Annotated in this window: 53 protein-coding genes and 1 tRNA gene (2 of these 54 running past the window's edge); 24 read left to right on the top strand and 30 right to left on the bottom strand. The window is 60.5% G+C overall.

Features of this window, described 5'->3' with window-relative positions; genetic code table 11:
- Positions 1-237, bottom strand: partial view of a TRAP transporter substrate-binding protein gene (locus JQ597_RS23825; RefSeq protein ID WP_212267132.1) — the 5' end (the start) only. The gene continues 852 nt to the left of window position 1, outside the view; only the first 237 of its 1089 coding nucleotides appear in the window; the start codon lies at positions 235-237; its stop codon lies off the left edge, out of view.
- Between the two features lie 309 nt (positions 238-546).
- Here JQ597_RS23825 and JQ597_RS23830 point away from each other — a divergent pair, with 309 nt between their 5' ends.
- Both JQ597_RS23830 and JQ597_RS23835 read left to right on the top strand, forming a co-directional pair.
- The gene (locus tag JQ597_RS23830) at positions 547-1632 is read left to right on the top strand and encodes an NAD-dependent epimerase/dehydratase family protein (protein ID WP_212267135.1); all 1086 of its coding nucleotides are present in this window, start codon (positions 547-549) and stop codon (positions 1630-1632) included.
- A gap of 73 nt (positions 1633-1705) precedes the next feature.
- Positions 1706-2077: a VOC family protein gene (locus JQ597_RS23835; protein WP_212267286.1), complete on the top strand. Its 372-nt coding sequence runs from the start codon at positions 1706-1708 to the stop codon at positions 2075-2077.
- An 8-nt stretch (positions 2078-2085) separates the two neighbouring features.
- Here JQ597_RS23835 and JQ597_RS23840 read toward each other — a convergent pair whose 3' ends face one another.
- The 4 genes from JQ597_RS23840 to JQ597_RS23855 all read right to left on the bottom strand — a co-directional run bounded on the left by JQ597_RS23840 (position 2086) and on the right by JQ597_RS23855 (position 6132).
- On the bottom strand, positions 2086-3405 hold the full coding sequence (locus tag JQ597_RS23840) for an NAD(P)H-dependent oxidoreductase (RefSeq protein WP_212267138.1): 1320 nt from the start codon (positions 3403-3405) through the stop codon (positions 2086-2088).
- A gap of 148 nt (positions 3406-3553) precedes the next feature.
- Positions 3554-4354: a phytanoyl-CoA dioxygenase family protein gene (locus JQ597_RS23845; RefSeq protein WP_212267140.1), complete on the bottom strand. Its 801-nt coding sequence runs from the start codon at positions 4352-4354 to the stop codon at positions 3554-3556.
- A gap of 134 nt (positions 4355-4488) precedes the next feature.
- Positions 4489-5163, bottom strand: coding sequence for a GntR family transcriptional regulator (locus JQ597_RS23850; RefSeq protein WP_212267143.1), 675 nt, complete (start codon positions 5161-5163; stop codon positions 4489-4491).
- 102 nt (positions 5164-5265) lie between these two features.
- A complete protein-coding gene (locus JQ597_RS23855; RefSeq protein WP_212267147.1) occupies positions 5266-6132 on the bottom strand; it encodes a sigma-70 family RNA polymerase sigma factor in 867 nt (288 codons plus the stop codon).
- A gap of 119 nt (positions 6133-6251) precedes the next feature.
- Between JQ597_RS23855 and JQ597_RS23860 the strand changes: the two genes are divergently transcribed.
- Together JQ597_RS23860 and JQ597_RS23865 are read left to right on the top strand one after the other, a co-directional pair.
- Positions 6252-6707 (top strand): carboxymuconolactone decarboxylase family protein, encoded by a 456-nt coding sequence (locus JQ597_RS23860; RefSeq protein WP_212267288.1) that lies wholly within the window; start codon positions 6252-6254, stop codon positions 6705-6707.
- A 183-nt stretch (positions 6708-6890) separates the two neighbouring features.
- Positions 6891-8624 (top strand): adenylate/guanylate cyclase domain-containing protein, encoded by a 1734-nt coding sequence (locus tag JQ597_RS23865; protein ID WP_212267150.1) that lies wholly within the window; start codon positions 6891-6893, stop codon positions 8622-8624.
- A 14-nt stretch (positions 8625-8638) separates the two neighbouring features.
- Here the strand turns inward: JQ597_RS23865 and JQ597_RS23870 are convergent, their stop codons facing one another.
- Positions 8639-9451, bottom strand: a complete 813-nt coding sequence (locus JQ597_RS23870; protein WP_212267153.1) for an alpha/beta fold hydrolase — start codon at positions 9449-9451, stop codon at positions 8639-8641.
- 4 nt (positions 9452-9455) lie between these two features.
- A complete protein-coding gene (locus tag JQ597_RS23875) occupies positions 9456-10268 on the bottom strand; it encodes an alpha/beta fold hydrolase (protein WP_212267155.1) in 813 nt (270 codons plus the stop codon).
- A 180-nt stretch (positions 10269-10448) separates the two neighbouring features.
- On the opposite strand from JQ597_RS23875, the gene JQ597_RS23880 reads away from it, so the two are divergent.
- Positions 10449-10991 (top strand): methylated-DNA--[protein]-cysteine S-methyltransferase, encoded by a 543-nt coding sequence (locus tag JQ597_RS23880; RefSeq protein ID WP_212267157.1) that lies wholly within the window; start codon positions 10449-10451, stop codon positions 10989-10991.
- 6 nt (positions 10992-10997) lie between these two features.
- On the opposite strand, the gene JQ597_RS23885 is transcribed toward JQ597_RS23880, so the two are convergent.
- The 9 genes from JQ597_RS23885 to JQ597_RS23925 form a co-directional block, all read right to left on the bottom strand.
- A complete protein-coding gene (locus JQ597_RS23885) occupies positions 10998-11801 on the bottom strand; it encodes an enoyl-CoA hydratase/isomerase family protein (protein WP_212267159.1) in 804 nt (267 codons plus the stop codon).
- Positions 11798-12667: an MBL fold metallo-hydrolase gene (locus JQ597_RS23890; protein ID WP_212267161.1), complete on the bottom strand. Its 870-nt coding sequence runs from the start codon at positions 12665-12667 to the stop codon at positions 11798-11800. Before JQ597_RS23890 ends, JQ597_RS23885 begins: the two co-directional genes overlap by 4 nt.
- Positions 12664-13851 carry a serine hydrolase domain-containing protein gene (locus JQ597_RS23895; protein ID WP_212267163.1) on the bottom strand — a complete coding sequence of 396 codons (1188 nt, stop codon included), beginning with the start codon at positions 13849-13851 and terminating at the stop codon, positions 12664-12666. The genes JQ597_RS23890 and JQ597_RS23895 overlap by 4 nt, the downstream gene beginning before the upstream one ends.
- A 16-nt stretch (positions 13852-13867) precedes the next feature.
- A complete protein-coding gene (locus JQ597_RS23900) occupies positions 13868-14482 on the bottom strand; it encodes a glutathione S-transferase family protein (RefSeq protein WP_212267165.1) in 615 nt (204 codons plus the stop codon).
- A 150-nt stretch (positions 14483-14632) separates the two neighbouring features.
- Positions 14633-15475, bottom strand: coding sequence for a fumarylacetoacetate hydrolase family protein (locus tag JQ597_RS23905; RefSeq protein WP_212267167.1), 843 nt, complete (start codon positions 15473-15475; stop codon positions 14633-14635).
- 194 nt (positions 15476-15669) lie between these two features.
- Positions 15670-16518, bottom strand: a complete 849-nt coding sequence (locus tag JQ597_RS23910; RefSeq protein ID WP_212267169.1) for an MBL fold metallo-hydrolase — start codon at positions 16516-16518, stop codon at positions 15670-15672.
- Positions 16519-16686: 168 nt separating this feature from the next.
- Positions 16687-17676, bottom strand: a complete 990-nt coding sequence (locus tag JQ597_RS23915) for an NADPH:quinone reductase (RefSeq protein WP_212267172.1) — start codon at positions 17674-17676, stop codon at positions 16687-16689.
- Positions 17677-17691: 15 nt separating this feature from the next.
- Positions 17692-18474, bottom strand: a complete 783-nt coding sequence (locus JQ597_RS23920; protein WP_192738251.1) for an SDR family oxidoreductase — start codon at positions 18472-18474, stop codon at positions 17692-17694.
- A gap of 122 nt (positions 18475-18596) precedes the next feature.
- Positions 18597-19109, bottom strand: coding sequence for a CvpA family protein (locus JQ597_RS23925; protein ID WP_212267174.1), 513 nt, complete (start codon positions 19107-19109; stop codon positions 18597-18599).
- 107 nt (positions 19110-19216) lie between these two features.
- On the opposite strand from JQ597_RS23925, the gene JQ597_RS38505 reads away from it, so the two are divergent.
- The 3 genes from JQ597_RS38505 to JQ597_RS23940 all read left to right on the top strand — a co-directional run bounded on the left by JQ597_RS38505 (position 19217) and on the right by JQ597_RS23940 (position 20488).
- The gene (locus tag JQ597_RS38505) at positions 19217-19426 is read left to right on the top strand and encodes a hypothetical protein (protein ID WP_502754591.1); all 210 of its coding nucleotides are present in this window, start codon (positions 19217-19219) and stop codon (positions 19424-19426) included.
- A 9-nt stretch (positions 19427-19435) separates the two neighbouring features.
- Positions 19436-19738 (top strand): hypothetical protein, encoded by a 303-nt coding sequence (locus tag JQ597_RS23935; RefSeq protein ID WP_212267176.1) that lies wholly within the window; start codon positions 19436-19438, stop codon positions 19736-19738.
- A gap of 78 nt (positions 19739-19816) precedes the next feature.
- Positions 19817-20488 carry a hypothetical protein gene (locus tag JQ597_RS23940; RefSeq protein WP_212267178.1) on the top strand — a complete coding sequence of 224 codons (672 nt, stop codon included), beginning with the start codon at positions 19817-19819 and terminating at the stop codon, positions 20486-20488.
- A gap of 1516 nt (positions 20489-22004) precedes the next feature.
- Here JQ597_RS23940 and JQ597_RS23945 read toward each other — a convergent pair.
- On the bottom strand, positions 22005-23612 hold the full coding sequence (locus JQ597_RS23945; RefSeq protein WP_212267180.1) for a GMC family oxidoreductase: 1608 nt from the start codon (positions 23610-23612) through the stop codon (positions 22005-22007).
- 302 nt (positions 23613-23914) lie between these two features.
- Between JQ597_RS23945 and JQ597_RS23950 the strand changes: the two genes are divergently transcribed.
- Positions 23915-23991, top strand: a tRNA-Met gene (locus tag JQ597_RS23950).
- A gap of 928 nt (positions 23992-24919) precedes the next feature.
- Here JQ597_RS23950 and JQ597_RS23955 read toward each other — a convergent pair.
- Complete coding sequence (locus tag JQ597_RS23955; protein ID WP_212267183.1) at positions 24920-25078, bottom strand: hypothetical protein; 159 nt, start codon at positions 25076-25078, stop codon at positions 24920-24922.
- A gap of 497 nt (positions 25079-25575) precedes the next feature.
- Here JQ597_RS23955 and JQ597_RS23960 point away from each other — a divergent pair, with 497 nt between their 5' ends.
- Positions 25576-25947 (top strand): H-NS histone family protein, encoded by a 372-nt coding sequence (locus tag JQ597_RS23960; protein ID WP_212267186.1) that lies wholly within the window; start codon positions 25576-25578, stop codon positions 25945-25947.
- 165 nt (positions 25948-26112) lie between these two features.
- Here the strand turns inward: JQ597_RS23960 and JQ597_RS23965 are convergent, their stop codons facing one another.
- A complete protein-coding gene (locus JQ597_RS23965; RefSeq protein WP_212267189.1) occupies positions 26113-26265 on the bottom strand; it encodes a hypothetical protein in 153 nt (50 codons plus the stop codon).
- 649 nt (positions 26266-26914) lie between these two features.
- On the bottom strand, positions 26915-27040 hold the full coding sequence (locus JQ597_RS38130; protein ID WP_283813447.1) for a hypothetical protein: 126 nt from the start codon (positions 27038-27040) through the stop codon (positions 26915-26917).
- A gap of 230 nt (positions 27041-27270) precedes the next feature.
- Here JQ597_RS38130 and JQ597_RS23970 point away from each other — a divergent pair, with 230 nt between their 5' ends.
- On the top strand, positions 27271-27687 hold the full coding sequence (locus JQ597_RS23970; RefSeq protein ID WP_212267193.1) for a hypothetical protein: 417 nt from the start codon (positions 27271-27273) through the stop codon (positions 27685-27687).
- Between the two features lie 291 nt (positions 27688-27978).
- A complete protein-coding gene (locus tag JQ597_RS23975) occupies positions 27979-28359 on the top strand; it encodes a hypothetical protein (protein WP_212267197.1) in 381 nt (126 codons plus the stop codon).
- A gap of 95 nt (positions 28360-28454) precedes the next feature.
- Here JQ597_RS23975 and JQ597_RS23980 read toward each other — a convergent pair whose 3' ends face one another.
- Positions 28455-28784 carry a hypothetical protein gene (locus tag JQ597_RS23980; protein ID WP_212267201.1) on the bottom strand — a complete coding sequence of 110 codons (330 nt, stop codon included), beginning with the start codon at positions 28782-28784 and terminating at the stop codon, positions 28455-28457.
- Positions 28785-28825: 41 nt separating this feature from the next.
- A complete protein-coding gene (locus JQ597_RS23985) occupies positions 28826-29566 on the bottom strand; it encodes a metallophosphoesterase family protein (RefSeq protein ID WP_212267204.1) in 741 nt (246 codons plus the stop codon).
- A gap of 912 nt (positions 29567-30478) precedes the next feature.
- On the opposite strand from JQ597_RS23985, the gene JQ597_RS23990 reads away from it, so the two are divergent.
- The 4 genes from JQ597_RS23990 to JQ597_RS24005 all read left to right on the top strand — a co-directional run bounded on the left by JQ597_RS23990 (position 30479) and on the right by JQ597_RS24005 (position 35161).
- Positions 30479-31798, top strand: a complete 1320-nt coding sequence (locus JQ597_RS23990) for a UDP-glucose dehydrogenase family protein (RefSeq protein WP_212267208.1) — start codon at positions 30479-30481, stop codon at positions 31796-31798.
- Positions 31799-31873: 75 nt separating this feature from the next.
- Positions 31874-32887 carry a UDP-glucose 4-epimerase GalE gene (gene galE, locus JQ597_RS23995; RefSeq protein ID WP_212267291.1) on the top strand — a complete coding sequence of 338 codons (1014 nt, stop codon included), beginning with the start codon at positions 31874-31876 and terminating at the stop codon, positions 32885-32887.
- Positions 32888-33262: 375 nt separating this feature from the next.
- Positions 33263-34696 carry an undecaprenyl-phosphate glucose phosphotransferase gene (locus JQ597_RS24000; protein ID WP_212267212.1) on the top strand — a complete coding sequence of 478 codons (1434 nt, stop codon included), beginning with the start codon at positions 33263-33265 and terminating at the stop codon, positions 34694-34696.
- A gap of 75 nt (positions 34697-34771) precedes the next feature.
- Positions 34772-35161 carry a hypothetical protein gene (locus tag JQ597_RS24005; RefSeq protein ID WP_212267217.1) on the top strand — a complete coding sequence of 130 codons (390 nt, stop codon included), beginning with the start codon at positions 34772-34774 and terminating at the stop codon, positions 35159-35161.
- Positions 35162-35168: 7 nt separating this feature from the next.
- Here JQ597_RS24005 and JQ597_RS24010 read toward each other — a convergent pair whose 3' ends face one another.
- The 6 genes from JQ597_RS24010 to JQ597_RS24035 form a co-directional block, all read right to left on the bottom strand.
- Entirely contained in the window at positions 35169-35972 is an 804-nt protein-coding gene (locus tag JQ597_RS24010) for a hypothetical protein (protein WP_212267220.1), read from the bottom strand.
- Positions 35956-38208 carry a polysaccharide biosynthesis tyrosine autokinase gene (locus JQ597_RS24015; RefSeq protein WP_212267222.1) on the bottom strand — a complete coding sequence of 751 codons (2253 nt, stop codon included), beginning with the start codon at positions 38206-38208 and terminating at the stop codon, positions 35956-35958. The genes JQ597_RS24010 and JQ597_RS24015 overlap by 17 nt, the downstream gene beginning before the upstream one ends.
- Positions 38209-38216: 8 nt before the next feature.
- Entirely contained in the window at positions 38217-38783 is a 567-nt protein-coding gene (locus JQ597_RS24020) for a hypothetical protein (protein ID WP_212267224.1), read from the bottom strand.
- Positions 38784-39223: 440 nt separating this feature from the next.
- Complete coding sequence (locus tag JQ597_RS24025) at positions 39224-39871, bottom strand: transglutaminase-like cysteine peptidase (RefSeq protein WP_212267226.1); 648 nt, start codon at positions 39869-39871, stop codon at positions 39224-39226.
- Positions 39872-40031: 160 nt separating this feature from the next.
- Positions 40032-40637 (bottom strand): hypothetical protein, encoded by a 606-nt coding sequence (locus JQ597_RS24030; protein WP_212267228.1) that lies wholly within the window; start codon positions 40635-40637, stop codon positions 40032-40034.
- A gap of 74 nt (positions 40638-40711) precedes the next feature.
- Complete coding sequence (locus tag JQ597_RS24035) at positions 40712-41995, bottom strand: O-antigen ligase family protein (RefSeq protein ID WP_249148134.1); 1284 nt, start codon at positions 41993-41995, stop codon at positions 40712-40714.
- A gap of 627 nt (positions 41996-42622) precedes the next feature.
- On the opposite strand from JQ597_RS24035, the gene JQ597_RS24040 reads away from it, so the two are divergent.
- From JQ597_RS24040 to JQ597_RS24065, 6 genes are all read left to right on the top strand, one after another.
- A complete protein-coding gene (locus tag JQ597_RS24040; RefSeq protein ID WP_349628876.1) occupies positions 42623-43741 on the top strand; it encodes an acyltransferase family protein in 1119 nt (372 codons plus the stop codon).
- Positions 43738-45090 (top strand): hypothetical protein, encoded by a 1353-nt coding sequence (locus JQ597_RS24045; RefSeq protein ID WP_212267234.1) that lies wholly within the window; start codon positions 43738-43740, stop codon positions 45088-45090. Before JQ597_RS24040 ends, JQ597_RS24045 begins: the two co-directional genes overlap by 4 nt.
- 94 nt (positions 45091-45184) lie before the next feature.
- Positions 45185-46243, top strand: a complete 1059-nt coding sequence (locus JQ597_RS24050) for an acyltransferase family protein (protein ID WP_212267295.1) — start codon at positions 45185-45187, stop codon at positions 46241-46243.
- 124 nt (positions 46244-46367) lie between these two features.
- On the top strand, positions 46368-47822 hold the full coding sequence (locus tag JQ597_RS24055; protein WP_212267236.1) for a lipopolysaccharide biosynthesis protein: 1455 nt from the start codon (positions 46368-46370) through the stop codon (positions 47820-47822).
- 12 nt (positions 47823-47834) lie between these two features.
- Complete coding sequence (locus tag JQ597_RS24060) at positions 47835-48404, top strand: serine O-acetyltransferase (protein WP_249136232.1); 570 nt, start codon at positions 47835-47837, stop codon at positions 48402-48404.
- Between the two features lie 168 nt (positions 48405-48572).
- Complete coding sequence (locus JQ597_RS24065) at positions 48573-49307, top strand: methyltransferase domain-containing protein (RefSeq protein ID WP_212267238.1); 735 nt, start codon at positions 48573-48575, stop codon at positions 49305-49307.
- Between the two features lie 103 nt (positions 49308-49410).
- Here JQ597_RS24065 and JQ597_RS24070 read toward each other — a convergent pair whose 3' ends face one another.
- Positions 49411-53784: an RHS repeat protein gene (locus tag JQ597_RS24070; protein ID WP_212267240.1), complete on the bottom strand. Its 4374-nt coding sequence runs from the start codon at positions 53782-53784 to the stop codon at positions 49411-49413.
- A 628-nt stretch (positions 53785-54412) separates the two neighbouring features.
- On the opposite strand from JQ597_RS24070, the gene JQ597_RS24075 reads away from it, so the two are divergent.
- Entirely contained in the window at positions 54413-55543 is a 1131-nt protein-coding gene (locus JQ597_RS24075) for a glycoside hydrolase family protein (RefSeq protein ID WP_212267242.1), read from the top strand.
- A gap of 192 nt (positions 55544-55735) precedes the next feature.
- Positions 55736-56980, top strand: coding sequence for a glycosyltransferase family 4 protein (locus JQ597_RS24080; RefSeq protein WP_212267244.1), 1245 nt, complete (start codon positions 55736-55738; stop codon positions 56978-56980).
- 4 nt (positions 56981-56984) lie between these two features.
- Here JQ597_RS24080 and JQ597_RS24085 read toward each other — a convergent pair whose 3' ends face one another.
- On the bottom strand, positions 56985-57168 hold the end of the coding sequence (locus JQ597_RS24085; RefSeq protein ID WP_349628875.1) for a hypothetical protein. Its footprint extends 1004 nt past the window's final position; only the last 184 of its 1188 coding nucleotides appear in the window; the start codon falls outside the window, past its right edge; its stop codon occupies positions 56985-56987.

The raw sequence follows: 57168 nt of genomic DNA on the forward strand, positions 1-57168 counted from the left end.
CAGGCCCGGCACGATTTCGCCGGCGGCGAACGGTTGAATCTGGAATTTGTTGTCGGTGATATCGGCAACGCGCTTGCAGAAAAATTCGCAGCCGCCGTAGAGCGTATCGAGTGCCTTTGGCCAGCTGGCCGCAAGCCGCCACTTAATTTCAGGATTGGATTGCGCGATGGCAGGTGATGCGACCGCAGTCGCAGCGAGACCGACACCGCCTACTTTGATAAAATCACGACGTTTCATTCGTTTCCCCTTTTGTTTTTTAATACTGACCACGGGACAACGATCTTGAATTGTCGTTTCTGTCCGACGATGGCCGACGTTCGATTGGTGATTGAGATCAATCCTTTCAAACCCGTAGGTCAGGATGACCAATCGGGGGTCGATAATCAAGGGTTCTGGCCCCGCCGCAGCTGCGAACAGCTGCAATAAGTTTACGCAATGGTCCGGCCTTCACATGCCCGGCCTTCACACGACGAAAGGCTAAGACGTAGACTGACGCGACCGGCGTTGGTCTGATAGGAAGGCCGGTAATCGCCGCTGGAGCCGGAAATGGCAGAGAAGAAGGTCGTGGTCGCGGGCGCCACGGGATTGGTGGGAAATGCCGCATTGCGGCACTTCGGCGCCGCCGGGGGATGCGACGTTCTGGCGCTGTCGCGGCGCAGGCCGCGCGAGCTCCATGGCTTCAGGCACGTGCAGATCGACCTCACCGATCCCGCGCAGTGCCGGCGCGCTGCAACCGAACTGCAGGGCGCCACCCATCTCGTCTACGCTGCGCTGTATGAAGCGCCCAATCTGGTCGACGGCTGGCGCGATCAGGATCAGATCCGCACCAACGATTTGATGCTGCGCAATCTGATGGCCGCGCTCGAACCGGTCGCGCCGCAGCTTCGGCATGTCGCACTTCTGCAGGGCACCAAGGCCTATGGCGTCCACGTCCGCCCGCTCACCGTGCCGGCGCGCGAAGGCCGCTCGGAAATGTACGAGCAGCCGAATTTCTACTGGGCGCAGGAGAATTTCCTGCGTGAGCTGCAGCAGGGCAAGGCCTGGCACTGGAGCATTTTGCGTCCGGTGTTGATCGTCGGTGAGACAATCGGCGGCGCGATGGACCTGATCCCGCCGCTCGGCGTCTATGCCGCCATGCTGCGCGAGCAGGGCCGGCCGCTCGATTATCCCGGCGGTGCCGCGCGGGTGTCGCAAGCGGTCGACGTCGATCTTTTGGCGCGCGCGATCGCCTGGGCCGGCGAGGCGGCCGCCGCGCGCAACGAAGCCTTCAACGTCACCAATGGCGATGTCTTCACCTGGGAGAATGTCTGGCCGGCGATAGCAGATGCGCTTGAGATGAAGCCGGGCAACGCCGTGCCGCTGTCGCTGGCGCAGGAATATCCCAAGTGGATCGCGCCGTGGGACGAGTTGCGGCGCAAGCATAATCTGATTTCGCCCGGCCTTGAAGAATTTGTCGGCCTGTCATTCCAGTATGCCGATTACAGCATGCGCCATGGCCAGACCCAATCGGGCCCGCCCTCGATCGTCTCGACGGTGAAGATCAACCAGGCCGGCTTTACGGAGATGATGGACACCGAGGCGATGTTCCGGAAGTGGTTCGGACTGGCGCGATCGAGCCGCTTGCTGCCGTAGCACTCTCGGGGGCTGCGCTGATCCGCGCCAGATGCCATCATGATTTGACGGGATGAAACATTGGAGCCTCAAGATGCTGGATCACGTCTCGCTGGGCGTCAGCGATATCGAGCGGTCAAGGAAATTCTATGATCAGGCGCTCCGTCCGCTCGGCATCGAGCGCTTGTACGCTGACGGTCCAACCGCCGCCGGCTATGGGGCCGACCGGAAGGCATTCTTCTGGATCGGCGAGAAAGACGCTTCGCAGACCGGCAGCCACGTCGCCTTTGCGGCCCACGACAGGGAAACCGTAGATCGATTTCACCAGGCCGCGCTCGCAGCCGGGGGACGAGACAACGGGCAACCGGGACTGCGCCCGAATTATCACGAAGATTACTACGGCGCGTTCGTGCTCGATCCCGACGGCCACAACATCGAGGCGGTTTGCCGCCGGAACCAAGTGTAATCCAATCGCTACATGTTACCCGTCGCGGCAAACTTCGCTTCCATCGCCTTGCGCGTCTTGATGGTATCGTTGGCTTCGTCGACCTCGACATCGCTCCAGCGCACCACCGCGCCGTGGGCGACGTTGTTCTTCAGCTTGACGCGATGGGCCAGACCAATCGGCAGCGCGCCGGCTTTGAGGCTGGCGGCCGCCGGCATCAACTTGCCCCACACCGTGTAGCCGCCTTCGCCGTCGAGCATTTCGCCGGCGCGTAAGTCGCGTTTGGCGACCGCCGCGACGTCCCCGCGAAAACCATGGGGCTGCCCGGTCGGCTCATTGCGCAGTGCCGCCGACAGGATGGAGATGTTCAGCTCCAGCCCGATCAGATGATAGGGCTTGTACATCGCCGCATACCGGCCCGAGGCGTCGGTCTTCAGCCCGTATTGCTTGAAACAGTCAGCGGCGTAATCGTTCGGCGCTTCGAGCACGACGTAGACGCCCCAGCGCAGATCGCGAAACACCGGGCGTCCGTCGCGCTCCAGCGACGACACCACTTCGACCACGCCGGATTTCTCCAGCACGCCGCCTTTGTCGCGCGGCCGCATCACATGCGGCAGGTCGTCGACGCCGCAGGGCGGAAACTTTAGGCCGTCCGTGGGCACGTCGAGCTGGCAAGCGTTGGCGATTGCCGCCATCTCGATCGCGGATTTGGTGCCGTCCAGAAACGAGTTGAACATTTGCGGGTTCATGCCCGCCGACTGCGCTTCATCCGCGGTGAGGCCGTAATGGCCCCAGACGCCTTCCGGCGTCACATCATGATAGGCTGGCAGATACTTTGTACCTTTACCGGCGGCAACGACGCGGAATCCCGTCGCGCGCGCCCAGTCCACCATCTCTGATGTGAGCGCAGGCTGATCGCCATAGGCCAGCGAATAGACCACGCCGGCCTTGCGGGCTTCCTCCGCGAGCAGCGGACCTGCCAGCACATCGGCCTCGACATTGACCATCACGACATGCTTGCCGGCGGCAATCGCCGCGCGGGCATGCCGGATGCCGACGGCCGGATTGCCGGTCGCTTCCACAACGACATCCATCGCCCCGCCGGTGATCGCGCGCAGGCCGTCATCGGTGAAGGCGGTCCGTGCGATCCGCTCCTGGTCCCAGCCGACGGTACGGCACGCTTCGCGCGCGCGGTCACGGTCGAGATCGATAATCAGCGGCACCTCCAATCCCGGCGTGTGCGGCACCTGCGCCAGGAACATCGAGCCGAACTTGCCGGCGCCGATCAGGGCGACGCGAACCGGTTTGCCCGCCGCATGGCGGGCCTGGAGGAGGTGGTGGAGGTTCATGGGAGGAATCCGTTCTACTTCTCGTCATTCCGGGGCGCGCCTCTTGGCATGAGCCCGGAATCCATACTCCCGATCGTGGTTATGGATTCCGGGCTCGACGCTGCGCGTCGCCCCGGAATGACGGCTGATTGAAATGCGGCTTTGACGACTACTCCGCCGCCTGGCGATGCGCCCGCGCCAATCGCAGCAACGCGTCGTCATCGACGGTCTGGATCGGCGTGAAATCGCGGTGGGCGATATATTCCGGCCGCGTCGGGGTGCGGATGTAATTGGAGACCGCATTCAGCGTCAAATAGACGATCTTGCGCGGATAAGGCGTGATGTTGCCGGCTGAACCGTGCACCAGATTGCCGTGGAACATCAGCATGCCGCCGGCCTTGCCGGTGGGCGCGACGATGCCGCCTTCCTTCACCAGCCTCGTCACCGTGACCTCGTCCAGCGTCCACAGCGGATAGGAAGTGGTTTCGAGATCGTGCGAGGCCTTGAGGTCGCCGGCGTGCTGGCTCTTCGGCACCAGCATCAGGGGACCGTTGATCGGCATCACCTCGTCGAGGAAGATCGCGATATTCATCGCGCGCGGCAGCAGCATGCCGTCGTCGCGCTTCCAGGTGCCGTAATCCTGATGCCATTGCCAGACGTCGCCGGTGAAGGCGGATTTGGCGTTGATCTTGTATTGATGCATGTAGACTTTTTCGCCGAACACCTGCTCGACCGGCTCGATCATGCGCGGATGTGCGCCGAGCACGCCGAACGCTTCATTGTAGAGATGCGCCGCAAAGGCGGTGCGCGGCGCACCGCTCTTCTCGCGCCACACCTCGGGCCGGTCGGCGTCGTAGATGCCTTCGGCCTCGCGCGCGAGATAGGCCACTTCCTCGGGGCTGAACAGCTCGGGCAGAAACAGCCAGCCTTCGCGGTTGAAATAGTCGATCTGCTCTTGCGTGAGTTTCATGGTCGTTCCTCCTGTTTTATTTTCTATTGTTTGTCATTCCAGGATGCGCCTCTTGGCGCAGGCCCGGAATCCATACTCACGATCGTGGTTATGGATTCCGGGCTCGTGACTTCGTCACGCCCCGGAATGACGACTTACGCCGCCCTATCCGTCGCCCTCAGTCTTTCCTCCGTCATCCGTCCCGCCGTTTGCGCATGCGCCAATGCCGCGGCCTCGGCTTCCCCAGCCTTGCCGGCCAGAATCCGCACCGCGATCGCCTCGTGTTCGCTCCAGGCGCTGTCGCGGTAGTCGAGTTCGGCCAGCACGGTCGCCATCGAGCGGCGCATATGCGGCCATTGCGGCGCGATCATTTCCTCGATCGCGGGGTTTCCTGCGAGGCGGTAGATCGCGCTGTGAAAGTCGACGTCGAGCGCAATCAGCCGCGCCAGCGGGGTGTCCTCGCCGATGGTCCGGCCGGCTTGCAGTGCCGCTTCCAGCGCCGCGCGCCCGGCCGTGTCGGTCTTCACGCGTCCGGCGGCAAGCCGTGCCGCCAGGGCGTCGATGGCCCCGCGGACCTCGTAGAGCTGGCGGATACGCGCCGGATCGAGCTCGGTGACCTCGAACCCACGGCGGCCGCTCTCGGCCACCAGGCCCTGCCGGTGCAGCAGATGCAGGGCGTGGGAAACCGGCTGGCGCGATACGCCAAGCTTCTCGGCCAGCTCGTTCTGGGTGATGCGCTGCCCCGGCGGCAGCGTCCGATCAATGATCGCCTCGAGGATCCGGGCATAGACCTGGTCGATCAGGTTGGGGAGCGGATCTAACGGGATCATGCCAGCCGTCCAAAATGGAATACGGAATTCCGTATTCGGTATTGATACCCCTGGCTGGCTGCACGGTCAAGGGGGCTTTGACGTGTGGAACTCTGGCCGACGCTAGCCGGGCGCAAGCACCTCTACGTCGAACGTGCCGATCGCTTCCGCGTCAGCCACCGCGTCCACCGCCGATATCCGCTCGCCGCTGATGGTCAGCCGCAGCATGATGCGCAATTGCCCGCCGAGGACGACGGCGACCGCCAGCGCGCCGTCGACCAGCGCGGGCCTTGCGGCCTGGGCGCGGCCCTTGAAGGTTTCGGCAACCGCCGCAGCGCCGCGGATTTCCGGCAGCGAACCGAGCCGCTGAGCGGCCTGGTCGGCACGGAACACCACGTCAGGATCCAGCACCGCGAGCAGCCCTTCGAAGTCACCGCTGCGCGAGGCCGCCAGGAACGCATCGACGATCTGTTTCTGGCGGCTGAAATCGGCGTCCGGCGCGGGCGGGGTGCCCTGCACCCGGCGGCGGGCGCGGCTGGCGAGTTGCCTCGCTGCGGCGGGCGTGCGGCCGACGATCGGCGCGATCTCCTCAAAGGGAACGGCAAACATGTCGTGCAGCACGAAGGCCAGCCGTTCGGCCGGCGCCAGCGTCTCCAGCACCACCAACAGCGCCGCGCCGACGGAATCGGCCATATCAGCATCGCGCTCGTGTTCGTCGTTGGCCGCAGGTTCCGGCACATCCGGGCCGATCGGTTGCTCGCGCCGCGATTTGCGTGACCGCAGCATGTCGAGGCAGACACGGGCGACCACCGTGGTCAGCCAGCCGCCGAGGTTTTCGACCGCGCCGGTATCGGTACGGCCAAGGCGCAGCCAGGTCTCCTGCACGGCATCGTCGACCTCGGCGGTCGATCCCAGCATGCGGTAGGCCACCGCCCGCAAATGGCCTCGGTTGGCCTCGAATTTCTCGGCCAGAAACTTTTTCTCGTCCATCGGTCACATTCCCATGTCGCGTTCCGTCTTGGCTATGACGAACGAAACCGTGCCGATGTGACAGCAAATCGGCACGGCGGCGTCAAAACCGAACAAAATTGGATGGAGAATCAAAGATGATGCAGGCTCGAATGAACCACCCCGTCATGGTCGTTCCCGACGCCATGAAGGCGCTGCACTCGCTCGGCGAACTGACCAAGAACAGCTTGCCGGAAAAGCTGCTTGAACTGGTGCATCTGCGCGCCAGCCAGATCAACGGCTGCAGCGTCTGCGTCGACATGCACCCCAAGCTCGCCAAGAAAGCCGGCGAGACCGATGAGCGGCTGTTCGCGGTCGCGGCCTGGCATGACACGCCTTACTTCACGGACGCCGAGCGGGCCGCATTGGCGCTGACGGAAGCGCTGACCCGCATCAGCGACCGCGCCGACCCGGTGCCGGATGCGATCTGGAATGAGGCCGACAAGCAGTTCGACGAACAGGAGCTTGCAGCGCTGGTCCTGGCGATCGCCAACATCAATGTCTGGAACAGGCTCAACGTCGCCGTGCGCCAGCCGGTGGGCGTCTGGAAGGTGTGAGGGGCGATTACGCGGGGGTCCGGCCCGGAATCCCGGGACACTGGCCGCAATTCCAGTGCGCGGGCTCGTGCTTAATTTACCTGCGCGAGCTAAAGAACAAGCCTGGCCGATCCCGATCGGCCGGGCTTTTTCGTTTGCCCCACCATCCATTCCGGTCCGCCCGTTATGTCAGAGCCCCGATCCATGTTGCGACCGTCGATCCGCAAACGAATCCTTGCCATCGCGGTCGGGCTGATCGTCCTGATGGCGATCACATCGGTTCTGTCGACGGTGATGACGCGAAAGGTCGCCCATCAGCTCGATGAGCTAAGCGGCAAATATGTCGAGGCCTACGGGCATCTGGCGCGGATGAATGTCCGCTCGCTGGAGCAGGCGCTGGCGGTTCGCAGGATGGTAATCGCAAAGACGCAGTCGCCGCCGGATGATGCCGCTTTTGCGGAGCACCAAAAAACCTATGAGGCGAAAGACCTGGAGATCGACAAAGAGGCCCAGGCCGCGCGGGTGCTGATCAATGCGATCATCGACGACACCTCTACCGATTCCGATAACGCCAGGCTCGGCCGGATCGATGACCGGATCGAGAACGTCAACAAGGACCTTCGCCGCTACTTGAGCGATGAGAACAAGCGGATGTTGCCACTGCTCGCTTCCGGCAATTTCGCCGAGGTAAGGGCGAGCCTCGCCCGGGCCGACACGCTGCGCGACGATTTCAATCAGAAGGTGGAGGAAATCCGAAAGGATATGCTGGTGCAGGTCCGCAGCGATGCCGTGGTGACGATGCGTGACCAGCAAAAGGCCATTGTGATCTCCATGATCCTGACGGTGCTGGCGGCCGTATTGGGGTTGATGTTCGCGATCTTCGTCAGCATGGGCATCACCCGGCCGGTCCGGCGGCTGCTGGATGGCACCCGCGCCGTCGAGGCCGGCCGCCTCGATGGATCGATCGACGTCACCACGCGGGACGAGATCGGCCAGCTCACGTCCGCGTTCAACAACATGGTCGAACAGTTGCGTCACAAGGAGAAGATGCGCGAGACCTTCGGCCGCTATATCGACCCGCGCGTCGTGGAAGGATTGATCAACCGTCAATCGCTGACCACAACCGATGGCGAGCGCCGCGTGATGACCGTGCTGTTCTGCGACATGAAGGGGTTTACCAGCCTCAGCACGGGCATGACGCCGCAGGGGCTGGTCAAGGTCATGAACCATTATCTGTCGACCATGTCGGGGCCGATCCGCAACCATCATGGCATTATCGACAAATATATCGGCGACGCGATCATGGCCTATTGGGGTCCTCCGTTCAACGAAGACGGCGAGCAGGCGCGGCTGGCCTGTTTGGCTGCGATCGACATGGCTCGCCGCGGTACAACGTTGCGGACGGAGCTTCCCGAATTGCTCGGCGTGCGCACGGTGCCCAGCGACTGCGACGTCCGTATCGGCGTTGCGACCGGCGAGGTGCTGGTCGGCAGCATCGGTTCGGAATTCATGATGAGCTACACTGTCATGGGCGACGCGGTGAATCTGGCGTCGCGGCTGGAGGGCGCCAACAAGGCCTATGGCAGCCATTGCCTGGTCTCGGCGCCGACCATCGCCGCAGCCGGTGACGGATTGGCGTTTCGCGAGATCGACCGCCTGGTCGTGGTCGGCCAGAGTCAGCCGGAGACGGTGTTCGAGATCATCGGGCGCGAGGACGAACTCACGCCGGACCAGGTGTCGCTGCTGGACAGTTATTCGAAGGGGCTCGCCGCCTATCGCGAGCGCCGTTGGGACGACGCGCGCCACGCCTTCAGCGCCGGGCTCGAAGCGGTCCCCGGCGACGGGCCGTCCAGGGCTCTTGTCAAACGCATCGGTGAGTTTCAGGCAAATCCGCCGGCCGCCGATTGGGACGGCGCATGGCGTCTCGATGAAAAGTGATCAACCGGCAGCGCTCACGCCGCCAGAAACTCCATCACGGCGTCGGAGTATTCCTGCGGCGCCTGATCGAAGATCCAGTGCCGGGCGCCGGGGATCACGGCGGTTTTGGCGCCGGGAATATGCTGCGCCAGCACGCGCCAGATCTGGGTCAGCGAGCCCTGGGTGTCGCCGCCGCCGATCAGCAAGGTCGGCATCCCAATCGATTCCGCTTCGCTGCGTGAAAACGGCCGGCGCTTCTCGCCGACCTGGCCGATCAGCGTATAAGCGTTGTCGCGGAGCTGCTGTTTGGGTGCGGCCGGCAGTCGCTTCCACGTGCCCTCGCCATCGATCATGTCGACGATCAGGTCGAGCGCGCCGTCGATATCGCCGGCTTTTACTTTCTCCACCGCAGCCGGAATCCGCGCCGCAATCGCCGACGAACCCGGGCCCGCACCGGCTGAACTGAGCGTGGCGTCGAGGTCGCCGCCGGGCTCGGCGAGCACCAGCTTGCGCAATAGATCCGGCCGCTGCTCGGCGACGCGAAAGGCGATATGCCCGCCGCGGGAATGGCCCATCAGGTCGACGGGACCGAGTTTCAGTTGCTCGATGAAGCCGATCACGTCGGAGACATGCTGCGCCATCAGATAGTCGTCGCCGACGCCGTCCCAATGCTCCGGGAAAAAGTGCCGCAGGCTGAGCGAGATCACGCGGTGTTTTTTCGACAGCGGTCCGAGCACCGGATACCAGGTGCGGAAATCGCCGAGCGTGCCGTGGACGCAGACCAGCGGCGGGCCCTGTCCGACGTCGAGATAGGCGATGTCGTAGCCGTTGACGGGAAGCGTTTGCATGGGATCAAGCCTCTGCCAGGAACGCGAGCACGATCTCGCAATATTTCTGCGGCGCCTGTTCGAACATCGGATGCGTGGCGCGGGGGATCATCTCGGTGCGGGACCCCTTCACATTCGCGGCCAGCGCACGCAGCACCAGCGGCGGCGTGCCCCTGGTGTTGGCGCCGCCGATGAACAGCGTCGGCGTCGTGATCGCTTCCGCATCCGCCTTGGAGAACGGCGGACGCGAGTCGCGCATCTGGCCGATCAGCGTGGTGGCGTTGTCGCGCAGCAACTGCTTCGGCGTCGCCGGCAGGCGCTTCCAGGCCCCGGGTCCTTCGAGCGCGTCGATGAAGATGGCAAGCCCGCCATCGATATCGCCCTTGGCGATGACCTCCGCGGACGCTGCAATTCGGGCCGCCAGCGGCGAGGGGCCGGGCTCGTAGGCGGGATCGAGCGAGGCGTCGAGTTCGCCGCCGGGCTCGGCCAGGATCAGTTTTCGTAACAGGTCCGGCCGGCGCTGCGCGACGCGAAACGTGATGTGCCCGCCGCGGGAGTGGCCCATCAGATCGACCGGTCCGATGCCGAGTTTCTCGATGAAGGCGATCACGTCGTCGACATGCTGCGCGATCGAATAGGTGTCGCCGATTCCGTCCCAATGGTCGGGAAAGAAATGCCGCAGCGACGGCGCGATGACGCGGTGTTTTTTCGACAGCAGCCCCATCACCGACGACCAGATCCGGAAGTCGCACAGCGAGCCATGCACGCACACCAGCGGCGGGCCGTCACCGGCCTCGAGATAGGCCATGTCGAAGCCGTTGACGGGGAGGGTTTGCATGGGGGGCTCGGTGTGCGGGGCGGCGCCATTGAATGGCGCGGTGAATATCCCACATCATCGGAAGTTGTTTATGCCGTCAAGTTCCCTCAGGTTTCGGGTGGATAGCAACAATCTCCAAGCCTAGATTTGGGACCAGCATCAAGCTCAAACTATCGGAGCGAGAGGATCTGGAGCGAGATCATGACCGAACAGCAATTTGCGATATTCGACACCCCGATCGGCCGCTGTGGCATCGTGTGGGGCGAGCGCGGCATTGTGTCGGTGCAACTGCCGATGGGCGACGAGAAGAAAACCCGCACCCGGCTGCAGCAGCGCCATGGCGACATCGACGAGGCGCATCCGCCAGCGAACGTGCAGGCTGCGATTGAAGGTATCGTCGAACTCCTGGCCGGCAAGCCGAACGACCTGGCGGACGTCGTGCTCGACCTCGACGGCGTGCCCGAATTCAACCGCGGCGTCTACGACATCGCGCGCACCATTCCGCCGGGCCAGACCATGACCTATGGCGACATCGCGAAAAAGCTCGGCGGCGTCGAGCTGTCGCGCGACGTCGGCCAGGCACTCGGCCGCAACCCCTGTCCGATCGTGGTGCCCTGCCACCGCGTGCTGGCGGCGGGCAACAAGCCGGGCGGCTTCTCCGCCAATGGCGGCGTGGTGACGAAACTCAAAATGCTGGCGATCGAAGGCGCGGTGGTGAACCACACGCCGAACCTGTTCGATTGAAGCGCGTTAGCGCCCCTTGAAGTTCGGCGGGCGCTTTTCGTTGAACGCCAGCACGCCTTCGCGGCGGTCCTCGGTCGGGACCATCCGGTTATAGGCCTCGATCTCGAGCGCAAGCCCGTCGCGCAGCGATGATTGCAGGCCGCGGTGGATTGCGAGCTTGGCCTGGCGGATCGAGATCGGGGCGTTGCGGGCGATGTGCGACGCGGTCGCCAGCGCTTCCCGCAGCAGGTCGGCTTGCGGAAACACTTCGTTGACGAGGCCCCAGTCGCGCGCCTGCGCTGCCGTGAAGGGTTTGCCGGTCAGGATCAGTTCCTTGGCGCGGCGCTCGCCGACCGCGCGGGGCAGGGTTTGCGTGCCGCCGCCGCCCGGCATGATGCCGAGCGTCACCTCGGTCAGGGCAAAGCGTGTGGTCTCGGCGGCGTAGAGGAAATCGCAAGCGCCTGCGATCTCGCAGCCGCCGCCATAGGCCGCACCGTTGACGGCGCCGATGATCGGGACCGGGCAGTCGATCAGCGCCCGCACCATCCGCTCGAAGATCACGTGCTGGCGCGTCCATTGCTCGTCGGTCATGCCGCGGCGTTCCTTGAGGTCGCCGCCGGCGCAGAACGCCTTGTCGCCGGATCCGGTCAGGACGATGCAGCGCAGATTGGCGGGGTCGAGCGCGACATCCTCGAAACAGCGAACGAGATCGCGGCCCATCTGGGTGTTGAGCGCGTTGGAGGCGTCCGGCCGGTTGAGCCGCACGATCATCACATGCGCATCAACCCGTTCCAGCGCCAGCGTCTCGAATGTCTCCGCCGCCGTGCTCATATCGCCTCGCAGGTAAACCCGTTGCCGGCGCGGCGGATCTTGCCGACCGACGGCGAGGGGAAATGCGCGGTGCAGCACAGCGTGTCGGTGTCGCAATAGCGTTCGAGGAAACTGCGGCGCGTGACGCCCGCCTGCGCCTGGTCGACGTCGAACTTGACCGACATTTCCGGATAGCGCGTCTGCAGCGGCGAATGCATCAGATCGCCCGAGAACACCGCATCGTCCTTGCCGCGGCCGAAGGTGAAGGCGAGATGGCCGGGGGTGTGGCCCGGCGTCGGCAGCAGGCGGGTGTGATCGCCGATCGCAAAATCGTCGCGCACAATCTCGGACTGTCTGGCTTCGACCACCGGCAGCACGCTGTCGCCGAACGGCGGCACCGGCGTCTTGGCATTGGTTTCGGTCCAGTAATCGAACTCGGTCTTGCCGAACACGTAACGCGCCTTCGGGAAGGTCGGCACCCAGCGGCCGTTTTCCAGGCGCGTGTTCCAGCCGACGTGATCGACATGCAGATGCGTACACATGACATAGTCGATATCGCCGACGGAAAAACCCGCCGCGGCGAGCGCGTGCGCGTAAGTGTCGTCGGTCTTCATGTTCCATTTCGGACGCAGCGGCCGCGGCTTGTCGTTGCCGATGCAGCTGTCGATCAGGATGGTGTGGTGCGGCGTCTTCACGATGTAGGACTGGAAACACAGGATCAGCACGTCATCGGCGTCGAGCGCGCCGGCCTTCTGCATCCAGCCGCGGTTTTCCGCCAGCAGTTCCGGCGTTAGCCCCGGCAGCATCTCCAGCGCCGGCACGAAGGCGGCTTCCTGCTCGATGATACGGTGGATGGTGAGATCGCCGACGGTGAATTTCAGGCTCATGGCTTTTCCTTGTTCTTGTCGTCGCGAATGGATGGAAGGATGTAGTTCGCCATCATATCCAACGCTCCGTCGCCCTGGCGTGGTTGAGGATAAAGCCCTGATGTCGTCATCACCACAAGGTCGCGGTCGGGCACGATGAAAAGCCGCTGGCCGCCGAGGCCCATCGCGGCAATCCACTTCACTTCCGTCTCCAGCGCGATCGAGCGGCCCATCCACCATTGCTGGCCGTAGAAAAACAGCCCGCTGAAATAGCCGATCGCCTGAAAGCGCGGCCGCACCGATTGCTCGATCCATTCCGGCGAGACAATTTGTTGTCCGCCCCAGGTGCCGCGATTGAGCACCATTTGGCCGAGCTTGGCGGCATCGCGCGGCCGCATCCGCAGGCCGACGGCGGAAGCGACCTTGCCGTTCTTCGAGTAGGTCTTCCATTCCAGATCGGTAATTCCGATCGGCCCAAACAGCACCTCGCGCGCGAACGCTTCCAGCGGCTTGCCGGAGACGCGTTCGAGGATATTGCCGAGCAAATCCGTCCCGCCGCCATTATAGGTCCACACATTGTCCGGCGGCTTTACGATCGGCTTCGACAGAATGTAGCGGATCGGGTCGGTCTCGCTGCCCAAATGCGGTTCGTCGTTCTTCGGATCGTTCCAGGCGCGGTTCTCGTCCCACTGCATGCCGGACGACATTGTGAGCAGATGGCGAAGCGTGACCTGGTCCCAGCCCGGCGATTTGACGGAAGAATACTCCGGATAGAATTTGACGACGGGCTCTTCCGCGCTCGCGATCAGCTTGCGGTCGATCGCGATGCCGACCAGAAGCGAGATCACGCTCTTCGAGGCCGAGCGCATGTCGTGCAGGGTGGTGGCATCGAACTCGTGCTGGCCGCCGCCCTGGCCCCAGGGCTCGTCATAGCCCGCGAAATACTGTTCGAACACCAGCTTGCCGTGGCGGACGATGACCACGGCGTGGACGTTGGCCTGAATTTCCTTCAGGCGCGCCGCGATGGTGCAAAGCCGCGCGCCATCGAGGCCGACGCTTTCGGGGGAGGCGATGGCCCAGCCATCGTCGAGGGCGGTGGGCGTTCCGCAAGCCATGCCGGTTTGTCCCCGCGCGGTCACGGACGCCGACAGCAGGAGCACGGCAGCGATGCCGAGGCGCCGCAATTTCCTGCCGCCCTCACGCATGCTGCCGTCTCCATCGTTACGCCGGCGGGGGAGCCGAGATTTTCACCGACGGCCGCTCCAGCATTTTCTGATGGAAGGCATCGAGCTTCGGGAACGCCTTGCGCCAGCCGCAATCGGCAAAGCGGAAATCGGCATAACCGAGCACGCAGACGAGGCCGATCTGCACGATGTCGAACGGCCGCGACAGCACCTCTAGCTTGTTCTCGAACCGCGCCATGCCGGTCCAGGCCCGGTTCCAGTGGTCGTCGGACCAGGCCTTCCACCGCAACTCCTGCGGGCGCACCATGCCCTCGTAGCGGCACAGCAGCATGGCATCGAGCATGCCCTGCAGCAGCGAATGATCCGACTTGACCTGCCAGCGCGTCGGGCCGGAGGCCGGGATCAGCCTGTTGCCGCCGGCGAGTTCGTCGAGATATTCGACGATGACGTAGGAATCCAGAATGACGTCGCCATTGTCGAGGATCAGCACCGGCAGCTTCTTCAGCGGCGTGATCTTCGAATATTCCTCGTTGACGGTGCCGGGCGCCACCGTCGCCGAAATGAATTCGATCTTGTCGATCAGCCCGGTCTCGATCGCGGCGATGCGAACCTTGCGGGCGAATGGCGAGGCGGGAGAGAAGCTGAGTTTCATGTTGTTATTCCCTGACCAGTTCGTTTCTCCGTTATGGCCGGGCTTGTCCCGGCCATCCACGTCTTCGTTGCCGATGCACCGTCAAGACGTGGATGCCCGGCACAAGGCCGGGCATGACGACGAGTGAGCAAGTGCTCCACCCCACCAACCTCACGCCTCGATGACTTGCTGCCGCTGTTCGCCGAGGCCCTCGATGCCGAGGGTGACGACGTCGCCGACATTGAGGAATTGCGGCGGCTTCATGCCGGCGCCGACGCCGGGCGGCGTGCCCGTGGTGATGATGTCGCCGGGCAGCAGCGTGAGGAATGTCGAGACGTAGGCAATGCACTTCGCCATCGTGAAGATCATGGTCGAGGTCGAGCCGGTCTGGCAGCGCTTGCCGTTGACGTCGAGCCACATCGACAGCTTCTGCACGTCGGCGATTTCATCCTTGGTCACCAGCCATGGGCCGACCGGGCCGAACGTGTCGTGAGACTTGCCCTTGGTCCATTGGCCGCCGCGCTCCTGTTGGAAGTAGCGCTCGGAGACGTCGTTGCAGACGCAGTAGCCGGCGACGTGATTGAGCGCGTCGGCCTCGCTGACATATTTGGCGCGGGTGCCGATGATGGCGGCGATCTCGACTTCCCAGTCGAGCTTCTTGGACTCGCGCGGCTTTTCGACCGCGTCGTTCGGGCCGCTCAGCGAGGTGTTGGCCTTCAAAAAGAAGATCGGCTCGGGCGGAATCGGATTGCCGGTTTCCTTGGCGTGATCGACGTAGTTGAGGCCGATCGCGACGAATTTCGAGATGCCGGTGACCGGCGCACCGAAGCGCGGCTTGCCATCGACGGCGGGAAGTTTTGAGGGGTCCAATGCTGCAAGCTTGGCCAACGAAGCGGGCGCGTAGGCCTCGCCGTTAAGATCCTTCACATGCGCGGAAAGATCGCGCAGCTGGCCGGATTTATCGATCAGGCCGGGCTTTTCCTGGCCAAGCGCGCCGTAACGAACAAGCTTCATTGTACTGCTCCCTCAGGGGTTTATTTACTTGGAATGCTTCATGGAACAGCGGGCGGGGAAATTCAACCACGGAAGCGCCCCGCATTGCAGGTCTCTTAATTCGTAGGGTGGGTGGAGCGCAGCGATACCCACCAGCTTTCCTGCATCCTGAGGCGGTGGGTATCGCTTCGCTCCACCCACCCTACAATCCGGGTTCACCCCAGCGCGATGAACTTGAAGGCGTCCCCCTCGCGCCTGATATGGCCGGCATTGAAGTGCCCGCCGATGACAAGCGTCGGCGTGTCGGTAAAACGCCCGAACAGCTCGCGCCGCGTCACGGCCGACGCTTTGGGGTCGGAATCCGCGGTTGATGACCAGTCGAGATGGGCCATCTGGCAGGGGTGATGGGCGACGTCGCCGGTGAGCAGGCCCTCCTGGCCGTCGGACTTGATGTGGATGCTCATATGGCCGGGGCTGTGGCCGGGCGTCGGGATCAGGGTGATTTCGTCCGAAAGCCTGGCATCGCTCGGCACCAGATCGGCCTTGCCGGCATCCGCGATCGGTTTGACGGAATCGCCGAACACCGCCTTTTTGTCGGGCTCGTCGCTGTGGTCGCGCCAGTGCTCGAATTCGGTCTTGCCGAACACATAGCGGGCGTTGGCGAAGGTCGGCACCCACTGGCCGCCGACCAGCCTGGTGTTCCAGCCGACATGGTCGACATGCAGGTGGGTGCAGAGCACCGTGTCGATGCTGTCAGGCGCAAAGCCCGCCGCGGTCAATCTGTCGAGGAACGGGTCCTGGCGGTTGTTCCAGGTCGGTACGTTGCGGCCCTGCTTGTCGTTTCCCAATCCGGTGTCGACGATGATTCGCCGCTTTGGTGTTTCCACCAGCAGCGAATGGATCGACATTTTGAGGCGGCCCTCTTCATTGGCGAAATGCGGGATCAGCCAGGGCAGCTTCTGGATCTCTTCGTTGGTTGCGAGCGGCAGGATGAAGCGGGTGCTGCCGACGGTCTCCAGTTCGACCACCTTGGTGATTTTGACCTTGCCTACCGTCCAGTGCATCCGGCGGTTCCTCCCTTGTTTCGTTTCTTGCTTACCTCGCCCCGCTTGCGGGGAGAGGTCGGCGCGTAGCGCCGGGTGAGGGGTACAGGTCTTCCAACCAGCAAATCGCTCGTTGAGGGAGCCCCTCACCCCAACCCTCTCCCCGCAAGAGCGGGGTGAGGGAGTCAGCTAACGCGCGCAGTCGACGATGACGGTGCCGAGCTTGTCGCCCTTTTCCACCGCGAGATGCGCCCGGGCCGTCTCCGACAGTGCAAACTCCCCGGCCACGTTGTGGATGCGCTTGCCCGCCGTGAGCCATTTTGTGATGTCGGCCTGGGCTGCGGCCAGCAGCGGCGGCGGCAGTGCGAACAGCACCAGCGCGCGTAGCGCGATGCATTTCTCCATCAGGTCGCGCATCGGGACCAGCGGCGTGCGATTGCCATTGGTGGCGTAGACCGCGATGGTTGAATTCATCGCCATCAATTTCAGGGTGATGGCGATGTTGCCGCCAAAATCGACGTCGACCACGCGGTCGACGCCGCGCCCGCCGGTGAAGGCCAGCACTTTGGCGATGACGTCATCATTGCGGTAGTTGATGACGAGATCGGCGCCGGCAAGCCGCGCCTGTTCGGCCTTCGCTTCCGAACTGACGGTCGCGATCACCTGCGCGCCGCCCCATTTTGCAAGTTGCACCGCATAATGGCCGACCGCGCCGGCGCCGCCGGTGACCAGCACGGTTTTTCCCGTAATCGGACCATCGCAGAACAGGCAGCACCACGCCGTCATGCCGGGAATTCCGAGCGTGGCGCCGGCGGCGTATGAAAGACTGTCCGGCAGCGGCGTCACCAGATGCTCGGCGAGCGCGATGTACTCCGCCGCGGTGCCGAAGGCGCGGCCGTTGCGCTGACCGTTGAACAGCCAGACGCGCTGGCCGACCCTCAATTGCGTGACGTCTTCGCCGACCTGGTCGATGATCCCGGCGCCGTCGCTGTTGGGGATCACGCGCGGATACTCCATCGCGCGATAGCTGCCGCCGCGGCGGCCGACATCGGCGGGATTGACGCCGGACGCCTTCAGCCGCACCCGGACTTCGCCCGGGCCGGCGTCAGGCGTCGGCATCTCGCCATAGGTCAGCACCTCGGGCGCAGGGCCCGTCCGCTCGTACCAGACCGCTTTCATCTGGCGCCCCTTACACTACAGCGTTCCCGGGAACGCACCGCCGTCGAGCAGGATGTTCTGCCCGGTGATGAAGCCGGCCTTGGCGCTGCACAGGAAGGCGCAGGCCTCGCCGAATTCTTCCGGGGTGCCGAACCGTCCGGCGGGATTGAGCTTGGCGCGCTCTGCCAGCACCTGCTCGACGTCGATTTTGCGCTTCTCGGCTTCGCCCTTTGCGGTGCCGCGCAGGCGGTCGGTGTCGAAGGGACCCGGCAGCAGCCCGTTGATGGTGACGTTGTTGATCACGGTCTTGCGCGAGATACCGGCAACAAAGCCGGTGAGGCCGGCGCGGGCGCCGTTGGAAAGGCCCAATATGTCGATCGGCGATTTCACCGCGGCGGAGGTGATGTTGACGATGCGGCCGAACTTGCGCGCCATCATGCCATCCACCGTCGCCTTGATCAGCTCGATCGGGGTGAGCATGTTGGCGTCGACAGCCTTGATCCAGTCGTCGCGGGTCCAGTTGCGGAAATCGCCGGGCGGCGGGCCTCCGGCGTTGTTGATCAAAATGTCCGGATCGGGACAGGCTTTGAGCACGTCCGCGCGTCCCTGGGGCGTGGTGATGTCGCCGGCGACTTCCGTCACCGTTACGCCGGGATGCGCTTTGCGGATTTCATCGGCGGTCTTTTTCAGCGCCTCGGCGCCGCGCGCCGTCAAGGTGACGTGCACGCCTTCATTGGCCAGTTGCATCGCGCAGGCGCGTCCCAAGCCTTTGCTGGAGGCACATACGATGGCGCGGCGGCCTTTGATTCCAAGATCCACTGTCTCACTCCCGTTATGTCAGGTGATTTTCTAGATTTCGATTGGAGCAGTGTAGCCAATCGCGACGGCCATGATAAGTGGCTCGTCGCTGCGCGAAATGCATATCAGTCGATCACCGCCTGCTAAATTCGCTGCTCTCGCTTCAGCCGGTCGATGGTGGCGGTGACGTCAGGCGGCAGCGACTTGAAGCCCTTTTGCCCGGCCGTCGAAAGCAGCGGCCGCAATTGCGAGCCGGTCAGGAATGCCGGCTGGCGATCGCTTGGGACGAGCTGGTCGAAAACCAGCACCAGCGTGATCGCGACCAGGCCGACGCGCACCGCACCAAGCGCCGCGCCGCCGAGGCGATCGCCGATACCGGCCGATCCGATGGTGTCGTCGAGCGCCATGCGCCCCACCTTTCCGAGCACCATGCCTGATATCAGGAAGATTCCGAAGAACAGCAGCGAATTCTGCATCAGGGGCGAGCCGAGTGCGCCGTTGAGCTGCGGAGCCAGCAACGAGGTGGCCGTCACCGCGATCGGCATCGCGAACAGATAGGCGAGGATCGTGACCGCGCTGCGCAACAGACCGGAGTTGAAGCCGGTGACCACGGCAATCAACAGGGCGAGATAGACGACGGCATCGAAGCTGTTCATCGATGAAATCCCTGCCTGTTCCTTAGCGTCGCCGTCTGGTCAACGAAACGGGTTCGCGGTCGCTAAAATCGTAGGTATCAATGGGCTCGCCTTATTTCGGGGTCGTCATGTCTGATCTATTCGACGTCCGTAAAGAAATCATTCTGATCACAGGCGTTAGCCAGGGGGAGTTCGCGCGGGTGTTGCCGGCGCATGGTGCTGGCCGCTCTGATGGTTGGACAAGAAAGCGCCTCTGCTTGGGAGTACCTCCTAATGGTCGACGCCCGATCTACCGTTTGTTCGCGACCATTGGCATGATGCAAGCCTATGCGCCGTGAGGTGGAGACATGACCAACGACCGCCTAGTGCAGCCACCGCCAATCCGTCACATCCGTAAAATCGGCATCGTCGGAACCGCAATCCTCCTGCTCGGGCCTATGGCCGCTTTCACAGATCTTGGAGCAGGACCGCGCATCTCTGAAGGCTTCGAACCATTCGAGAAATCAGCGAGTGAGCGCGTCGCTCAGGCCTTCGAAGACATTCGGGACATCGCATCCATCTCTGACGAGCTGAAGACTGCGCTGGCGTCGCTGAGCCAGAGCGTTCAGAGCGCGCAGAAGCCGCCGGTCAAGGCTGAAGGCAATGATTGACCTGATCTGACTTCAGGGCTTCTACGGTGAGAGGCAACAAGATTATCGCCTCTTGATGTACTGGTCGCGGCTTCCGTGATGCGCCTGCAAAAACTCACTTTTGATGATTGGCTGGAACACTCGTTTGGACGCGAAGTTCGCTTTCAGCAAGCGCCTTGGTACTTCGATCCGGACCATGATTGGTGGGATCCGCCACCTGTGGAAGCCGTATCCTACGTCACTCGACTGTTTGAAGACCCCGAGCCGGCATTACAGGGATTTGCTGACAGCCAAATTGCACAGGGCTTAAGCTACCTCGTGAATACGAGCGCAAGCGGCGATAACAGGTGGTTTTGTTCAACTGATGTGCCGGTCGAAGACCGTGTCCGCTGCGTTAAGTCCGTCGCAGCACTATTTACGAAATTGTTCGAGCCGCGGTGCGCTCCCAGTTTATCTCACCTGAGCGAAGCCGATGCCGGAACGCTTAACTGTGTTTGCTACATGTGGTGGGATGCGTTTCCGAGTTTGGCTCATGCGGGCGATCCGGACCTGCCAACTCTCCACGATTGCGCGCTGCGTACCATGGAGCGCATCCTTCATCTCAACTCGATCGCTTGCCAGGAGAGCGCTCTACACGGGCTGGGACACTGGCAGCGAGACTACAGCGAGAAAGTGACCCAAATCATAGACCGCTTTTGCGAGGCGCATTCCAAGGCCGACCCCCGGCTTTTGGCCTACGCTCGATCGGCCCGCTGCGGATGCGTGCTGTGACGTTGAGGAGTGATTGTCGCGCGCCCTGCAGGCGGAGTGTCGTCATCAGCCAAACAGCATACGCCCGGCAAGACTGCCCGAACATCGCCGTTATGGCGACATCGATGCCAAACGATCCCTTGTTGGGCTCCATGTACAAGAAAGCTGTGAGCTATCGTCCGCCGGGGGTCCTGTTGGAGCGTTGGGATCAGTTACATCCGCCGATCGCTCAACGACCGAGCGGGCCTCGCCATCCCGTCACCAATGAGCACCACGTGGCAGCCGTGCGGCATCGGCACAAAAGTGACAAACCTGCCAAACTGAGACATCGCTAGACGCCGTGGTTCAAACACTGTTTCAAACACTCACTTTCATCAAATTACATCTGAGAGTCTAAAAGCGAACCGACACCTTAAAGCCCGTTGGTATCTTGATGGTGCGCAACTGGGGATGGCGGGACGCACCGTGTTGGAAGTGTTGATTACCAAGCGAAGCTCGACCAAGTGGGAATGGCGGGTCTGTGACCGCTATGGGGCCACGATTATCGGCGGGTTTAAGAGCACCAGACCAGCGGCCAAGTACCGGGGTAATCGGGCGCTATTTCTTGTGTTGTCTACGCGCTGGGTAAGGTGATGCGCGAAGCGGAGGCGGATATCAAAGAGGCGGACGATAATCTAAAATGCGTCCTCAGTCATCCAGCTCACTGGTGGGCTTGTTGGGGATTTTAACCCATCAGGGCGCATGCGCCGTCGCTCAATGGATTTTCGGGTTCTCGCTCCGCGAGCCCTCAGATGCGCAATTGCGCATCGGGGAATGACGATTGAGGGGGTTGCTTCGACTGCGACAAAACAACCCGACGGGCAAATCACTTCGCATTTTCGGAAATCGTGTCAAGCCCCAAAATAAAAAATATTTCTGTTTTACAGAAGGTCAAATCAGTTTATATGTGAGCCATCCCGTCCTACTCAGAAGGGCGTCGGCCGTCGTCACGGACGTTGGGCGGGTTGCGGTGGACGCTTGTTTGCGCTGAGACGACGGCGTGGACGGGCGTACGGCAAAACCGTGTGGTCCTGGCGCCCGTTGCAGGCGTCAAGCTGTCGGAGAAGCGCAAGCGGGAACGGCAGCGACGGAGTCAACCAAGAACTCGTCTCCGGGGAGATCACGGCATAAGCCGTAAAGCCATTGCGCAGGGAAGGCCGGGTGTTCTCCGCTGCCCTGTATGCTCGTGTGCACCTTGTTTTGTGCAAACCGCACGCGAGACCGCGGGTGCAGCGCGCACCCGGTCTTCCCTGCGCCCTCTCATTTGGGGAGGGCGGGAAGTTTCTGGCAAAGCTCGGGCGCAATGCGTCGCGAGAATAATTTTTGTCGTCCCGGCGAAGGCCGGGACCCATAGGCCGCGGCCCCTGTTATTGAAAAAGGAAGATGACGACCAGCGTGCAAAAGCAATTACCGCCTGTGGTTATGGGTCCCGGCCTTCGCCGGGACGACGGATAGTGATTGGCATACTGGAGCGCCTGTGGTGATGACAGCTGATGGCTCACCCCGCCCGCATCTCGGCCTTGATCATATCCGCCGCCTTCTCGCCGATCATGATCGTCGGCGCGTTGGTGTTGCCGCCGATCAGGGTCGGCATCACGGAGGCATCGACGATGCGCAGGCCTTCCAGGCCGTACACTTTCAGCTTGGGATCGACCACTGCCATCGGATCGCCAACGCCCATCTTGGCGGTGCCGACCGGGTGATAGACGGTGTCGACACGGGCGCGCAGAAGCTTGCGGATGTCGTCGTCGGTGTGCACATCAGCGGTGAACATGTCCTGTTTCTGCAGCGCGCGCAGCGCCGGCGTGTCCAGCAACCGTTTTGTCACCTTGTAACCGCCGACCATGGTTTCGAGATCGTCGGGATGGCCGAGGAAATTCGGATCGATCAACGGCGGCGCAAAAGGATCGGCGCTGCCGAGCGCGACATGGCCGCGGCTCTTTGGCCGCAGCTGGCAGACATGGAGCGAGAAGCCCGTGCCCTTGTGCCGCTTGCGGCCGTGATCGTCGGTCAGCGCCATGCCGAAATGCAATTGCACGTCGGGCACGTCGAGGTCGGGCCGGGTTTTCAGGAAGCCGCCGCATTCGGCGAAATTCGACGTCATCGGCCCGCGGCGCTCGCGCCGGTACTGGCGGATACCGCGCAGCAGCCGCGGCAGGGCCTTGAGCGAAAGGCCGTTGAAATTCGGATTGTCGGACAGGTAGCCGAACACGAAGTCAGGATGGTCCTGCAAGTTCTGTCCGACGCCGGGCAAATGATGCACGCTTGCGATGCCGTGCTTGCCAAGCGCCGCGCCGTCGCCGACGCCGGACAGCATCAGCAGCTGCGGGGTCTGGAACGCGCCGGAGGCGACGATCACCTCGCGCCGGGCGCGAAGCTGCTTCAACTCCTTGCCCTGGCGGTATTCGACGCCGACCGCGCGCTTGCCCTCGAACAGGATGCGCGTGGCTTGCGCGGTGGTCTCGACGCGCAGATTGGCGCGGCTATTCATATGCGGATGTATATAGGCGCGCGCCGCGCTCCAGCGTTCGCCGTTCTTCTGCGTCACCTGGTAGATGCCGAGGCCTTCATGGTCCTCGGCGTTGAAATCCTCGCGGATCCGGAATTGGCCTTCCTGCGCCGCCTGCAGGAAGATCTGCTGCACCGGATTTTCGGTGCGCAGTTTGTTGACGGCGAGCGGGCCGTCCTTGCCGTGATATTCGCCGCCGAAATCGGCGTTGTTTTCCGAGCGCTTGAAAAAAGGCAGCACGTCGGAGAACGACCAGCCGGCGTTGCCGAGCGAGGCCCATTGGTCGTAGTCGCTGCGGTGGCCGCGGATATAGACCATGGCGTTGATCGCGGACGAGCCGCCGAGCCCCTTGCCGCGCGGCTGATAGCCGATGCGGCCGTTGAGGCCGGCCTGCGGCACGGTGTTGAAGGCCCAATTGTTGATGGTGCCGGTCACCATCAGCGCCAGCGCGAACGGCGTGGTGACCACCCAATTGTCGTTCTTGCCGCCGGCATCCAGCAACGCCACCGACGTCTTTGGGTCCTCCGAAAGCCGTCCCGCCACCGTGCAGCCGCCGGAGCCGCCCCCCACCACCACGAAATCGAATATGTCCGTCACGCGCCGCCCCCGATAATGATGTTTTTGTGGACTTTTGTTGCGTCAAAGTTCCGCTTTTGCGCCTTTGATGGCAAGGGCGGCTTCCCGAGGGCGTTTCGTGCCGTTTTTGGCGTCACAAAAACCTCAAAAACTGCACCATGGGCCTTTCCAAAGCAGGCTTGCGTTGATACATACCCCTCGCACCCAGGGGCATTGCCCGGGTTGCCTTCTCAGGAAGCCTCTGGACGGGAACGATCGACGCCCAAAAGCGTTGGCCGCTTTCGCTTCGGGTTCGGTTTTTGGGAAGGCGCGCAACGGTTTAACGCGGGGTGGAGCAGCCCGGTAGCTCGTCAGGCTCATAACCTGAAGGTCATAGGTTCAAATCCTATCCCCGCAACCAAGTTAGCCCTTCCAGGTCATCGACCTGGAAGGGTTTTTCTTTGGGGTCGCCGATCCCGGCCATCGGGCCAATCCCGTGCGGGCGAATCGCGCGGCGTCAAATCGGTGGCTTCGATGCGCAGGCGATTGGCGGAAGGTCTCAACGCCTGCCTGATGTGTGCCGTGTGCCGCCACGGCGTTCCGACTCTCAACGAGCGAACGAATAGCGCCGGCCGATCTTCGTGCATATACGCTGTCGTGCTGCACCCGACAGCTGTACTGCAAACCCCATCGCTATGAGTACTCAGTAAGCAATGCGCTGCCTAAATCTTCCGACGACAGACAATTCTTTCACCACGAAAGCGAAACGTGAAAAGGTTAGCATCACGCGGGGCCGCTTGGTGGGAGTGGTGCACGTGAGTTGTGAACGAAGAATCTTTCCAAGGCGATATCAGGCAAACATCGCACAGCCTTACACCCTCATCGGGTTGACGGTAGAGGAGACACGTGAGTTCGAACGGCTGGACCATCTTTCTATCGAAGGCGATTCAGGCAACGCCACCTGGACTCCGGATGGCGAGCCAACGACGCCCGAAGAAAGGCGATGGTTCGAGCTTTATCGCAAACACGAACTTGGCTGGAGTGCCTGGCTCGCAGCCGAAGGTGGGTCGACAGCGGCATTTCCCATTCGAGATCGCTCGGTGCTCTAGCATTCCGATTTGGATCTGGTGTCCCCGCGCATGGGGCGATTCGTCGGGCTCCTATTTGAGTATGTCTGTTATTCATTGATTGCATGGGTCGGTTGCGTTGTTGCAGAAGCTCGCCGGGTGGCACGCCTTGTGCTTTTTATTTTCTGTGCGCTGGAACCGCGCGCTTGTCGCTTTATTGTCGCAACTCTGCGCCAATACAGCCCGCCAAACAAAGTGGAATAGAAGATGAGTTCACCAATGCTATGTGATGACGATCAGGATTTTTCCGCCGGTGAACACCTTGGACGTGAAATTCAGCTGCAGGATTCCTCCCTCCGCAATATCTACGAGACGCGTTTGCAACTCGCCCAGCAGCTTGAGGAAAATCTGGCCTTGCGCCGCGCGATAACGCTTCGGCAACGGCAGTCACTGGCGCCCCTGGAGCCCAGCAGGGTTCGCGCAAACGGGCGGATGCGTTAGGGCATCGTTCGATCGTCGCTGTCGCTTGAAAACTCGGGAATGCGCGTTTCCGCACCCGATTGCGAGGTGCATGCCGACAGGTCCCATCACATGGGCGCCCAACTTTGCAGCGCTTCTTTTCGGGGGGCGCATATCGGTCGCGCACGCCGAAATGCCGTTGCCGGGCTCACTGGCATTCAAAAGGCCCCGATCGGGAAGATGCCCCGATTCCGATTTGCACCGGCTCCGGCCAACTTCAAAAGATTGTATCATTATAGGAGGCAACCATTGGATGTTGTGGCGGGCAAATTTGTCCTCCAAATTGCCTCCTGCGAGAAATTTTTTTGATGCGAACCCGTATTTCCCCTAATCAAATGTGGTAATTTTGCGAAGTATTGAATGGGAATACAACCTGAGCGAACAAATAAGTCGCCAGAAAAATATTGCAGGGAGAAGAAATGAAGTTTCGCAAATTCAATCTCTCGTCATTTTCCATGGATGAGTTGTGGGCCCTCCATGAGCAAGTCGGCAATATCCTGGCCGAAAAAATAACGAGTGAAAAACGTGAGCTGGAGCAACGCCTTGCGAAGCTGAACAGCGGCATGATGGCGAAAATCAAACGGCCGGATCGGCAAGTGGCGGAACGGCGAGCCGCTCGCCGAAAATATCCTCCGGTGCTTCCCAAATTCCAGAATCCATCTGACCCGTCCGAAACGTGGGCCGGTCGAGGCAAGCAGCCGCGCTGGATGGTATTGCAGCTCAAGGCCGGCAAGAAGATGAATGATTTTCTGATTGATCGCGTCAAGCGCAAGCGCGCGAGCACCCGGTAGACCGCAGAAGTTCGGCCCCGACGCACGTTCGCTGCCGCGGACGTCATTCAGCGCGCCGCAAATCGGCCGGGCCATACGCTGGGCCTGCCGCGCAAGGGTGACTGCCTCGAGCGCGCGGCGGGTGGGCGCGCTGGAAATCATCTTCCCGCTTCGCCGGTCGACGGCCTAGCCGGCCAGTGCCACCTCGGCCAGTTCGAGCCATTTGGTTGCCATCTCGCGCAGCATCCGGCGCGATTGTTCATCGGTCGTCGTGGCGGCCAGCTGCAGGCAGTGATTGGCAAAATCCACATATCTGTCGCTCAGAGAAGCCTGCTGCATGATCGATCCGCGAATATCAGGAAGTTTTGTCCGTCGAGGAGAAGGCCAAACGGACTGAGATGCCATCTCGCGAGAGTTATCTTGCTGCCGGCATTTAAATAGATATTACTCCGATCAAATTTTAAAATTCAACTGCCCAAGCCACATTTGGATTAGGAATCAGATTTTATTTGATCACCGAGCTGATCGACATTTACTGAACACAGTGCGCCACTAGAGGGTGTGCCACGAGCTGATCAAGTTCAGCACCTCGTTCTCATTTCTCCAAACAAGCAGAGCGCGCCAAAATGCTGCAGCGGCCGGAAAGAATCCCGTTTGTTGTCAGGGCCAAAGAGAAGTTTTTCACGGGAGGATTCCTAGGGCTGATACTGCTGGTAATGGCGGTGTGGATGTACTTTCTGGGCTCCATCTTTTTGAACCTGGTGACCTGGTTTCTTTCCTGACCGACGGGCAGGATGCAGGGCCCGGTGAATTCGGATTCGATCGAATCGCTTTCCATGGGCGTCACGGGCGCGAGCGGCAGGCAATCAACAATCAAAGTGTCGGTGCCGCAAGACCGGCTGCACGGGCGATCGGAGTTATGGGAGCGTGAATGGCGGACATTTTCCTGGCTAAGCTGTGGGACGGTGCGGTCGCGTCCTTTGTTCGCTCAGACGGTGAACACTTGATCGTCCGCGTCGAAGGCCATGAACGAAAAATTTCGCGGGACGTATGGCGAGAGCTCCCCGAGCAGCAGGATCGCGTCCATCATCGCGAGCATGGGCATGGACGGCACGGACCGGCAGATCCTGGCTTGCGCAGATCCGAGCAATGAATCGACGAGTGCCTTGAGTGGCATCGGTGCTTGCCGCGATCGTGCGAGCCGGACCTCAGATCAACGACATTTGAAGGGAAGATGCCCGATGCCCGCAGAGCTGTCCGCGAAATTAAATAATTATTAACCAGGTTCGAGTGACCTAGGGCATTATGCTGCCGTGGCGGCGCCAACGGGACGGGCATTAAACGATGTTTCAGCTGCTCTCACGGACTCGCGCGCAAAAGCATGCTGGCGATCGATCGGGCGACCGGGATTTCAGGGTTCGGTCGGCCGGACGTGATCTCGGCACCGACCGGTTACGGGTGAGCTCCATTCTGGGCGCGCTGGATGCTTCCATTCGCGAGGCGGAGCAGGAGCAATCGGGCCTCAGCCGGCGCGTCGAAGACGTCCTTGCCCGTGCTGCGGTGACATTCGGAAATGGCACCGACGAGTACCTTGAGCGCGACGCACTCGACAGCCACCACCAGACCTTGTTCGGCAACGAGATCTCCAACGGACAGCGCCGGCTTCAGGAACTTGCGACAACGATAGCCCACTTCAAGTTTTTGAAGGCTGCTTTGCTTAGCCGCTTTCCGGACTTCAAGCCTCCTGCACCCGCCGCGTAAGTCTTGCGCGGCCGCAGCGCCATTTTCCAGGGACCAGATTCTGCCCGGTCAGTACCGGTCCCTCAAGACAACAGGCTTCGGATCGAGCTGTACGCCTTGCCAAAAGCCGTTGATCGCCCGGATCGGGTCTCGGTCCGCGACCGACTTGCCTTCGAAACTCCCAGGCTGCGCAGCAATCGACCATCGCCTTGGCGATCATTTGGACTCTCGCCGTGCGCCGGAGGACGCTACGATCGGCGCTTTACGAATCCCGATTTTAAACTGGAAAGGCATTGCCTGAGGGTTGCTTGCATGGATCCAGAGGATTTCCGATATCGGGTTGCGGACGATGGACGGATTGCCATTGCCGGCCTCACTCTGGAGGAAACCCTGGAACTCGAAGCGCTGCTTCGGTGGCAGGACGTTGCGAGGGATTTGTCACGCGAATTGCGGCTCCTCGAACTATATCTAAGACATCATGCGACCTTCACCGACAGGCGCCGGATCATCGACGCAGGCAGCAGCGAGTCGCTCCACGTGCGCCGGCCACGCGACGTCAGCTCAAACGGTCCTCGCCGAGCCCGGCGGATGGTTGGAATGTCTCCGCGCATCCAGGTGCTGCGATCGGCGCTCGCCATCGGCATGGTCAGCGTGGGAATGCTCACCGTCTACCTGGTCGTCGTCAGCCCATAGTCCGACGGCAGCACTGAAAAGCTGGCTGCGAACAACTTCGCGCCGGGCTCATTCCGGAACGGGTCTTCAGGCAAGGCGCCGCAACGCCAAGGCGTTCACAGGAACGCGAAGGTTTGAAGCGCCTCGATCACCACGCAGATAATCATTCCCCATAAGGCGAAGTTGATCTCGATCCCAACTCGCATAGGACATCCTCCCCTTTTTTGCCGCCCGATAGCCGTTGCTTCGCGCGTGATTATTTTAATCGTAATTGAAGAACGGTCAGCTTCCCAGCCTGACTTCTGAGCAATCCGCAGTTCCCTAACGGGGATGCCGTCTCGGTCGGCATGAATCCGGCGCCAATCGCAGCCCATTGCCTGGATCAGCCATGGCCGCACCCAGCGAGCCGCAAGGCTGGCGACCCGGACGGTGCGACGGCTGGCCATCCGTAATTGCCTGGGACGCCGGTGCCCCGGGCAAGCGATGCTCAGATTGCCAGCAGGCTGGAACCCTGAATTGAGAGCAGCGTCAAATTGCCGGTGGCGTAGGCGCCCGTATCTATGTTGGCGCGGTTTGCCAAAATCTCTGCACTGCGAACCGGTGTATGACCATGAACAATATATTTGCTGAACCGCTTCTTATGCTGAAGAAAATCCTCTCGGATCCAAAGCAGGTCTTCCTCCCGCTGCTCAGCCAGCCGGATGCCCGGTCGAACACCTGCATGAACAAAAAAGAAATCGCCGCAAGAGAAGTTGAGACGCAAGCGCCCCAGAAAGTCGCGATGGCGCGCCGGCATTACCTCGGATAGCTCTCTCATTAATGCATGCTGCTCGTCGCCGTCCGGATTGACCGACGGGGAAAGTCCGTAGGACATCAATGTTTCCAGTCCACCGACTTGAAACCAATTCCCCATGCGGCCGGGATCGCGAAAGACGTCGTCAAGAAAGGCTTCGTGATTGCCCTTCAGGAAGACCGCGTTTCCGCGTTGGGAACGTTCAATCAGGAGGTCAAGCGTTGAGCGCGAATCCGGCCCGCGGTCGATGTAATCGCCCATGAAGACTTCTATCGCGTGACGTGGCCTGCTGTGTGCAACGTCGGCGTCGATGACGCGGAGCATTTGATCAAGTAGATGCGCGCAGCCGTGAATATCGCTGATGGCGTAGATGCGAACCCCGTCCGGCAACCTTGGCTTCGCCATCGGCTTCGCATGGCGCAGTGCTGACAACATCGGGATAATATACTCTCAAAGGCGTCCCGGGCTCGAGGCCACGCGAATCCTCACCTTGGCATTAATCGCCTGGGATGAATATATATCATCCTGATACAGGTTTGGCAGGACGCCGGGCGAGTCCCGGGTGTTCGACGCAAGCCGCGCAACGGCGTTGCCTCACTGACGCGGCCGGATCAGGCCGCAGGGACAGGCTGGCTGACGTGCGCCCTGTGGTGGACTTGCAATCGCCCCTTATCGAGGATCAGGACTTCCGGACAACGACGACGCCGGCATGGGGCACCGTCCTGTCGGCACGGGGAGCCCTTGCGAAGGACTTCAACAGCGCTGTGCATGCGTATCCAACCTGGAGAAGCGCTGCGAAAACCACTATCGCTGAAATTGCCTGGAGCAGGGTCTGGCCCTGTGTCATCGAAATCGCCGCCAGTGAAACCGATCCAACGAAAAGAATGGGCACCAGAATTAGAAACCGGAAGCGAATTCCAAGAACCAATCCAATCAAGGTACTGCAAATGGCCAGTGTGGTCACACCACCTACTCCATACAAACTACTGTGTTTCCTAACGCTGGCCTCCCTAAAATTGGCTTAATTTAGCCATTGAAATTGCTTGAAATTCTGATGCCAGGCCGGTTGCCGGGGGAGATGCTCACCGACGGGCACTCAGCGCGGTAAATTTTCTGGATCGCGTTGAACCGATCAACATTGCGCATTTAATTTCCGTCGTCCCTTGCTTCCAGACCTTTTGTTTCGTGTGAGTGCTGCGTTTGCAGGACAATCCCGGATTTTGCGCCGAGCGCTGGGAAATCGGGCTGCCTCTTCAATCGAAGGGGTAGGTTTGACCCGCTTCCATGGTTAATTTAAAGCCTTCGCTGTCGGGGAATTAAATACCGGAAAAAGAAAGTGCTCAGCTCATGCGCGTTGTTGTTGTGGGAACGGGATACGTTGGATTGGTTTCGGGTGCCTGTTTCGCCGACTTTGGACACCACGTCACTTGCGTGGACAAGGACGAGGCCAAGATCGCATCGCTACAGCGCGGCGAAATTCCGATATTCGAGCCCGATCTTGACCGCGTTGTCCAAACCAACGCGCGTGAAGGCCGACTCGTCTTCACGACCGACCTTGCGGGACCGGTAGGCGAAGCCGACGTTGTCTTTATCGCGGTCGGCACGCCGTCGCGGCGCGGCGATGGTCACGCGGATCTCAGCTATGTTTATGCGGCGTCGCGAGAAATTGCGAAATCCGTCCAGGGTTTTACCGTCATCGTCACGAAATCGACCGTCCCGGTGGGCACAGGCGATGAGGTCGAGCGAATCATCGAGCAGGTGAATCCTTCTGCCGATGTCGCCGTCGCGTCGAACCCGGAGTTTCTGCGCGAAGGCGCGGCCGTGCGCGACTTCAAGCATCCGGACCGCATCGTCGTGGGCACCGAAGATCCGCGCGCGCGCAAGGTGATCGGCGAGATATACCGGCCGCTTTATTTGAATCAGGCGCCGATCATGTACACCGGGCGTCGTACCGCCGAACTCATCAAGTATGCGGCCAATGCATTTCTGGCTACCAAGATCACCTTCATCAACGAAATCGCCGATCTGGCGGAAAAGGTCGGCGCGGACGTTCAGGAGATTGCCCGCGGCATAGGCTTGGACAATCGCATCGGATCGAAATTCCTTCATGCTGGTCCTGGTTACGGTGGCTCGTGTTTTCCCAAGGACACCCGTGCGCTGATCAAGACTGCGCAGGACTACGACGTTCCGCTAAGGATTCTGGAAGCGGTGAATTCGGTCAACGACACCCGCAAACGCGCCATGGCCCGCAAAGTGGCCGCGCCATTCGGTGGCAACCTTCGCGGAAAAACAGTTGCTGTCCTCGGCTTGACCTTCAAGCCCAATACCGACGACATGAGAGAGGCCCCCTCGATACCGCTGATTACGGCGCTCCGCGACTTGGGCGCGACGGTCCGGGCGTTCGATCCGGTGGGCATGGAACAGGCCCGATTGGAGATGCCTGACATCGAGTATCACGAAAACGCCTACAGCTGCGCCGAGGGCGCCGACGCATTGGTCATCGTGACCGAGTGGGAGCAATTTCGAGCCCTCGATCTTGATCGGCTAAAGCAGGAGATGGCGGCTCCGGTCGTGATCGATCTGCGAAACGTATACAATCCGGACGATCTGACCGGCAGGGGATTCCTGTACCAAAGCGTCGGGCGCCAAACGAAAGCAGCGGGCTAGCGTGAACGCGATGCCAACGTCAGCCTGAAGGCAACTACCGCTTCTCAATCCAAGTCTGCTTTCGTGGAGAAACCTGTGTCCCAAGGCCCTGCCATTCTCGTGACCGGAGGAGCCGGTTATATCGGCGCGCACTGCTGCAAGGCTTTGTCGGAGGCCGGCTACGTCCCGGTATGCTTCGATAACCTGTCGACCGGTCACCGCAGCTTCGTGAAGTGGGGTCCTTTTGTCGAGGGCGACGTCAGTGACACGGCGCGAGTGGCCGAAGCGATCGCGTCCCACGACGTCGTCGCCGTGATGCATTTTGCTGCATTCAGCCAGGTGGGTGAATCCGTCACCGCGCCCCAGAAATATTATCTGAACAATGTTTGCGGAACATTGTCGCTATTGAAAGCGATGCTCGAGCAGAAATGTCGCCGCCTGGTCTTTTCGAGTACCGGAGCGGTCTACGGCAATGCGGGTCGCGATCCGATCAGTGAGGGCGCCGCCGGCGTTGCCGTGAACCCTTACGGCGTCTCGAAATGGATGATCGAGCAAATCCTGGCGGATTATCGCTCTGCCTATGGCATGCATTCGTTCTGTCTGCGCTATTTCAACGCCTGTGGTGCGGAATTGTCGGGATCAATCGGCGAACTTCGTGATCCGGAAACCCATCTCATTCCGCGCGCGATGATGACCCTGCAAGGTCATGTCAGCGACTTTGCGATTTTCGGGGATGATTATGAGACCCCGGACGGTACGGCGATACGCGACTACATTCACGTGGTGGATCTGGCTGCAGCGCATGTTCGTGCCCTCGATGCCCTGCTGAACGGCTCTCCGGGCGGTCGCTACAATCTTGGTACGGGTTCTGGATTCTCGGTGCGTCAGGTGCTGGCGGCCATCGAGCGCGAAACAGGCCTTAACGTTCCACTGGTGACAAGGCCGCGTCGGCCCGGTGATCCGCCGATTCTGGTCGCCGATCCGTCGGCAGCTCGCGCTGATCTCGATTTTCGTCCCGCTTGCTCGGATCTGGCAACGGTTGTGAGGTCCTCGTGGGCCTGGCATCAATCGGCCCACCCCCGCATTGATGCCGAAACGCGATCTCGATAAGCGCACGAAGGGCGTGCTGCACCGGCGCCACATAATTATCAGGATTATGACGCGACACCGGAATTATGGCGCGGTGGGAAAAAATTGCCCTGTTTTTGATGGTCCATTGCGCATGTGGCGCGCATATTGAATATTTAAATAGCACGGACTGATCATTTAATTGCCGCATTGACGCAATGCAAAAATACATTTGATTTTTTGGGTGCGGTGCCACACTCTCGCTTCGATTGGTTAGCACTCTCTCAAAGCGGTCGTCGAAGATCTTTCCGCGAGATTAATTCGACATCGCTCGTTGCCCTCCGATTATTTAAATCAACACCTCGGTGGTTGCAGCGATGTCGGCGGTTGCAGTGATGGAAGTGACGAGGGCCTGAGATGTCTGCAACAACATATGGTACCGAAGACGTCTCTGCGACGATTGCAAGTCGTGGCGCGTCCCTGCAGCGCCCTTTCCAGATTTTTCTCATCAGTGGCGACTTTCTGCTGATCCTGGTGAGCTATCTGGTGGCGGGTGTCGTCTATCGCCAGTTCATGGGAACGCCGGCCGATCAGGAAGTTCCGATTGGTGCGGGCCTGATCGTCGGTGTTGCGTTCGTCGCAATAGCGTTTTTCCAGCGCGTCTACGACAGCCATCGTCTGTTCAACGGAATGTGGCAGGCGCGGAAGGTTGTTTTCGTCTGGATGATGTCGCTGGCGATTCTGGCTCTCATCGCCTTTCTTCTGAAATCGACCACGAGCCTTTCGCGCGGTACGACCATCGTGTTCGCGATTACCGGGCTTGTCAGCCTGGGCGCGCACCGGGCGGCCTGGCGCATCGGCCTGGCGTCTTCGCTGGCAAAGGGTCATTTGATTGACCGCAGGGTCGTGCTGCTCAGCCTGAAACCGCTCGATTTTACTTCGAACCGCTTCAAGGACTTGCGCAAGAACGGCTTCGACGTCGTGCGTCATTTCGTGTTGAACGCGACGCAGGATGACGCGGCCCTCGACGCCGAGATTTTGAACATCATTCGGCAGTCGCGCACGACGAATGCCGAGGAGTTTCTACTGGCAATCGACTGGAACGAACTGCCGATGCTTCAGAAGCTGAGTCAGCGGCTGCGCCAGGTCCCGCAGCCGATTCGGCTGCTGCCTGATTTTCCGATCGCAGATCTGGTTTCGCGGCCGTTCATGCCCGTCAGCGGAACGATGGCGATCGAAATTCAGCGGCCGCCGCTATCGATCTTCGAACGCGCGCAGAAACGGTGTCTGGACATCGGCCTCGCCTCGATTGCCCTTTTGATGCTGGCGCCTCTGTTGATCATTTCAGCGGTTTTGATCAAGCTCGATTCAGAGGGCAGCATCATCTTCCGGCAGTCCCGTCGCGGCTTCAACGGAAAGCCTTTCGAGATCTGGAAATTTCGCAGCATGAGCGTTGCGGAGAACGGCCACACCGTTACCCAAGCGACCAAGCAGGACAGGCGGGTGACCCGGGTTGGCCGCTTCCTCCGGAAGACCAGCATCGATGAATTGCCGCAGCTCTGGAACGTGCTGCGCGGGGAAATGTCGCTGGTCGGTCCGCGACCGCATGCGCTGGCCCATGACAATTATTACGACCAGGTGATCAGCAACTATGTGTATCGCCATCATATGAAGCCAGGCTTGACGGGCTGGGCGCAGGTCAACGGCTTCCGCGGCGAAACGCCGACCATCGACTTGATGGAAAAGCGCGTCGAGTATGACGTCTGGTACGTCAGCAACTGGAGCATTTGGCTGGATATGCGGATCATCATCCGGACCGCGATGGTCATGATGTATCAGGATGCCTATTGAGCGGGACGGGGTGCGTCCCGCGCTCGGCTGATCCCGGGACTTTGCCTTTTGGGGCTCTTGGTCTAGGATTTTCCGATGCTGTTGGCATCATTCAGGGTCCTGTTTGCGGCACTTGTCTTTGGCGGCGTTTTTCCGCCTGATGCCACGGCGCAGGTCGAGCCGGAGTCGGAACAGCCCGGCGAGCCCAGAATGTCTCGCGAGCAGTGGCTTGCCGATATTGAGGCCGCCCGCCGGCGCATCGAAGAAAGAAGGCGTGAAGGGCGGAGTTTTGCCCAGCCCACGCCATCCGATGCGGACGTCGCCCGCGAATCATTCCAAAGAATTCTAGAGGATGACAGTTTACGCGCTGGCGACATCGTCGCCACAAGCCGCGGCCTGCTGATGTTCAAGGGCCAGTCGTCCAATGAGCGAAGCCTGAACGATTTCGCGCAGTCGCATGGGGGGCCGCAAAGCCGTAGCCCGTAACGTCTTTTCACGGTCGCCGTACATCGACGGCTGGCGCGGGACCTGCTGGATAGCAACGGTGGCGGATCTGCAATCCGCTCTCGGACACGAAATGAAGAAATACCAGTCGCTCGGTTTCCGCAGCGGCACAGGTTCGGTCGAGCAGTTTCGTTTGGGCAGTGGCGGTTGCCCCTTGATAGAGTATGGCTGCGCTTGGATATAGCCGGGCTTGAAAAATGTCTTCGAAATCCTGTGCGACCGCGTCCTGCAGGGCGGCTGGCAGGGCGTTGAAGCTCCGCAGCGCCAATGGCGCTCGAATGAGCTGCAGCCAGGCCTCGTGGGGCGCCTGGCGATAGGACTGGTCAAGAAGCGCCACCGCGCGTGGTCCGAACCCCTCCTGGCGGATACTGGACCAGTACATGCCGAGCCAGCCAAGGGATTCGGTGGGTGCGCACGCAATCAGCGCCTTGCTCTGGGAGTTGACGCTGGCGGTGTCGGTGTCGGCCTGCAGCAGATTGGCGCTACGCACCGTTTCATCGGCTAGTCCGATCTGCAGGAGCAGCAACTCGCGCAGCGTCTTCGAATTGCATTGCCGCTCGGCGGCCGGGAGGTTCGCGGCAATCATTCCCCGCAGGAGGGCCGGGTCGTACTTCTCGCCGCGCGCGAGGCGGCTGGCAACCAGCGGAACCGCGGGATCGCCAATGTCGGGAAATACCCGAGCCGCCCAAACCAGTGCGGCGGCGGCGAGAATGATATTGGCGCCCAGCATGAGCCGGCGATGGAGGCGGCGGGATGGCCGATACGGCAGCGCCGCCTCAGGCGCCTTCGACATAGTAGCTATTGTAGTGTGAGCCCTTATAGGCCTCAATACGCTTGAGCATCTTGGGGTTTGCCCGGTTTAGAACTGCCCCGAGAAGTTTCTTTTGGATGGCCTCCGAACTGGCCAGCGATTCCTGCAATGCGCTGCGCGTCGTCCGGCCCCACTCGATGACATAGACCATCGCATCAAGGAGGTGGCTGATCGCCTTTGCGTCGGTCACCGGCATCACCGGCGCGAGATCGATGATGATGTAGTCGTAATTGTCGCGCACCGTCGCCAGCATATCCGTCATCGCCTTGGAGGCCATCACGTCAGCCGAATTGACCATGCGCGAGACGACGAAGGACGGAAGGAAATCCAACCCGGTTTCCTTGCTGCGCTTGATGTGCTGACCCAGCGACTGGGGATCCCTGAGCGCTTCGAGCAAGCCGGTCTTGGCGTTCGGTGCCAGTTCGCGCGTCAGCGAGCGGGTGTGCAGGTCGCCATCGATCAGCAGGGTACGGTGACCGGTCAGGGCGATCAGGTGGCCAAAATTGGCGGCAACCGTGGTCTTTCCCTCCTTAGGCAACGAAGAGACGATGCCGATCACGCGGACGTCGCGGGTCAGCCGGGCGACGTCGATGGAAACCTTGATGTTCCGCAGGGTTTCGGCGTAGCGCGAAAACGGGTGGTCGACGACATAATGGGAGAGGGAATCGTCCCTGCCCTTCGCTGCCGAACTATCGATCGGCAGCAACAGGCGCGCCTTCTTCCCAGCCGGCTTCTGCGGATGTAAATCGGGAAGCACGCCGAGGCATTTCACGCCGAGCTCGTCCTCGACCTCGCCGGGAGACCGCAGCACGTCACTCATCAGCTCTTTCGAGAAGGCTGCGCCGAATCCGAAGCAGAGCCCGCCGACCAGGCCGCCGACCAGCGCCAGCAGGGTTTTGGGCGAGCTCTTCTTGTCGGGCTTGACCGCCGTGCCGATGATGCGCGCTTCGCTGATCGGGAAGCTCTGGTTTTGCGTCGCGTGTTGAAGCTTCTCGAGGAAGTTGTTGTACAGGTTGCGATAGGTATCGGCGGCACTTTCGAGATCACGCAGCCTTACCTGCGCCTGACCGGTGTTGCCGGCCTGGGCGACCAGTCCTTTCATGTTTTCCTCAAGTGAGGCTTCACGGCTCTTGGCGATGGCGTAATCGCTTCGGTAGGCGTCGGCGATTCGGCGGACCTCATCGGCGATCGCCTTGCGCAGCTCTTCCATGCGGTTGTTGAGATTGATCGATGCCTGATGGGTCTTGCCGTAGCGCGCCGACCAATCGGCATACTGGCCCGCCAGATCGAGATATTGGGCGCGAAGTCTGGTGATGACCGAATTGTTGAGGGCGTCGGTGACGGTCGGCTGAGCCAGATCCTTGTCCGAAATCGCCTCGATCCTGTCGAGACGAGCCTTGGCTTCGGCAGTGGCGGCGCGGGCCTGAATGAGCTGGGTATTGACGTCCGATAGCTGCTGCTCGGTCATCAAGCCGCGGCTGGTGCCAACGATGTTGTTCTCTGTCTTGAAGGTCTGGACGGCGCGGTCGCTCGCGGTCGCCTGTTCGCGCAGTTCGGCGCTGCGCTGTTGCAGCCACTCGCCGGCCCGCTTGGTTGACTGGTATTTCGCCTCGAGCGCGCCAACGATGTAGGCGTCGGCGATCGCATTCGCGATTCGCGCGGCCTTGTCCGCATCCTTGGAACGGTAGTTGAGGGACAGAACATAGGTCGTGAGTACGCGTTCGACCTTGAGGTTTTTTTGCACCGCCTCGACGGCCGCGCGCTCGATCCTCTCCTTCGAGGGCGGCCCGTCGGACCCGAACAGGGAAAGCGTCTTACCGATAATGATCGCCACTATTCCGGGATCGGATCCGTTGAATTCAGGGTCCTCCGTCAAGCGCAGCCGTCGCACGATCGACTGGATCAGGTCCTCCGAGCCGATGATCTCGACCTGGCTGTCTACGAATCCTGTGTCGATAAGGTTGCTGTTGATAGCGGTTTCCTTGTCGAGGACCTGGGTCTGGCGCGTATCCATCAGAATACGGGCATTCGCCGTATACATCGGCGTCGATACCAGCAGATAGATGACGACAAGCGCCAACGTACCGGCGACGACCGAGGCGATGAGTGGCCACTGCCGGCGCACGATATCGATGGCACGCTCGACGCTCAGCGTCGTGGTGCCGATCTCGATGCCGTACTTCTTGAGCGCCTGGAACTGGTCTCTGGGTTGATACATCTGCAAGCTCAATTGTAGCGGGATTGGCTGAGCGGGACCGGTATCTTGGCAAACGGATCTGATATCTCGGTGTTCCATTCACCCGTCAGCAGACCGGAACCGGTATTGGCTGGCTTCGCAGCCTGAGCAGGTGCCGCCGCGCCCAACTGTTCGGACTCGGCCGCGTAGCCGATCAAGACCGCGCGGTCTCCCAGTTTGCGCACGAAATCATTTATCTTCCGAGACGCTTCAGGCTTGGTCGTGAGACAGCGTGACTCCGCTCTGTAAAGACCTGAGCCGATTGCCACGCGATCCTTGTCCGATGATTGGTTCACCAGCTTTTCCACGGCAGGCAGCAGTGACGGATCGGTGACCAGGTATCCGCTGAGCCGTCCCGCCAGTTTTTCCTTGTCGTTACGCAGCTGTTGCAACAGCGATCCGGGTGAGGTGCTGAAAGCCTGCAGGGCCGGCGGGGGGACGCGCTCAGCCAGCGCGACGCATTGCGCATGGCATGGTGCCGAGATCACCAGGAGCAGCGCTATGCCTGCCAGAAGCCTGAACCCAGCCACAAGAGTCTGTCGTCGAATCAAGGACATACCATTCATTCGTGTACCGCTGGCTGGTGGGGAAATACGGTTTAATCGAAGGTTCAGTGTTTAATCGCCGGTTCAGGCGTTTAATCACATCTGCAGGCATTTAATCACCTGTTCAAGGCAATGATGGCAAAGAACTGTGTCATCTTTTTGTGCAGTGCAAAAGAGTGTCCCCGTGACTTTGAGGAACTAGCAAATTCCGGACCAGTGAAATGTCCCGTCCGTCCGGCGACCCATGACGGCCTTCATCCAGAAGCGGGCCTGGGCGGCCGCCGATGCCTGAGGGTGACAAGATTTTTGAGGTATTAATAAGAATATAATCAATAAAGCGCGCGTTCTCACCCGACGGTGAGACGAACTGCAACCCGCCCGTGGCCCGGAGCCATCGATGGCGGGTGCAGGCTCACGGGAGGGCAACCATGCCGTGAGTTATCAATAAATGTTCACTGAAGCTGCGGCCTAACGGATGCAAGCCGGTTCGCCTGGAGGCGCTGGCCGTGGCTGCCGACAGCAACCCAAAAGCGCGGATTGTCGCTCGATTGCATCGATATCCACGTATAGCCCATGGCATTCCAGGGACGGACGTCGCGCGACAGGTTGTCGAGAACAACGTCGCCGTCGGGAAGCCGGGCGACCAGCACAAGGTGCCCCTGACCGCTGCTGGTCAGGACCACCGCCAGGCGCAGCGCGCTCTGGGGCCAACCCCTTGCAATCAATTGGTGCCGCTTGGTGACTGCGTAATCGTTGCAGTCGCCTGCGGCCGGCGAGACCGTCCAGCGCGCGGTTATCGGATCCGTGGACTTGCGCAGCGGTGATATCGCTTCGTTAACCGAGGCGTTGACGTCTCGCAGCATTTCCATCGCGCGGTCGGCGGTCGGCAATGCCTGCACGCCGGTTTCCGCGTCGCATTCAGCGCGGTAGTTCATGCAAAACTTCACGAACTGGAGCGGCGCGAGCGTGTTGTCGAACTCCTCGATGAAGGCCGTCCGGTTGGTCCGCGACACGTCGGTCGAGGCGTCGGTTTCGGCCCTGGCGGCGCCACCGGCAAATGCGATTGCGGTCGCCAGCATCGGTGCAAATAGCAGTTTCATGTCGTCCCCCGTCATTCTTTTTCTTGACGCAGGTACGGTGTCTCACGGAGTTGTTGGGTTTAGGTTCCGCCGATAGTTAAAATTGAATCTAACCGCAGATGACGTTATCTGCCTGATGGATATTGGTTAATTCGCGATCAATCCAGGCGTTCCATGGCGCTCAGTTGGTCGGACTGACCGGCGTCAGAACGGATGGCGTTCCGGCCGCGGCTGTCGTGAAAAGCGTCGTTGAACTGGTACTGGCGCCAGCGCCGCCGCCGAAAGTTGTGCTGCTGTTGCTCGAAACGGCGCCCGGCGACGGCGTCGATGTGGTGCCCTGTCCACCGCCGGCGGTGGTGTCGCCGTTCGGATCTGCTCCGGTGATCGCCTCGGTCGGAATATCCCCCGTGATGCTCACGAAGGCTTGAATCAGCGGCGGATTCTCAGCCTTCAGGACCACTTCCTGGATTTGCTGGGCAAAGGCCGGCTGCGTCAGCACGCACACGGCGGCGGCGGTGCCGAGACCGGCACCGATCGCACGGCTTTGATCGGCGGAACTGGCCTTGGAAAGCGATGCGATGCCTTCGAGCGTCTCGGGCCGGGTCATCAGCATGTCGCGGATTTGCGACGCGAGGCCGCCCTGACCGTCCTTGAACTGGCTCAGGAGCGCTTCAGGGTTCTCCAGAAAGGATGTCGCGCGCTCTGCCGACACCAGCGAGGAGTTCGGGACGCATCCGCCGCTGGCGGGTGCCGCGGCAACCGGGGCCGTTCCGCCGGTCACGAGCATCACGAGACAAAAACCCACCAAACGCATTGTCATTGCCCAATCAATCGCATTAAAAACAGCCGATTTAAATTAAATCATAATTCAGTCGCCACAGCTCCGCCACCGTTTTTTCGCAATGACGACGGAAGGCACTGCGCCAGCCCGGCACCGGTGATCGCGGCGAAAAAAACCCCGTAACCGGCTATCTGCAGCGAAAAATCGATGCTGCTGTGAAGCAACCCCAGCGCGGCGACGCTGGCTCCGGTGACGGGGATGTAGCGATCGCGCCGCCGCAGCAAGCTGCCCCGGAACAATTGGTAAACATACCAAAGCACGGTCGCAACGATCGGGATGGTCGCGGGCAGGCCAATTTCGACCGCGAGTTGCAGCGGCGTGCTGTGGGCGCGGTCCCAAATCCCGAGGCTGCCTAATTCGGCGGGCCGGTAGGCGGCAAAAGCCGCCTCGAAATTGCCCAATCCGACGCCGAACAGCGGATGGTCGCTGACGATTGCGATCGCGGCGCGGTAGGCCGCCAGCCGCTGATCGTCGATCAGGCCATAGGTGAGAATCCGCCCTGCCACCGCGCCGCCGATCAGCTGAAGAACCAGGACGGAAACGACCGCGGCTCCCGCCAGCAGCGCCCATCTTCGAAAAGTACCGAGCTCAAGCGGCCACAGATAGAGTGTGCCGGCCAGCAGAAACGCGCAGATCGACAGCAGCAGCCCTGCGCGTGACCCCGTCATCGCCGTCGCCAGCGTGCAGACGGTAAATCCGACGGCGAGAGCCGCTGGTGCGGCGAAATAGTGCCCGAGCAACGCGAGCGGCCGATCTGATGGCGGAGCAGCGCGCTGGTCCCCGCGATGTAGCGAGCGCAACAGAGGCACCAGGAAGAGCAAGGCGCAACTGCCCCAGAATGTCGCGGCGGTGTTGCGATTGACGAATGTGCCGGTGGCGAAGCCGAGATACGCCTCCTTCTGCCTGAATAACAGCGTATTCGGGTCGGCAAGCTGCGCCAGGATTCCGTAACAAGCGTAAAGAAAACCCGCCCACGCCAATATCCGGAGAAGCCGTTTGGCCGCTGGCGCATCGGCAGCAAGAAGAAAGGCGCGCACGAACGCAAGCGACACCAGCAGAGGGGAGCCAAAAGCGAGCCAAGGGCCGGCCGCGGTCATCGAAATGCGAGCAGGGACATCGGCGCCGAGGAGATCGAGCGGAAGCTTCCAGACGGCATTCGTCCGTCCCACCAGCGGACCGGGCCATGTTTGCAGCATGACGATCGCGCTGATCAGCACCATCGTCATGAACAGCGGCAGCAACAGGCGAAAATCCTCACGGCCGATGGCTTCCAGATCCGCCGTCAATAGACTGAGCGCGAGCAAGACGATCCAGATCCAGATCCAGACGAAATCCGCCGATCCAAGCGGAAATGGCGCCAGGACGAAAACAGCTATCGCGACAAGATTGGACGCTCCGCCCAGAATTTTCCTGATTGATCCCTTATGCGACGGCAGGTGCCAAACCCCATTCCTGAACTGACTGGAACTTGGGCGCGGTAAACGGCGGCGGCCGACCGGGCTGGTCCCAGGTTCCCGAATTTATCGATCTGCCTTCCAAAGAGCCAGCGATGCGAAGGGATTGTTTCACGCCCGCTTTAAAATGCGTCGTCTTCGTGGCCGCATCCATTTGCGGATATGCCGGCGCAGACGACGGCAAATACGTTGCTTTTCGCCGGTGTATTTATTCTGGAGCCTGCCACACGGGACGATTAAACGTGCAGGGCGATTAAAAATGCGGCCGCGCTTCTACGAGGGCATTTATTTGCGGAGCTGCCATGCGCGGTCGGTTTTTCGCGGGAGGATTTTAAGGTTCGGGTTGAACGGAAAACGGAAGAGAGGCACTATGTTGCATCGCAACAATTCGGACATAATTCGATCGTGACGGGCCATCGCTCAAAAGAACACTATGTCCCGCTCGACAGCGTTCGCGGCATAGCCGCGCTTTGCGTCGTGGTCCATCATTTTGTCATTTCTCAACCGCTTGCCGCGGTCCTGCCGAACAGGGCCTGGATCGACTTTGCGTTTTTTCATAACGCCTGGCTGTTCGTTGATCTGTTCTTCGTTCTGAGCGGCATCGTGATTTCGATGAGTTACGTGCGAGGCGGCTTCGGTACTTTCGAGTTTCGGGAGTACATCGTGCGCCGGCTCGCTCGCATCTATCCGCTCCACATCGTCACGTTGCTCGCATTCCTCTCGTTTCGAATGATGAAGCTCGGCCTTGTGGGCACCGGCCTGATTCATTTCGCGCCGCCCGAGATGGCGGTCAACAACGGCTATTCGTTTTTCCTGAATGTGCTTCTGCTGCACGCGATCGGATTCGTTGATTATTTGAGCTGGAACGGCCCAAGCTGGAGCATCAGCGCCGAATTCTATACCTACCTCGTGTTTGGCGGCGTCGTGGTTCTGGCTCAAAAATTCCGGGACGTTCGCATTGTCTATGTGCTGTCGCTGTTTCTGTCGTTGGCCAGCTGGGCTTTTATCCTGCTGGTTCTTCGACAATATGCCCTGGACTTTCACACCTTTGGCATCGCGCGCTGCATACTGAGTTTTTTCCTCGGCGTGCTGACGCTCAGAGCGGTGGCGTCGGTGCCTCCTGCCGTGCGCCCGGCTTTGCAGTCGATCTGGCAGATCGGCGCCGCGATTGCGGCCATCGCCATTGTCTGCGTGGTCGGAATGTGGCCGATGTTGAGCTTTCTTGCCCCGGTCATTTTCGCCGTCCTGCTCGGATCGCTGATGGCGTTCCCCGGACGTGGCCTGCCGAACCTGCTGTCGGTCAAGCCGCTGGTGTGGCTCGGCAAGCGATCCTATTCGATCTACATGGTGCACGCGCTCGTGCTCGTATTGATCGAGTACTTCTCGCGCGGCGTTGGCATGCGAACCTTCCAGATGATTGATCAGTTCGGTTCGGGAATAGCTGCAACGTTACTGCTGTCGGGTTACGTCGTGGCCGTTCTTGCGCTGTCGAACCTGACCTATGCTAATATCGAGATCCCCGGTTCGAAAGCCATCGTCGGACTTTTGGCCCGCAGGCCTCGCGTTGTCGCGACGGCCGAAGGAGGGGGGCAATGACGAGCCGGTCGTCGTCATCTCTCGCAGCACCGGATTTCAAAGCTCCGGAGCCGTTGCCTCTAAACAACCAATTGCCGGAAATCGGCATCTGGAACGTCGAGGCGATTGCGCTGCTTCTCTATTTCTATCGCGACGCGTTCGCCGGCGCCCTACGCTACTACCTGAGCATCGCTAAACTGGACGTCCTGTGGTTTCTTCCGGATATCTTTGCGCTGATGTGCATTCTGGCTTTTATCCAGCGCTACATCATCACCGGCAAGAGCCTGATCGCTGTCCTCACGCTGCTATACATCGCGTTCGCCTTATACGTCGGATTTGTTTTTCTGGGCTACTTCGCCGGCATGGCATCGTCGTTCAAGATGATAGCGCCCGTGTTTGTGGGTTTTTGTTTTTGTCGGCGCGACTTTAGTCAGTACAAGCAGCTTCTTGCCCTGATCCATCCCATCTTCTTCATTACCATTTTCGGCATCTTCCTTTCATCACGCGTGCAGATGCCATGGGTTGGCTTTGCTTTCGAAACGCTGGGAGCCACGCGGCAGGCCACCAGACTTTGGTGGGCGGCGTCGGAAACGCGACTGGCGGGGTTTGCCGCCGACAGCACCATGGCCGCGTTTTTCGTGTTTATTACCTTCGTGTTGACGTCGGCTCGCAGAAGTCTGCTGTGGATCGCCATCTGGGCGCCGGTCGGCCTTTACGCCATCAAGCTCACGACCAGCAAGACCACGCTGGGCGTGATGATAATGTACCTGTTGTGCCTTGTTGTCATTCGAATGCTCCCGGAACGCGAGAAGTTTCCCATGCTGCGCCGGATGGCGGGGCTCTCCTTCGCATCGATCCTGGTTCCCTTCGTGCTGATGATGTTCTTCGCCGGCGACGGCCTCACCAGCATCTCTCGGGGATTCTTCAGCCTTCAGGATCGCGTCAATAACAGCTGGCAGCTCCCGTTTGTGTATATGCAAGAGCTCATGCCCGTGGGATTCGTGACCGGTTGCGGCCTCGGCTGTTTCAATTATCCGCAGCAGCTATTCTCGAACAAGCTCAGCTACTATGTGCCAGTCGATAATTTCTATATCGGCACGTATCTGATGTTTGGCCCGATCTTCGTCGTATTCATGATTTTCGCCATCGCCGCGGTCATGAGGACCAGGGATATCTACAAGCTGTCCGCCACGATCGCGATGAACCTCTTTACCATCACGGTACTGGCCTATGGCCCGGCCAGCGGGTTGATCATGATCGGTGCCGCCTTTAGCGACATGTTCGCCAAGCGAGGCGCGTCGAATCGGGATCTGGTGAGTTCTGCACCGATCGCGCCTGGCATCGATGGTCTGGCATCGCGGCCGGCATGATGAAAGTCTCGTGGCACTCACCGGCGCTGATAGTGCCTTTCCCGCGCGCGCCCCGCGTCCCTGCCATGGCTCCCTCTCAGAGGAGGGAGCGGTGATGAACGCTCCAAAGCAGGATTTTCTCCCGGCCATCCAGGGGCTGCGCGGCATCGCTGCGCTCAGTGTCCTGATCGTGCATCTTTACGACATGCCGCTGCTGGCGGGATTCATGGCGCCGATTTGGCCGTGGCTGGGATCGACCATCAATATGGGTGGACACGGTGTCGAGCTGTTTTTCATGATCAGCGGCTTCCTGATTCCGGCCAGCCTGGTGCGCCACCGCAGCGTTGCCAAGTTCTTCTATGATCGCTGCCTTCGCATCCTTCCCGTCTTTGTCCTGCTCCATCTGACGCTATTCACGATCGGCCCGATTGTCGGCTACAAGTTCTTCAAGGGAATTGATGTTGGAACTTACGTCCAGTTGTTCCTCGTCAACCTTGCGTTCCTGCCCGACGCTCTGGGGCTTCCGATTGGCCAGCAGAATGCATGGACACTGAGCTATGAGTGGGCATTCTACATTCTGTTCGCCACGACCTTTGTGGCCATCGTTCAGCAGAAAAACTGGATGCTGGCGCTGCCGCTGATCGCGTTGGCCGTCGCAGGCATATGGTTTCGGCCGATTGCCGCGTATTTCCTGGTTGGGCTGCTGTTCAGTGCCGTGGGTCTGCCGATCCGGCTCGGAGGGTGGACCGGGTTGCTGGCCGGCGTGGTTTGCGGCGCCGCGATGTATGTCTCGATCGAATACCTGCACCCATTTATCGGTCTCGTGCCCGGTGTTCTGCTGTTCGGCATGGCCCTGACGCAAAACTCCGGTATAGCGACGGCGTTGAGTGCACCATCGCTGCAGTATCTCGGCAAGATCAGCTACAGCCTCTATCTGGTCCATCCCTTCGCCCTTTTTCCATTGCAGATGATCGGGGCGAAGCTTGCCGGACGCGGCGTGGATGTTTGGCTTCTTTCCGGGACCTTTGCGGTTCTGGGCTTCGTCCTGTCGATTGTCGCTGGAGCGATAAGTTACGAGCTTTGCGAGGTGCGTTTTCGGCGCTTTCTGGATGCCGCGTTTCGCCCCCGGCTGTTTCGGGCGCCCGATGGAGCAGGGCAGGGGCACCTCGCATGACGAAGTTGGCCTCAGGACGCGGTCTGGACACGTTACGATCAACCCGCCGGTTGGCGCTTTCGAATATTGCGCAGCCAGGTGTTGAGCGGATGCGGGGCTGGAAAAACAATATACGGATGACTTCATGATCCTGAAAAATCTGCTCTCGATGTCCGGCGTGAACATCGTGAAATCGGTCGTCCAGTTTCTGATGACGCTGCTGATGACCTATTTCGTCACCCCGGCCGAGTTCGGTCTGGTCGCCTTCTCGCTGCCGTTTGTCGCCTTCATAGCCCTTCTCACCGATCTTGGTCTGTCGAGCGCCATGATACAGCGAGGCTCGCTCTCGCGTGAGGAGACCGGAGCGGCCGTGACCATGATGCTGGCGATCGGCATCGGCTGTGCCGTGGTGCTGGCGGTTGTAGCGGGACCGCTGGCCGGGGCCGTGAAGATGGATGGCCTGTCGGGCGTGCTGACGGCGCTGTCCGTCTCCGTCGTCCTTTCCATAGCGGCGCTCGGACCGCGTGCGGTACTCGAGCGCGCGTTGCGCTACCAGACCGTGGCGAAGGTGGAGGCGGGCGCGTCAATCACCGCCGCGTCCGTGGGCGTCGTCGGAGCCGTTCTGGGCTGGGGGATCTGGGCGCTGATTTCATATTACGTCCTGATGCAGATCATTCGCGCGATCGCTTTCTACGCGGTTACGCGGCATCAGATCAGGCTCAACTTCCGATGGCGTGGTGTTGGTTCGATGCTCTCCTTCGGGAGCTGGATACTGGCCTCGAACATTCTCAATTTCGCCGCGCGCAACATCGGCAATCTGCTGATCGGTGCGAAGCTGGGCGCGGCCGCGGTAGGGCTCTTTGGTCTCGCCTTTCAGTTCATGATCTTTCCGTTGATGATCCTTTCGTGGCCAGGCGGCGGTGTCTTGATGGCGACGCTGAGCCGCATGTCCGGTAACGGGCGGCACGCGGAGCAGAACGCGGCGATCTGCGCGATGCTGAGTGTCACGGCGATGATTACCTTCCCCGCGATGATTTATCTGACGTTTGGACTCTACTACCCGGTGACGACATTCCTTTCGCCGCATTGGCAGGACGTATTGCCGCTGGTTAGCGCGCTTGCGCCGGCGGGGGCCGCGCAATCCATTGCTGCCTATGCCGGTCCGATTCTGCTCGCGCGCGGGAAAGCCCGTCTGCAGTTCTGGATCAGCAGCGCCAACAGCATCGCCATGATCCTGTCTTTCGTGGTGGCGCTGCCGTTCGGTCTCAAGGCCGTTGCTATCGTGTATCTTGTCACCGCGATTATCGTGTGCACCTTTATGCTGGTGGTTGGCAGCCGAAACACCGGGCTGCCTTTCATGTCGATCGTCAAATCCCTGCTTCCAGCAACCATCGCGACCCTTGCCGGGACGGTCGTGGCTCTCGCGGCGACGTCGGCCGATGTGACAAGCATGAAGCATTGGCTGCTTGCAACCAGTCTATATCTGGTGGTCGTGCTGTCCTGTTACGTCGCATTCAGGCATCAGATTCGCGGTAGCGTGCGATCGTTGCTCGGCCGATCAATCGAAGCGCAACCGTTAGACGTTCCCTCGGCGACGTGAGAGATCCTTGATATGAACGCGCATGTCGAACCAGATAAAATGGTGAGGCGCGAGCCTCCCCAGGCTGCGTGGCGGGCGGATTTGCTGGCGAACACCGGGAACTCCGGCGTCGTTGCTGCCGCGGTTGCCTTGATCACTGATCCCGGCTTTACGGTGATTGCCTGGTGGCGTGCTGCCAAGTGGCTGCGCTTCAACACACGTTGGGGGCACGGCATTACCTGGCTGATCGTGCGCTCACTGGCGCGGCGCGGCTGCTTTATCTCGGTGCTCGCGGAAATCGGCCCGGGACTCAAACTTCCGCACCCGACCGGGCTTGTGATCGGGGAGGGCTCGCATGTCGGGAGTGGGGTTACGCTCTATCATAACGTGACACTGGGTCGACATGCCTGGAACGAACCGGGCTGTCCGCGCGTTGGAGACGGTGTCGTCATCTACGCCGGCGCTGTCATCATTGGGCCCATCAAGATTGGTGAAGGTGCAACGGTAGCAGCAAACTCGGTGGTCAATCGGGATGTATTGCCGAAAGCGGTGGTCGCGGGGATTCCAGCCAAGTCGATGCGTTCCGCATCGTCGTCTTCTTAGAGGTAATGCGGCGGCTAGCAAGGATACGCCGTCGCTCCGGCCAATGAGATCACTTTCGTTTTCGTCGAAGATCGTCAGGCCCGTCCTGGCGTGACAGCCCGGTCTAAATCGCAGTGTTGAGCGTTGATCGACGATCGTTCACTGAAACCAGTCGACGAGGGGATCAGCATGTCGTCAATCATGACCGACTTTACGGGCATTTTTCCATATCTTGCAGGTACGAAGTTCAACGAGAACATGGCCGTGACTTACGGCGGCAAGACGGGTGTCAGGTACCGAAGTGACGTGTTGATCGACATGTGCCGCGGCAAGCGGGTTCTTCATGTCGGATGCTGCGATCACGTTCCTCTCATCAAGAAGAAGATCGATCACCGGGATTGGCTCCATGGTCTGATCACGGAGTGCTCCGAGTATACGGTCGGTGTCGATATCGATGCGGACGCGGTGCGGGAGGCGAGCCGAATTTCCGGACTGGACAACATGGTATCCGGCGATGTGACGTCCGGCCAGAAGATTGACCAGATCTCCGGCCGGAAGTTCGATATTGCCCTGTTCGGTGAAGTGGTCGAGCACATCCCGAATCCGGTGTCCTTTCTCGGACGATTTAGGGAGAACTATGGTGACGCCGTCGAGAAAATCGTCATTACCGTGCCGAACGCTTTCAGGGGCGGTAACATCAAGGGAATCCTGAACAACACCGAAACCATCAATTCCGACCATCGTTTCTTCTTTACGCCTTACACGATCGCAAAGGTTGCCCTGGATGCCGGATTTTCTCCGGAGGAAATCCAGATGGCGACGTTCAAGCGGGCCGGCATGATGAAGACGATGTTGCTGCGGCGTTTGCCTCTACTGGCCGAGGACATCATCTTCACCGGCTCGGTGGCGCCCGGCCGGGCGTGACCCGGTCCGGCTTCTAGCGATGCAGACTTGTCCCGTCGACCGGGATCCGCCGCGATCCCTGCCTTGAGAAAGCCGATGCGCTCACGGGAGAGCGCATCGCCCCTCAGACGAACAGGAAGTTGCTGTGATCGAGGTTGGTTGCGTAAACATTCTTCAGTGTGATCGAATCCGTGGCTGACAGGTGGATCAGCGTGTCGGCTCCCGATTGCGTAAACTGAAGGTGACTGTAGTCGGCCACCAGCGACGCTGCGATCTTGATCATGTCATGATTGGCCGCGGCGCCGGCCTGGAAGCTGTTGATCTGGTCATTGCCATGGTCGAAGACGATCGTCGTCGATCCCGGGGCGGCTGAAAACAGGTCGTTTCCGTTTCCACCCTGAATCGACTGACCGGTGCTGACGGCCGTGACGGTGTGGGTGCCGTTGCTGTTTTGAACGTCGATCTGCAGGAGCGTGCCGCCGGCGGTATAGCTTTCGTGCTGGGTCGCGCCCGGGTTGCCGCTGACGACATACTTGTAGACGTCCTTGGTGCCGTCGGCGTTGTTGACGATCTCCTGGGTTTTGGATCCCGTGCTGTCGTACAGATCCGTCACCTTGCTGCCGTCTGAATTGATGACCTGCTTGTAGTCCAGCGAGCCGTCGGCGTGCAGGCGGGTGTCAGAGGTGATCTTGCCCGCGGCGTCGACATGCTGGATCTGGGTCGTGTAGGTCTGGCCGGTGATGTTGTAATAATAGTTGTCATCGCTGCCGTCGGCGTTGCTGACATACATCTTCATCTTGACGCCGGACGAGTACAGCGTGTTCGAGGACGAGCCATCCGTGTTCTGAACGTAGTCGCTGGTCAGGTTTCCGGCCGAGTCGAACAGCTTGCTTTCCTTGAAACCGTCCGCGTTGGCGACGTAGATCGAGGCGATGACGCCGCCCGAATAATTCGTGGTGGTGACGTCACCCCCGGCCGTCTTGACGACGTCCTGAACCAGCGCGCCCGATGAGGCATTGTAGCTGTCCGTCACGGTGGACCCATCCGTGTGGTGTGTGATCTCGGTGAGCTTGTGCCCGGTGCTGTCGTAGAGGTCCGTCACCTTGGTGCCGTCGCCGCTGATGACCTGGCGATATTCGAGCGTGCCATCGGCGTGCCAGCGGGTGTCCGCCGTCATCTTGCCGGCGGCATCGTAGTGCTGGGCCCGGGTGGTATAGGCCTGGCCGGTGATGTTGTAGTAGGTATTGTCGTTGCTGCCGTCGGCGTTGGTGACATACATCTTGGTCTTGATGCCCGCGGAGAACAGCGTGTTCGAAGACGAGCCATCGTTGTTCTGGACCAGGTCGCTGGCGAGCCGGCCGGCGCTGTCGTAGATCTTCGTTTCCTTCGAGCCGTTGGCATTGACGATATAGACCGAGGACAGCTCCGACCCGTTATAGTTTGAGGTCGTTACGTTGCCGGCCGCGGTCTTCACGACCTCCTGGATCAGGTTGCCCGACGTATCGTACTTCTCGGTCCTGGTGGCGGCCGAATTCCAGCGGACCACGGTGGTTTTGTGACCGGTCGCGTCATACAGCGCTGTCACCTTGCTGCTGGCGTCGCTGCTGACGTCCTGGTGGTAGTCGAGCGAGCCGTCGGCATGCCAACGGGTTTCCGCGGTCATGACGCCCTTCGAATCGTAGTGCTGGCTCCGGGTGGTATAGCTCTGGCCGGTGATATTGTAGTAGGTGTTGTCATCGCTGCCGTCGGCGTTGCTGACATACATCTTGGTCTTGACGCCGGCCGAAAACAGCGTGTTCGAGGACGAGCCGTCCTTGTTCTGCACCAGATCGCTGGAGAGGCGACCCGCGCTGTCGTAAATCTTCGTTTCCTTCGAGCCGTTGGCATTGACGATATAGACCGAAGACAGCACCGACCCGTTATAGTTGGAGGTCGTTACGTTGCCGGTAGCGGTCTGCACGATCTCCTGGACCAGATTGCCGGATGAATCGTACTTGTCGATCGTGGTGGCGGTCGAATTCCAGCTCGTCACGGTAGCCTTATGGCCGGCCGCGTCATACAGCGTCGTCACCTTGCTGCTGCCGTCGCTGCTGATCACCTTGGTGTAGGCGAGCGTTCCGTCGGCGTGCCAGCGGGTATCCGCGGTCAATACACCTTTCGAGTCATAGTGCTGTTTCTGGGTCGTATAGGACTGGCCAGTGATGTTGTAGTAGGTGTTGTCATGGCTGCCGTCGGCGTTGGTGACGTACATCTTGGTCTTGACGTTGGCCGAATACAGCGTGTTCGAGGACGAGCCGTCGGTTTTCTGAATCAGATCGCTGGCGAGGCGGCCGGCGCTGTCGTAGATCTTGGCTTCTTTCGTGCCATTGGAGCTGGCGATATAGACCGAAGACAGCACGGACCCCTTGTAGTTGGATGTCGTCACATCGCCGGTGACCGTGTGCACGATTTCCTGCACCAGGTTGCCGGACAAGTCGTATTTGCTGGTCGTGGTCGCAGCGGAAGTCCAGGCGATGACCGTGGTCTTGTGGCCTGTCGCGTCATACAGCGTCGTCAATTTGCTGCTGCCGTCGCTCGTGATCACCTGGGTGTAGGCGAGCGAACCGTCGGCATGCCAGCGGCTATCCGAGGTCAATTGTCCGGTCGGGCTGTAGTGCTGGGTCTGGGTGGTGTAGTTCTGGCCGGTGATATTGTAATAGCTGTTGTCATGGCTGTGGTCGGCGTTGGTGACGTACATCTTGGTCTTGACGCCGGCCGAGTACAGCGTGTTCGAGGATGAGCCATCCGTGTGCTGCACCAGGTCGGCGGTGAGCTTGCCGTTGACCGGATCGAACGACTTGGTTTCCCTGGAACCGCTCGCCGCATCGACGGTGACCTGCTGCGTGGCCACGCCCGCGGTATAGAGGGTGCTATCGGTTGATCCGTCCGCAAATACCGTCGATTTGCTGGTAATGAACCCGCCGAGGAAGTTGGAAGTGGTGGTCGATTGCAGGTTTGCGGAGGAATCGAAGACCTTGGTTACGCTCCAGGCGCTGGTGGAGGTCGTAACCGAAAAGGAATAGCCGCCCTGGATGGCTGAAAGCGCATTGCCATAATGCGAGATCATGTACTTCATCGTCGATTCGGAGGCGACCGGAAGCACGTGGGTATCGGTCAAGGTAATCGTCTGGAGCGATTCGTTGGTGTTCAAGTCCGACAATTGCAGCGCGATTTCCGCGGCCGTCCCGCTGACATCGGTCGGCAGCGGCTCTTCGGGCGCAGGCGACAGCGGCGCGTCGATCTCGATGATCAGAGGATGGTCGCTGAGCGGGACAGTTATCTGGCTGACGTCGGTATAGGTCGCGATCGGGGTTGTGCCGCTCAACGGATCGTAGACGCCGACCGTATGGTGCACGCCTCCGAGATTGACGGTGACAGGTTGAGAAGGGTTGGAGATTTCGGTGTCGGTGGCGTCGTTCCAGACTTTCGGCTCGGCCCAGATCACGAGTTCGTAGGCGCCGTTGCTCTTGCCGAGGACCATGCTGTTGCCCGTATCGGGCATGTTGCTGAGTGAGTAACCCAGCTGCGCGGTCGGTTGGTGGCCACCGGTGCCGTCGTCGCTCAGGATGGTCGTGAGATTGTGAACGGCGGTGGCGGCCAGCTTCGGCGTCCCATCGCTGTTGAACAAGCCGAAATGCATCTCCGGATCGTTGCTGACGCCGCTCGCACCGGCGTCAAGCAGCTGGTAGAGATATGTCGTACCAACTCCGCCCTTGAAGGCATCGACCAGGGTGTTGAGGATCGACTTGGCCTGCACGTTTTCGCTGGCGCCGATGTAGGGGGTGTCACTCTGGGTCGTATAGCCGGTCTCGGTGATGACGGCCGGGTTGCCTGACGATACGGACTTGGCGTTGGCCAGCATCAACGCCAGAGTGGCCTGCGGTGTCGTGCTCGTGCTGACATAGGCGTGCGAGTTCGCATAGTCGGAAGCGCCCGACAGGTCGCCCAGCTTGGCGTAGTCGGTCGTGTCATTGTAGCCCAGCGAGAGATTGTAGACGGCGATGTTGGCCAGGGCGGCGTTGCCGTTCACGGCGGAAAAATAGGCCGCCTGGAACTGGGCCGCGGCTTCGATCGTGGAACTGCCGTTGTAGCTGAATGCCTGAAGGTTGGCCTCGTTCAGGCCCTCCAATGCAATGATGCTCCCCGGATGATCGGCGCCGAACTGTTCCACCGAGGCCAGGTACTGCTGCAGCGCGGCGCTGCCGCCGGCGGGTACGCCGGAAGGAACAACCAGATCGAACTTGTAGCCGTCCGCAGCCAGGCCATTCAGGACAGGTTGCGCCTCCGGAATGTTGGTAAGCCCGTCGCGCAGTTTTGTGACACCGAGATATTCGAGGCTGTCCTGCAGCAAAGCGAGATTGTCGTAGGAGCCCCAGGAATACCCCACATGCGTGTTGACGCCGATGGAACCAACGAAGGAACTTGCGGAGAGGACGGTCTGGTCAGCGGATGTGGTCATCTATTGCCCGGCTGTTGGAAGGGGAGAGTTGTGCGAGATTTAGCTGCCAGTTTTCTTTTTTGAGTATTTGATTTGGATAAAAGTCGAACCAACAAGGGGATTTTCATTGCTAAGGATTTCCCGGCGGTTTGTTTGCGCGACGTCTGGAATGGGAACCAGAATCGGCAAGCTTCGATCGTGGCAGCTTGGTCTGTTCTCATAATGACGGACTGAAGGCGGCGGCTGCCTTGCGTTGCCTACTTGGAATGCTTGGCTGCTTGCCAAGCAGGCAATCATGCACGTCGTGAGCGGTCGAGATCGAAATAATACGGGTTTATCCGCGACGGTTAATCGGAGGTTGGTTTTTCACGTCGCATCCGGCGGATCGCGAATTCGCCGCGGATGTTACTCACGGCGCTGAAAGGGCATGGTTTTGGCGCGTTGTGGTCAAACGATCGGATTAAATGGGTCGTTTAATGTCAGTTGCCGGCCGCATTTGTATTCGGTTCCCGGGCTGGACCCGACTTTTGCGGCGCGCTAAAGCAAAACGCCTTACCGCGGCAAATTGCAGCAACGGCATGCGTGGATCGGGTTTCGCATGGTCCTTGCTTTGTTTCGCAAAGCCAAGGCGTCACAGAAGGTGATTATGATGAGCGTTGTAAGGGCAACTGGGATTGAGCGGACGGCCGCATCGACCATCGCGTGGAAATTGGGCCTTTCGCTCCTTGTCCTGGTTGCGGCCACGATCAATTCGTTTCGCGCGGACGCCCTGGAGTGGGGCACCAACGGGCCATCCGCCATCAGGGCGAATTTGGGGCCCGCCTTCAAGGTCATGAAAGAGCGTGGCCTGACGCAATTCAGGATAGGTGTGAATCTGACCAAGGACACCGAACCGACCGAAGCCCCGATGTTGAGGCGGGCGATCGCACAGGGCAAGGCTCACGGGATAACGCTGCATCCCGTGTTCGGCTTCGCCTTCCGGTGGGGAGATCGCACGGATGCGGGCAACTATCCGAAGGGCGACCGTGACGCGCTGTATCGCCAGGGCTTCAACCGGACCTACGATTTCGTCAACCAGTTCAAGCACGATATCAAGGACTGGGAACTGGAGAACGAGTTGAACCTCCTCGCGCTCGGTCCGGATGGCAAGAGATTGTTCGGGAGCGGCGGCACGGCGGAAGAGTTCGAAAAGCCCATCATGGAAGATTGGGCGGCCGTCTTGCGCGGGGCTTCAGACGCGATCGACAAGATCAACAAGGAAAACGGACTTCATTTGCGCAAGGTCCTGAATACGACATCGACGATGTTCGGCTTCCTGGACTTCATGGCCGCGCGCGGGGTCGGGTTTGACGTGATTTCCTACCACTATTACGAAGTGCTGGGAGAGAATCCGAACAGAGCCTGGAATGGCCGCAATCCGCGCTTCAACCTGTTCAAGAAACTGGCCAGCTATCAGAGGCCGGTCATATTCAATGAGATCAATTGCGGCGAGATCTACAAACCGGACTATGGCAACAAGCCCGGCGACCATATGACGGAGCGTTGCCTGAAGAGCCTGAACGACACGCTCACCGCGCTGAGGGACCAAAAGGATATCGTCGTCGAGAGCATCAGCATCTATGAGCTGCTCGATGAACCCGCAAAAGCCCCGCCTGAAAACCGGTTCGGCCTGATGTACGATCTCAAGACGCCGAAGATCGCGATGTACCTTGTTTCCCGGTTTGCGGGGGTTGCTCTCTCGCCGGAAGAGGCCGCCGAACTGGAAAAAAGAGGGCTTTGAGGGGGAGGCCGGCCGGCGTATACCGCCAATCCCGGGCCTTTGCTTCGCGAGGCATTTAATTTGCCATGCGTTCGGCCCGCATCTTGCACGCATAAAATGCAGGCGTACGAGGGAGATCCGTCATCGATCGGAACTGATTTCCAAGCTAAACCCCGCCTTATGTTTCACGAGATCGAGTAGAGAGATAAATCGATGACCGAGGTCGCTTCCGGCAGCGCCAATGTCCTGTTTCTGGTTGAAGTGGTGAATTGCAACGACGGCATTGCTTCGTATTGCGAGACGCTTGCGACCGGCCTGCAAGGTCGTGGCGTGCAGATCTATCTGGTTTCCGGCGAAGTTCGCTCGGACGAGAAGTCCGAATACAAGCGCAAGAAACTGACCGCGGCCGTCAGGGAGTGGCATGAAATTCCCGGACTGGGAAAACTGCCGTCGCCGGCGATATTCTTTCGGCTGCTGAAGCTGATCCGGGAACGCAAGATTACGGTCATCAACGTCCATGGTCTCGGCATGCTGTTGTGGGGCAGGTTGTTGTCTCTCCTGACGGGAGCCCGTTGCGTTGCGACCTATCACCCGTCCGTTCTGGGCAATATCGAAAATGCCCAGAACGCGCCGAAGTCAAAGTTCAGCCTGAAGCAGATCCTGTTCTTCAACGCCTTCTTTCCCCACAAGCTGATCCTGATGTCCGAAGAATCGCGCGAGCACCTGAGCCGATATCTTTTGCTTCGGAAGGATGGAATTGCAAAGGTCTATGGCGGCGTTGACACCGATCATTTTTGTCCGCCTTCGGCAGCTGACCGGCAGCAAGCGCGGAAAAGATTCGGTCTGGCAGAAGGCGACTTCATGTGTCTGCTCGCGGCCCGTCTCGCATGGGTCAAGGGACACGACCTGCTCATCAAGGCGGCGCGAAAGCTACGCGACCGCGGCGATCCCCCGTCGCTCGATTTGAAGTGCTTCTTTGTCGGGAGCGGCGGCGCCGACCGCGAAAAGGAGATCAAATCGTTCGCCTATGCGGGCGATGAAAAGGATAATCAGACGTTTAAATTTCTGGGTTTCATGGGCGACGTCCGCGAGGCGCTATGGGCCGCCGACGTGTTTGTGCTTCCCAGCCGTTTCGAGGGGTTTCCATTGGGCGTTGCCGAAGCGATGGCGACAGGGCTGGTCCCGGTCCGGACGCCGGCCGGCGGCGCCTCGGATCAGATCATCAACGGACAAACCGGCTTTGTCGTCCCGTTCGAGGACGTCGATGCCCTGGCCCAGGCGATCGAACAGCTGGCAGATCCCGCCCGGCGGCAGGCGATGGCACGAAACTGCATCGCACGAGCCCAGCAGTATTTCGGTGTCGGTCCGATGGTCGATCAAACGCTGCAGATCTACGGATTGGCTCCGGCGCTGCCGCAACGAGCCGGGAAGGGCCGGGAAGATTACGCTCTGACGTGATGGATCAATCTTTGTCCGGACGTTGGTCCGCGCTTCTGGCCGACAGAAACTCGCCCTGCCAGGCGACAAGCGCGACGGCCACGGCCGCGATGACAATTTTGCCGGCCAGCCAGAGCATGGGTTCGGAGGGAGCTGCCGCGAAAGCTCCAATCAGGACGGCTGCAACAAGCGATGCGCCCAGCAGGAGC

This window comes from Bradyrhizobium sp. AUGA SZCCT0177 (genome assembly GCF_018130125.1).
Taxonomy (GTDB): Bacteria; Pseudomonadota; Alphaproteobacteria; order Rhizobiales; family Xanthobacteraceae; genus Bradyrhizobium.

Bases quoted from the DNA above. Each gene is read 5' to 3' on its own strand.
- JQ597_RS23830 (WP_212267135.1), top strand. From the start codon at position 547: ATGGCAGAGAAGAAGGTCGTGGTCGCGGGCGCCACGGGATTGGTGGGA.
- JQ597_RS23835 (WP_212267286.1), top strand. From the start codon at position 1,706: ATGCTGGATCACGTCTCGCTGGGCGTCAGCGATATCGAGCGGTCAAGG.
- JQ597_RS23840 (WP_212267138.1), bottom strand. From the start codon at position 3,405: ATGAACCTCCACCACCTCCTCCAGGCCCGCCATGCGGCGGGCAAACCG.
- JQ597_RS23845 (WP_212267140.1), bottom strand. From the start codon at position 4,354: ATGAAACTCACGCAAGAGCAGATCGACTATTTCAACCGCGAAGGCTGG.
- JQ597_RS23850 (WP_212267143.1), bottom strand. From the start codon at position 5,163: ATGATCCCGTTAGATCCGCTCCCCAACCTGATCGACCAGGTCTATGCC.
- JQ597_RS23855 (WP_212267147.1), bottom strand. From the start codon at position 6,132: ATGGACGAGAAAAAGTTTCTGGCCGAGAAATTCGAGGCCAACCGAGGC.
- JQ597_RS23860 (WP_212267288.1), top strand. From the start codon at position 6,252: ATGCAGGCTCGAATGAACCACCCCGTCATGGTCGTTCCCGACGCCATG.
- JQ597_RS23865 (WP_212267150.1), top strand. From the start codon at position 6,891: ATGTTGCGACCGTCGATCCGCAAACGAATCCTTGCCATCGCGGTCGGG.
- JQ597_RS23870 (WP_212267153.1), bottom strand. From the start codon at position 9,451: ATGCAAACGCTTCCCGTCAACGGCTACGACATCGCCTATCTCGACGTC.
- JQ597_RS23875 (WP_212267155.1), bottom strand. From the start codon at position 10,268: ATGCAAACCCTCCCCGTCAACGGCTTCGACATGGCCTATCTCGAGGCC.
- JQ597_RS23880 (WP_212267157.1), top strand. From the start codon at position 10,449: ATGACCGAACAGCAATTTGCGATATTCGACACCCCGATCGGCCGCTGT.
- JQ597_RS23885 (WP_212267159.1), bottom strand. From the start codon at position 11,801: ATGAGCACGGCGGCGGAGACATTCGAGACGCTGGCGCTGGAACGGGTT.
- JQ597_RS23890 (WP_212267161.1), bottom strand. From the start codon at position 12,667: ATGAGCCTGAAATTCACCGTCGGCGATCTCACCATCCACCGTATCATC.
- JQ597_RS23895 (WP_212267163.1), bottom strand. From the start codon at position 13,851: ATGCGTGAGGGCGGCAGGAAATTGCGGCGCCTCGGCATCGCTGCCGTG.
- JQ597_RS23900 (WP_212267165.1), bottom strand. From the start codon at position 14,482: ATGAAACTCAGCTTCTCTCCCGCCTCGCCATTCGCCCGCAAGGTTCGC.
- JQ597_RS23905 (WP_212267167.1), bottom strand. From the start codon at position 15,475: ATGAAGCTTGTTCGTTACGGCGCGCTTGGCCAGGAAAAGCCCGGCCTG.
- JQ597_RS23910 (WP_212267169.1), bottom strand. From the start codon at position 16,518: ATGCACTGGACGGTAGGCAAGGTCAAAATCACCAAGGTGGTCGAACTG.
- JQ597_RS23915 (WP_212267172.1), bottom strand. From the start codon at position 17,676: ATGAAAGCGGTCTGGTACGAGCGGACGGGCCCTGCGCCCGAGGTGCTG.
- JQ597_RS23925 (WP_212267174.1), bottom strand. From the start codon at position 19,109: ATGAACAGCTTCGATGCCGTCGTCTATCTCGCCCTGTTGATTGCCGTG.
- JQ597_RS38505 (WP_502754591.1), top strand. From the start codon at position 19,217: ATGTCTGATCTATTCGACGTCCGTAAAGAAATCATTCTGATCACAGGC.
- JQ597_RS23935 (WP_212267176.1), top strand. From the start codon at position 19,436: ATGACCAACGACCGCCTAGTGCAGCCACCGCCAATCCGTCACATCCGT.
- JQ597_RS23940 (WP_212267178.1), top strand. From the start codon at position 19,817: ATGCGCCTGCAAAAACTCACTTTTGATGATTGGCTGGAACACTCGTTT.
- JQ597_RS23960 (WP_212267186.1), top strand. From the start codon at position 25,576: ATGAAGTTTCGCAAATTCAATCTCTCGTCATTTTCCATGGATGAGTTG.
- JQ597_RS23965 (WP_212267189.1), bottom strand. From the start codon at position 26,265: ATGCAGCAGGCTTCTCTGAGCGACAGATATGTGGATTTTGCCAATCAC.
- JQ597_RS23970 (WP_212267193.1), top strand. From the start codon at position 27,271: ATGTTTCAGCTGCTCTCACGGACTCGCGCGCAAAAGCATGCTGGCGAT.
- JQ597_RS23975 (WP_212267197.1), top strand. From the start codon at position 27,979: ATGGATCCAGAGGATTTCCGATATCGGGTTGCGGACGATGGACGGATT.
- JQ597_RS23980 (WP_212267201.1), bottom strand. From the start codon at position 28,784: ATGGCCAGCCGTCGCACCGTCCGGGTCGCCAGCCTTGCGGCTCGCTGG.
- JQ597_RS23985 (WP_212267204.1), bottom strand. From the start codon at position 29,566: ATGTTGTCAGCACTGCGCCATGCGAAGCCGATGGCGAAGCCAAGGTTG.
- JQ597_RS23990 (WP_212267208.1), top strand. From the start codon at position 30,479: ATGCGCGTTGTTGTTGTGGGAACGGGATACGTTGGATTGGTTTCGGGT.
- JQ597_RS24000 (WP_212267212.1), top strand. From the start codon at position 33,263: ATGTCTGCAACAACATATGGTACCGAAGACGTCTCTGCGACGATTGCA.
- JQ597_RS24005 (WP_212267217.1), top strand. From the start codon at position 34,772: ATGCTGTTGGCATCATTCAGGGTCCTGTTTGCGGCACTTGTCTTTGGC.
- JQ597_RS24010 (WP_212267220.1), bottom strand. From the start codon at position 35,972: ATGTCGAAGGCGCCTGAGGCGGCGCTGCCGTATCGGCCATCCCGCCGC.
- JQ597_RS24015 (WP_212267222.1), bottom strand. From the start codon at position 38,208: ATGTATCAACCCAGAGACCAGTTCCAGGCGCTCAAGAAGTACGGCATC.
- JQ597_RS24020 (WP_212267224.1), bottom strand. From the start codon at position 38,783: ATGTCCTTGATTCGACGACAGACTCTTGTGGCTGGGTTCAGGCTTCTG.
- JQ597_RS24025 (WP_212267226.1), bottom strand. From the start codon at position 39,871: ATGAAACTGCTATTTGCACCGATGCTGGCGACCGCAATCGCATTTGCC.
- JQ597_RS24030 (WP_212267228.1), bottom strand. From the start codon at position 40,637: ATGCTCGTGACCGGCGGAACGGCCCCGGTTGCCGCGGCACCCGCCAGC.
- JQ597_RS24045 (WP_212267234.1), top strand. From the start codon at position 43,738: ATGACGAGCCGGTCGTCGTCATCTCTCGCAGCACCGGATTTCAAAGCT.
- JQ597_RS24050 (WP_212267295.1), top strand. From the start codon at position 45,185: ATGAACGCTCCAAAGCAGGATTTTCTCCCGGCCATCCAGGGGCTGCGC.
- JQ597_RS24055 (WP_212267236.1), top strand. From the start codon at position 46,368: ATGATCCTGAAAAATCTGCTCTCGATGTCCGGCGTGAACATCGTGAAA.
- JQ597_RS24060 (WP_249136232.1), top strand. From the start codon at position 47,835: ATGAACGCGCATGTCGAACCAGATAAAATGGTGAGGCGCGAGCCTCCC.
- JQ597_RS24065 (WP_212267238.1), top strand. From the start codon at position 48,573: ATGTCGTCAATCATGACCGACTTTACGGGCATTTTTCCATATCTTGCA.
- JQ597_RS24070 (WP_212267240.1), bottom strand. From the start codon at position 53,784: ATGACCACATCCGCTGACCAGACCGTCCTCTCCGCAAGTTCCTTCGTT.
- JQ597_RS24075 (WP_212267242.1), top strand. From the start codon at position 54,413: ATGAGCGTTGTAAGGGCAACTGGGATTGAGCGGACGGCCGCATCGACC.
- JQ597_RS24080 (WP_212267244.1), top strand. From the start codon at position 55,736: ATGACCGAGGTCGCTTCCGGCAGCGCCAATGTCCTGTTTCTGGTTGAA.